The organism is Paenibacillus sp. J5 (assembly GCF_054955055.1).
Window position 1 is genome coordinate 57,672 of sequence record NZ_JBUEDD010000014.1, and the last position, 57,671, is coordinate 115,342.

The window sequence follows — 57,671 nt, forward strand, 5'->3', positions numbered from 1 at the left end:
CGCTCGAAGCAGCCAATAAGCCGAGCTGCCTGTACCCAAATAACCCTGCCAGTCCTCTACCTGCCTGAGCCTGTGGCGAATCGCCTTCGCCTGAGCACGCCGTTCCTTGGCAGTGCCCCCATACAAGGCTGTCATCGCCAGTGCCTCCAGCAGCCTCGTTCTACGGTTACGAATCCAGTCAATCTCCAGCTCCAGCTCTATCGCTTTCCGCGCAAAATACAGCGCGTCCTCGTATCTCCCATATAGATAGGCCTGCTCGGAGCGCAGCATATAATCGACATGGTCAGGCTGAATGCGGTCTGATTCCCAGCCTGACAGGGAGGAATACTGCTGCCACGCCCCGTCCTCTTCACAGGAACGAAGATACAGCTTCATCAGCCCCATAACGCGCAGCGCAGTCTCATCCAGCATTGGCACTGCCTCCTGCTCCAGATAGGTTAACGTCTCCCGCAGTTGCCTGGCTGTTCCCCAGGCTGTGACCATATACGTTATCGTCGTCAAGTTGAATAGCGTCACCTGATTCTGTTCCTTGGCCTGGCGCAGCACTCGCTCTATGCTGGACACCATTTCCGCAGGCTGTTCGATCTGCTTGAGCATGCCATTCATGAACAGCAGCTTGGACTGCTGCACCGCTCTTGCCCGTAACCCACTGCTCCAGACTGTACGCAGATGCTTGGGCCAGATGCGGTATAACTCGGGGAGGCCACGCTGCAACAGCATCTCGAAGACATCCAGAACGTTGAGGAAGTATTCGTTGCGTCCCTGACTCAGTCCCTTGCGGACAAGCCGCGCACATGTATATAGAAGCATCGCCGGATCAGATGCGCTCAGCGTAAAGATTTGCCCAAGCAATAATTGACATTGCGCAACATACGCCAACTGTTGGTTCTCTACAATCTGGTCATCCTGCTTGTCTGCCTTGCGTGCGGCAAGTACGGCCTTCACCGCCTCCACTACCGCGCGAGGCGGTGACACCCGCTCAGGAAGCGTCCAGCCGAAATAGGTGAGTGTATCGCGGCTAATAGCCAGAGCCAGCGAGGCGTCACGGGTTGCGAATATATCCTGTTGGCAGAGGCAGGCATGGAGCCGATCCTGTGGAGCCAGCTTGTCGATATGCTCCCTTACCCAGGCTAACCCAGGCAACGCTCTCTCCACATCGCCTCTGTAATGCAGCAGCGTATACAGCTCCGAGCCGATCTTGCAAGCCAATTCATCCGGCGCGTGCTTGCCATCCCAAGCCAGCTTAAGGGCCTGCTCCATATCATGGATCGCTTGCGCCAGCCTCCCGTTGCGGCTTGCCTGCCTGCCTGCCTCATAATTACGTCCCGCCAATTCACGTTGGCGTACCCGCGGCAGGTGCTCCGCTCCAAGATTCAGATGACGGCGCGCCTGCTCGCTGTCCTCCCTCGCGCCGCTCTCCACTGCGCGCTTGTCATATAGCTCGCCGACTCGGATATGCCAGTTGCTTCGCTGTTCCTGCCGCGTCCGCAGGTACAGCTTGGCCTGCACGAAAGCAGACAGAAACAGCCAGTTGTCCCCCTCCTCCGGACAGAGAAGGCCGACCCTTGCCGCTCCGCTGAGCATCTCTTGCAGCGCAGCGCCGCTCGAGGCTTCTCCTGTAGGGTTACGCCCAGACACGACAGGTAAGCGGTTGCGCGCTTGGTCTGGCAGTTGCTGATCTTCCTCTTGATCACATGGTGCTTGCTCTTGCGTCATGCACTGCTGCGGCCAGTCGTCCATGACCAGCAACTCGGCAAGTACAGACAAGGAAAATCGCATGCCGATCAGCGCAGCCCTCTCCAGCGGCTCGTGCCAGCGCGGCGGAAGCTGCTGAAGCAGACGCTCCATCGACTGTACATAACCAGTTGATAGCGGTGCTCCTGTGACCAGCTCCTCTGCCCATTCCCAGCGATGCCGCTCATAGCTGTAGTGTAGGCTCCCTTCGGCGTGCCACCGCTCCAGGCAAGCGCATATCTCCCCTGGCAACCCTCCGCTCCACTGGTGGATAGCCCCGGCCCATACACTTGCGCGCGATGTCATGTCCTGCATCACATCCGCTGTCCAGTCCAGCACCGCTCCGTAGTCCAGCGGCTGCAATTCCATGAACGACACCTTCACACCCGCGCCCTGCAGACGCCGGTGCAACCTATCTCGCTGTGCTTCATCAGCACAGACTGCCACCAGCAAGCGACTTGCTCCAGATTCCTCTCGTTCAAGCCAGTCGCATGCTTCATCGACTGCAGTGCTGTGTGCCGCGCCCATCGCATCGACGATCAGAATGAGCGGCTGCTGTGGACGTGTCTCCGTCCAAGAAGATGGGGGTAAGGAGCATGGCTCCCTACATAGCCATTGCTGTTCCCATTGCACCTCCGCCTGGGCGAGCACCTGTCTCTGCTCAGGGGCGTGATCCATACGGTTGGCTGACCCGGACCAGGCTGTGACAGGTACCCGTGCGGCCAGCTTGCCTGCCCTCAGCAGCAGTTGCCTCCACTCATGTAACAGACGGCTCTTGCCTACTCCCGCAGGACCGTATACAAGCAGCGCTTGCCGTTCTCCTGAACGGACAGCAGCAGCATGCTGCTGCAAAGTCTCCAGTTCGGCTCCACGCCCTATCAGTATCTCCGGCCGCCGCAGCCGACATTGTCTATCGTAGCGGAACAGCTCCGAAACCTTTCGCTTCGGATTGGCCTGCAGCAGCTTCATATCCATCAACATGCCATAAGCGGTCTGGTAACGTGCCTGCGGCGATGCGGCAAGCGCCTTCGCGATGAGTGCGCTGAGACCCTCCTCTGCAGCCGATGGCGGAAGATACAGCGCCCCGAATAAAGGAATTCCCTCCCAGGTTTGGCCCTCCTCCGGCTCGAGCGGCGGTTGACCTGTCAGCATCTCATACAGCATGACGCCTAGTGCATACAGATCGCTGCGCTCATCTGGCCACCTTCCTGCCAGCCCGAATTGCTCAGGGGCGCGGTAGAAGTGATTCCTGAAGGCACCAACTGACCAACGCAGCTTGCCGTCAGGGTGCACATAGAAGTCCGCCAGTTGCAGTTCGGCAATCATGCCGCTATCCAGATGCCTCTCATGAATAAGCTCTGCCATTTGTATGCCATAGTTCAGTACCGTATCTGGCGGTAAGACGCCTTCTTGTACAAGACTGCTTACCGTTCTCCATTTCATTAGTGACATGTATAATTAGCTCCGTTAAGATGTAATTTTACTATTCTGAATCTTGATGTTGTTCCTATTATAGCATTCCTAGTAGAGAGCATGAAAAAAGAGGGGCTGCTTGCCCCTCTAACTGTAGCTTCTATTCTTGCGCAGCCATCGCGTCCGCCTTGGTCGGCTGCATCGTACCGAACGGATGCTGGGGCGGTGCGTAGATGACATAGACCTTCAACAGCTTATCTCCCGTATTGGTCACATCATGCCACTTGCCCGCAGGAACCATGATGGCGTAGCCCTCCTCGGCTGTAGCCTGGAAGTCCAGCTTATCCTTGGAATCACCCATCTGCACCAGCCCTTGCCCCTCTTCGATCCGTATGAATTGGTCAGTATGAGGGTGAACCTCCAGCCCGATATCATCGCCCACCGGAATGCTCATGACCGTCACTTGAAGATGGTCTCCTGTCCAGATAGCCGTTCGGTAGGTGTTATTTTGCTCGGTGACCTGCTCAATATCGATGACGAGCGGCTGCTTGCCGTAGTCCTTGATCTCCACCATGTGCTCCGCCCGCTGCCATGATGCGAACGGCGCAGGAGCATAGCCGCCATAGTAGGGATATGCATATGGATCAACCGGAACCCATCCCGCAGCATAAGGGGGATATGTGGCATAACGATAGGGCAGATAAGGGTGCCAGGGAGAACTGTAAGCATACACAGAACCCGCGGCTGCTTGTGGAACAATATACATCGAATTTCATTCCTTCCCTGAAGATGATTTACATCATCCTATGCCCAAATTCGGTAAGGGTGCCTATCCCTCTATGCACAAGGCCGGCCGCCGGGGCTGGAGGACACGCCCTAGTCCAAGCGGATACTGCGTACAATTTGTTCTAATATAGCGACATCCTCCTCATAACCATCCTTATAGTGAAGAAGAAGAAATAAGGATTTGTCTGGCAGCTCAAAGTTGTAATAAACTCCCTTGCCCTGCTGCTCGGTACCCGAGAGAATCTCAAACTCCACTCTTTGCACCTGTTGATCTCGTATAGTTTCCGTCGTTTCACTAGTGATCTGACCATCTCGTTTATAGTTCTGTAAAGCAGCCTTCACATTTTCCTCAATCGCAGGTTTATATCCACCGACCAGGATCATGGACTCTTTTATCCCTTCCTTGAAGCTCAGCACATCTCTCGACAGGGTAAACATAATAGAGGGGCTCAACGGAGACATATCCCCCAATTCCCACTCTGGAGGGTACCTCAGCTCGATGCCATATGCATCGTTCTGATACACTTGCCTGTTGTCTTCCATGCAGCCTGGTAAGATGAGGAAGGATAGAAGCATGAGGAGGAGCAGGGTCATTCGGTGTTTTGTCATTAATAATCGGTCTCCCTTACACCATTGTTCTGCAGTCTTGTTCGTAATTAGACCATTCTCCATTAACTCCCTTTCCTTGGAAAGGGAGCCCTTGATTTATTCATTTAAATCTATGTAAACATTGATGAAATACTATTTTTATTAACCATTCTTACAACAAGGCGCGTAGACAGGTTCAACTAACGCCGTCCTGGAAGACGGCGTTAGTCGGTTCTTGCAGATGTATTCAAGCCTGTCAGCCAATAGTGACATGAGCAAGGCCCTCCCGCGCTTATAAGCTGACCGTTGGCCGCTCCTCCTCCATCCGACCATATTGCAGATAAATGAAGCAGCCGATGAGGATGACGACGACCCCCGCCCCTACAAACCATACCTGCACGCCGAAGCGTTCCACAATCGGCCCCGCCAGCGCCAGTCCAATCGGCGAGCACAGCAGTCCGATGCTTGTGACGAAGGAGAGCACACGCCCCAGCTTCTCCGGCTCGTATAGCTTCTGAAGCATGGCCATATAAGGACCATTGAACAGCGGTGCCGCGGCGCCCATGAAGAAGCACAGGATAGCGAATAAGACGAAGGCATCCCGGCCGATGACTCCGCTCAGCAGACAAGTCACTCCGATCAAGACCAGGCTCAGACTCATATACGTCGAATCCTTCCACCTGGATGCCAGCAACGCCAGCACGACGCCACCTGCCATCATACCGATGCCAAAGACAGCCTCTATGACACTCGCGCTGTATCCTCCGCGACCGAAGTGCGAGAGTGTCATGTAAGGGAACAGCATCGCGAGCGGCATAAATACGACGCTAAATACCGCCATGGCAACGGTAATGGTTAATACCGACCTTACAGAGATAAAGGTCCTCCAGCCCAGAACAAATTCCTTGCGAAAGGAGGGCGCATGCACACTCTCCGGCTTCGGCTGATGAATGGTGACCATAAGCAGCATCAGATTGGCGATCAGAGCACCGGCGACATCAAGCAGCAGCAGCGTTCCGAGCGAGGTTGCGGAGTAGACCGCAATGCCCAGCGCAGGCCCCAGCACACTGGAGGACGAGAAGACAAGCTGGTGCCAGCCTGACACCCTCGTTAATTGATCCTGTGGCGCAATGAGAGGAATCGCTGCCTGAAACGAAGGGGCATGAAAGGACGAAGCAGCAGAGCGAATGAATAGAATCGCATAGACAACACCCAAGCCTGGTTCGCTCCATAAGTAATACACTCCCAGCAGTAGGCTGGATAGCGCAATGACACTGTCAGATACAATCATAGTGATCTTGCGGTTCCACCGGTCGAGCCAGACGCCAATGAATGGCCCCAGCAGCGCCTGCGGCAAAAACCCGGCCAGTCCGGCTATCATCAGAACGGAGGCCGAGCCTGTCGTCTCTGTCAAATGCCATATGATCGCAAACTGCACCATCGAGGACGTTAGGATCGAGAAAATCTGCCCGCTGAAGATCAGGGCAAATGTCTTTTGCCACGAATTGGACATGAAGCTGCTTCTCCTTTGTTTCGTATCAACTATCAACTCTCTGCGATTCAGATGGACACCACGAACTCATCCACATAGACCGCGGTACCTGTCACCTCGATCCTTTGGCCATCTGTGACGCTTACGCTGACTCTCCCATCCCGTCCGACCTCCTGTCCTTGCTCAATCGTCAGATTGAAGGAAGCCTCGGGTTCTTGTCGTACAAATCTTGCAAAATAAGCCCCCATCACCCCTGAGGCTGTGCCTGTAACGGGATCTTCCACGGTTCCTGAGAATGGAGAGGAGAAATGACGGGCATGCATGTCCGCTTGGGAATCGTGAGCCGCCAGACAGAATGGATGCAGCGACGCCCGCGGCATTTCCTTCAGTATCTCTGGAAACAGATGATTGTTGGGCTTCATTCTATGAAAGGCATCCAGATGCTTAATCGGAATTAATAAGGTCCATGTGCCTGTGCTGCCATATACGGTCGGCCATGTCGTCTCTATATCTCCTTCTTCAAGGCCCATCGAATGTGCCAGCTCCCGCAGAGAGCCGCTGAATGGTTGAAACTGTGGCGCAGCTTGTCTCATCGTAATGTGAATTCGCTCCTCCTCAGAGCGAATGCTGATCGGCAGAATACCTGCCTTGGTCTCGATGGTGAGATCGTTCTTCCCCCCAAGCAGCCCCTTGGTATGCAGTGCGTAGAGGGTCGCCATCGTCGCATGACCGCACAGATTGATCTCATGTCCTGGCGTAAAGTAACGAATTCGGAGGTCGGCGTGTTCAGAGGGAAGAGGGAACGCTGTCTCGTTAAATCCAACCTTGGCCGCTGCCTCCAGCATCTGCTCCTCGCTCAGATGTCCGCCATCCAGCACGACACCCGCCGGGTTCCCCTTATTCGGAATAGAACTGAATGCATCATAATGATAGACGGTTACGTTAGGCATATGAACACTCCTTTGGTAGATTTCCGCTTCTGTTCCATGCCGCCGTAGGTTGCGCGGTGATGCCAGAACGGTGTCTTCTTCATACGAAAGCAGACCTGTCAGGCTCTGGTTGTTGTCTATATTATCCCTTATCGTTCTCCAGCAGCTCCACCAGCACCTTCAATTGCGGGAACGTGTCCATGTATGCATAACGCCCGCCTGTATACTCGCCTTTTTGCTGCAGCGGAAAGCCCTTGCTCTCTAGCAGCGTGACCTTCTCCTGCATGCCTTCGATCACAAAGGCGATATGATGCACGCCTTCCCCATGGCGATCCAGATACTCGCGCCAGGTGCTGGGATGCTCGTCTGGCTGAATAAGCTCCAGATGCAGCGAGCCCATATCGAAGAAAGCAAGCCGCGCGCGTGCCTGACACGGCTCGCCATGGTATACGGCTTGCGTCTTGTCCAACGTATCCGTCCAGAAGGACTCCGGCTTGGCTACACCGAAAAAATCAGCATAGGCCTGGCTCACCTTGTCCAGATTATGTACAAGAATTCCAATCTGTGTAATAACATTGTTGCCTAGCAGTCCTGACATCGGGTCGCCATCCTCTCTTTACTTTCCATATCTTGCTTTCCCCCATCTTACCCAAGCGGTTAAAGCGCTGTCAATAAATCGTCTATGGAATGTCCCGTATAGAAATGGAACCTGACAGGCTAATCGTCCAGCCTCAGACTCTTTATCATATTCTCCATTAATGTCAAGTCTTCTTCAAAACCTTGTGGTATGCACTCGTAGCGCACAACTAGAGATTTTCCCTCAAGCTTGAATCGGTATATGACGACTGTACGCTCCTCTTGGAGTTCCTCCTTATCTATAAGAAGCTCCATTTTCTGAGCCTCGGTGTCAGCCACCCGCTCTGTTGTCTCACGAATGAGGCGACTCCCCTCCAGCTCTCTTTGAATGAAGCTATCCAGGTACTCCTCATCGGCAGGTTTAAATCCTATGATCATCAAGTTCGAGGCTACCGCTTCTTTGTTGAAATTGAAGGGCTCTCTCGAAATATAAACTTCGTTCATAGTTGCTCCTGCAGTACTTGACGGAAAGCCTGAAATCAGTCTGTCAGTGGTCGCCACTCCCCTTCCTAATATCAGAATACTATTTTTTTATTTTAATGGAAATATCCATCTTCTCACCCTGAGATTGAAATCCTGTCAATAACAGCTTACGCCATTGAATTTTATCCAAATATAGACATTCAAATGTTGGATATGGTATATTATCATTGCTGTACCGTAATTTCTTCGATGTGGAAAGGAGCTGTTCAGAATGGCAAAAGCAAAAACACTAGAGGTATTCCCTACTTAAAACCGAATACGGGCGCATGATCAAACGTTCATGATTCATTTCTCATGATTGATTTTTAACAGGGGTTGTATCCCCTTATTTGGTCATGCCAACAAGTAACCTTTCGTGAATCGTGAGGCTTGGGTCACAAGCAACGGTAGCACACTTCAGGTGTGTTATTTTTATGCTCTTTTTCTCTACATTTTGACCGCAGCAGACAGCCATGAACGGCTGCTTGCTGCGGTTTTTTGGCGTTGCGACCTGAGCATGCACAGAACAAGCAAGCCATTAACGCTTAACAGGGAGGCATTCATGAACACCTTTACACTACAAGACTACGGCTTCACGCAGCAGCTTGATCCCTTACACACAGAGGGTACGTATGCAAGAGTTACCGCTGTGCATAAGCAGCATTATAGCCTCATGACGGACCAGGGGGAATGCCTGGCTCGTCTCAAGGCAGGAATATATTTCAACAATGGCACGGAGGAATTCCCGACCACCGGGGATTATGTGCAGATTCAGTACAATCCGGGTGGGGATAGCCTGATTGTCCGAACGCTGCCGCGCAGATCCAAGTTTTCCAGAAATGATTTTTCCGGTCATGCAGCAGGCTATGCCAAGACCGTCAAAGAGCAGACGGTGGCTGCAAATTTCGATTATGTCTTTATTATGCAATCGCTGAACCATGACTTCAATCCACGTCGAATCGAACGCTACCTTGCGCTGTCGTGGCAGTCCGGCGCGATTCCTGTTATCCTGCTCACCAAGGCCGATCTGATCGACGATCCTTCAGAATATCTCGCCAAGGTTCAACATCTTGCCAACGGCGCCAAGGTTCATGCGATTAGCGCCAAAACAGGAGAGGGCCTCGACAGGCTGTCCACCTACCTGAAGAGAGGCCATACCATTGTATTTCTCGGCTCTTCCGGCGTAGGGAAATCAAGCCTTGTCAATGCATTAGCGGGCGAGGACATAATGGCGGTCAGCACGATTCGCGAGGAGGACAGCAAGGGCAAGCATACGACAACCCACCGCCAACTTATTCTCCTCAGCAGCGGCGTGATGGTGATTGATACACCGGGGATGCGGGAGCTAGGCATGTGGGAGAGCTCCGCAGGGATTCGCGAGGGCTTCTCGGATGTCGAGCGTTATCTCGGCAGTTGCAAATTCTCTGACTGCGCGCATACCCGTGAGCCGGGATGTGTGGTCAGAGCTGCCCTGGAGAGCGGGGAATTGCCTCAGGAGCGTTGGGACAGCTACGTGGCTCTGCGTAGGGAAACGGCATTCGTAGAGAACAAAGCCGCCTATCTGCGCAACAAAACGGCTCAACACGTCGCTCTGAAAGTCGGGGAAAGGCAGAAACAGAGGGGAGGAAAGCATAGATGAGTACGACCTACGATGCGGCAGCCAGTGCTGCCCCAAGCCTGTTATTGCCTGCTATTGCCGAACTATATGATCTGGAGGGCTATTCCTTCACCCAGATTCAGCCCCATGGCGGCAGAAATCTGGTGTACACCTGCCATAAAGAAGGAGCTCCCGAGCGGATCATCCGAATCGCTTTTCTGGACGATCGCAGCAGGGAGGATTTTGAGAGCGAGCTTGAATATGTCCGGTATTTGTATGAGCACGGAGGAAGAGTCTCCAATGTCATCGACTCGCGACATGGTCGGCTGCTGGAGGAGCTCCGGCAGGGCGAGCATACCTATTTCATCAGCCTGTTCGAACGGGCTCCAGGGAAGCTGCTAGCGGATAACCACTATCGCTATCGGGACGGCGCCCCCCTTGCAGAATACTTCTACAACTGCGGTCAGACACTAGGCAAGCTGCACCAATTGTCCAAAAACTATACACCCACAACCCGCAGATATGATTTCTTCGACAACTACCATCGCACCACGATCGAGCGCATCGTTCCCGAATCCATGCCGGTTGTGAAGGAGAAGCTGTTGCAGCTTGTAGAGACGTTGCAGGGCTTGAGCCAACATGAGGATCACTATGGTATGGTTCATTTTGATTACAGTGACGGAAATTATCACATCGATTTTGAAGACGGCGCCATCACTGTATTTGACTTTGATAATTGCTGCTATTGCTGGTACATGTATGACTTGGCGACGCTATGGGTGCATGGTGTAGGCTGGGTACAATTCGAACCGGATGGGAACAAGCGCAGGGCGTTCATGGACGACTATTTCGCAGCCGTTCTGGACGGCTACCGCTCCGAAACTGAACTGGAGGACACCATGCTGGAGCTGCTGCCTTTATTCACTCGCGTGACACTCATGGAGTTTATATTGGAGCGATTGAAGGAAGCTTCGTTGGAGATGCAGCATAACGAGGCCGCGGCGGAGGACGACGAAGAACTCATGTACCTCGTTAGGTGCGTGGAGGACGATCTGCCGTATCATGGATTTTTCCATGAACTCTACTCGTGCGAGGCTCCCTTTCAATACCAGGCTCGTCAGGATTAACGGCATTCAACCTGTAATCCTGTAATCCTGTAATGAAATAGGTAAAACCCACCGCCCTCTCCATAGTTACGGTACAGCTTAATGGAGGGGGCGGTGGGTGATAGCATAGACTCGCGGCACTTCCTATTACCTTCGATCATACATTATGAATTCCCTGAGTTTGCTCGTATCTGTCATATCGTGATTGCATTGCTCGCTATCCAGACACATGTAATTGCCCGTCACAAGATCATTCCTCCGCTTGGTTGTCACCATCCCGATATGTCCACCTGTACGGCATTGATTACACAGGATACAATAGCACGTTTTTCTTCCTTCGAGCGGCGTGTATCGGCATTCGAGTGTATACAATGCCCCGTCTGCATGATAGATAAGATAGAGGGAATTGGTCGAGATATCCTTCCAGCCTACATAATCCTGCTTCATGTCCTCCAGGTTGTCGAAATCGGGAATACAGAATGATTTGGCCTTAGGAAACAGCTTGCGCACCTGCCGATTGGTTAGACTCGGAAACCTCTCAACGTAAGGCGACAATGATCTTAACAGATCAATGACGTCATCCTGTCCACGAAATCCCCTAAGATTCTTAAATAGCTGCTTGATCTCCGGGTCCAAGTGTCTGATGACTTCCCCAATCTTGTATTCAACTTCCTCTTCAATAGCCCTTAATGTCCGGTAGTCTCCTACGAAATAAACCGTCTGAATCAAATAATTAAGTTGTTTATGTATGAAATTAAGTTCATACGGTTTAATTAACAGCACCAAAGATACCCCCAATACCCTATTAGTATTTGTGTGCAGAGCCTATAACGGAATGTAAGGAATATCCTCTACAAAAACAACGTCTTCCCTCAGACCACAGTACTCCCCTCTATAGACAGTTCCTCTTGCCATGCCTTGTCCTCCAGAACCTTTATCGCATTAAAGTCACGGCCAGCAAGAAAATCCGGGCGTGTCAAAGGCTTCCGAGGCAGGTTATCTACCGAGTTATAGGTCATAATTAACAGCCTGCGATCAAATGGAGAGATATTGGGCGCCGAGGCATGGGCGACCAGCGGATCAAAGATTAACACGGAACCGGCCGGTCCTTTAGGCGCCTCGATCCCGTATGCGTTCACCAGCTTGCGAAGCAGCGGAGTATCCAGCGTATACTTTAGATCCACGCTCAAATGATTGCGCCATGACGCCCCTGACTCTGAATGGTCATCATTGATCACCGTGTCTATGTTCTCATATTTATGAGAGCCCGGAATGATGGCCAATGGCCCGTTAAATTCGGTCACTTCGTCCATATATATGCTGGCGTTAATTAATTGAGGGGTAGCGATGCCATCTTCCTGCTCCCAATATACATAATCCTGATGCCAGTTCCACATCTCTCCCGCCAATCCCGCTTTGACATTGATTTTGTATTGATGCAGATATACCCCGCTCCCCAGAAGCTGCATCACAGGCTCAAGCAAGCGAGCGTAGGACTTGAGCTGATCGAAGGTTTTGTTTGTCAGATGAGGAGCGTATATGGAGCGGACGGTTCGTTTATCATTTTCGAGCACTCTTCTTGGAGAGTCTTCGGCAGAGACGATGGAAAACTCCTCATTCAGCTTGGATACGATGTTATCTGGAATGGCAGATTCGAGAAACACATACCCTTTTTCGTTATAGCTCTTCACTTGTTCAGTTGTTAACTCCATATTATACCATCTCCCCAAAATATATCATATTTTAATAACTTCCTCCAGTCATTCGCGAAATACTTGTCTCAACATCTGTCCTCAGGAATGCAGAACCTCCTGCTTCCGCAGATACGGGATGAACGTTTCTTTGCCCTCATAGCTTTTAAGAGTCAATCCTTTCTCGGAGTAATCGACGATCGTATCGCTTGAAACTGGAATTTTCCCGTTGATTGTTGTCAGCACATAGGTCGGAATAGCAAATCCGGTCGTATGCCCGACAAGTCCTTGCATTAATTCAATTCCAGTCTCCAGTGAAGTCATAAAATGAGAGACGCCTGTTACATTATCGCAATGGTAGAGATAATAAGGGCGCACCCGGATTTTCAACAGACCATGAAGCAACGCCTTCATCGTCTCCAAATCGTCATTGATGCCTTTGAGAAGCACCGATTGATTCTGTACGGGGATACCATGCTTCAATAGCAGGTCGCACGCCCGTGCAGATTCCTCTGTAATTTCTTTGGGATGGTTAAAATGTGTATTGAGCCAGATCGGATGATACTTCTCCAGCATCTCGCAAAATTCTTTCGTAATGCGCTGCGGGAGCAATACCGGGTATCTTGTGCCGATCCGGATAATCTCAACGTGCGGAATGCTTCTAAGCTTGGAGATAACATCCTCAAGCCGATTATCCGAATAGGTTAGCGGATCGCCACCGGTTAATAGAACGTCACGGATCTCGGGATGCGCCGCTATATAGCGGATATCCTCCTCGAAGGATTCCCCTTCCCGCCTTTCAAAGTAGGTTCCGTTCACATCCGTCGTATGATATTTGCGTGTGCAATGCCTGCAATAGACGGAGCACTGCTCTGTTACCAGCATCACAACCCGATCCGGGTATTTGTGAATGATGCGATTGGTAACCCGATATTTCATATCCCCTACCGGATCGACATCGGAATACAGATTAGGTACGAATTCGTCGGCTGTAGGCAAAGATTGCAAGCGTATTGGACAATTCGGGTCTGTCGGATCCATTAGCGATGCATAATAAGGAGTAATGGCCCAACGGTAAAGCCCCTCACTTTTTTTTATCACCTGTTCCTCCTCTGGACTTAAGTGAATGTACTCCTTTAAAGCCTCGACGGTCTGAATTCGATTGCGGAATTGCGCCTTCCAATCCTGTCGGTCCCAATCTTCACGCATATCCTTTCCTCCTCAGCACATGAATTAATGTTGCTTTCTCTTCTTCTGCTAGGTAATATCCAGCTCTGAGAGCTTGGAGATGTTATGCACCGAAGAAAAGATAATGAAGATGGAGGAGCACATTAAGCCGATCGCTCCTATAATCAATGTCGGCGTGGTGCCTATAAAGCCGCCAAGCCATCCGCCCAGCACTGCGCCAATCGGGATGACGCCCCAGCCGAACGTCCGCATGCAAGCATTCATTCTTCCCTGCAATGTGGGTGGGGTAATGCTTTGCCTCAGACTGCGCTGGTTGATGTTATAGACAATAACCATCGCGGCATCAATCATGTACATAGCCATGATGAGGATGACCGCCGGTACGGTAGGCAATAAGGTCGCGACAGGGATGATCAGAGAAACGAGGCCGGCGAGAACCAACGAGCATACCAGCGTCTTGCCTACTCCCAATTTGTCTGCGATAGGCTCGGCAATAAGAGCCCCTAACAGCGCGCCCACACCGGACATCGAAAATATTAGTCCGATATAGACAGGGGTTAACTCCAAGGTGCGGGTAATATACAAAATAAAAATAGGCTCGATCACATAGGTAAACAGGTTGAAGATGACCGTTCCGAACAGAATGGCTCGCAGGACATTATTCTGAAAAACAAATGTCGCCCCCTCCCGAATCTCGGCCCACATATCTTGCTTCGTGCCTTCAGGTACCTCGATCGGCTCCTCCTGCTTCTTAATGAAGGCAAGATACATCGCCGACAACAAGTAGGTGCCGATATTAAACAGAATCGACAAGGGGGCGGAAAACACCTGAATCAGCACTCCCCCGATGCTCTGGCCAACCACGGTGGCGCTCGAGCTGCTGAATTCCAGTTTGCTATTGCCTTCGACCAGTTCATCGTTCTTGACAACGGTGGGCAAATAAGAGGTGTGTGCAATCTCGAAAATTACGGTATTGATGCCCACAATGGCTGCGATGACATAGAGTGTAGCCATCGTCAAAGCGTCTATAAATATGCCAATGGGAATACCGAGTAATACGACCGCTCGGATAATATCGGATACAATCATCATCGGACGCTTCGGCTTGCGGTCTACCCAGACACCAACAAACATACTAATCAGCAGAAAAGGTAAAAATTCGACCGCAGATAAAATCCCCATCTCAAGCGGCGTTGCGTCCAGCATCAATGCCGCAATAAGCGGAATGGCCACGGTCGTTATTTGAACACCAAATGACGACACCGTGTGCCCCAACCAAAAATTTCTGAAATCATGCTGTTTCAATAAACCAAGTGAAAGCTTCCTCATGATATCCCCTGCCTGTCCTGCTGCATTGTAATAAATTGAATAAGCTCTGTTGCATCGTCAAGCGTCCGAGCCGTCTCCTCCAGGCTCTCTCCGTGAGCAATGACATATCCCAAGCGTTGATAGGCGTTTTGCGGAGGCGCTACATATTCCCCCGGCGCAATATTCACCTTCACATCCTTCACCTTGCTCATCCTGGCAGCTTGTTCTACCCCTGTGACTTGCGCGAGTTGTCCTTCCAGCTTGGACATCAGGAATCGGATTCCCGCTGTCCCCTGGTAGGTCACCTGTCGAATGTCGGGACCGCGATAGGCGCATAGTAGATGCTGCTCCAACATATCCCATCCTGTAGTCAAGCGAATCAACTCGGGAATCATCCCCCCCGCCAGACGACCATTGATCTCAATGATCGAGCATCCGTCCTCCGTCCATTTGACCTCCGTATGCGCTGCTCCATGACTAAAACCGACGACCTCAAGTGCCTGAAGCACGGTTTGATTCATAGCATCGGCCTGCTGGGGAGGTAGCTGTGCAGGAAACAGATGGCCCGCTTCAATGAAATAAGGAAACCCGGCAAGTGATTTCTGAGTGATACCGACGACCCTGGTCTGCCCCTGCCAACTGATCGTCTCGACGCTATACTCCGGTGCTTCGACATACTCCTCAATCAGCACCTCCTCCGGCGCCGCTTGACCGCGCACATTGAACTTGACGCTAAGAATGCTCGACATATGCTCTTGAGCGATCTCCAGGCTTGAGCAGAGACGAACTCCATTCGAGCCGCTGTCCTGCGTCGGCTTGACGATGCACGGCAGGCCAACGCTGCGAATGGCGGCATCCAGCTCCGATTCATGCCGCACCACCTTGAAGCGCGGCTGAAGAAGGCCTGCCTGTGCGAGAGTGCTGCGTGTTTCCGCTTTGTTACGAACCTTGCGGATGACCTCGATAGAATTGCCGGGGAGGCGATACGCTGCTGTTAACGCTGCTACCTGCTCAAGGTAGAACTCACTTGTTGTCGTCACCCCCCGAATTTCCCCTGCGCTCACCGTATCTGCAAGCTGTCGCCGCAATTGCTCCAGATCATTCGTATCGCAAACGTGTACCGCACATCCCGTTTCTGCCAGGCCCGAATACCTTGCCGGATGGTTCGTATACAATACAGGCTCCAAGCCCCACGCTGAAGCACGGGTCAAGGCAAGCATACCTGTACCGGTCGTATTGGCTTCAATGAACACCAGCTTAGACACGTTGAGCCACTCCCTCCAGCCTTGCGTAGGACCACGAATGGACGACAGTCCGATAAGGAACCAACTGCGGCTCCTCTGGCAGGACCAAGCCATCGATCTGCTTGCCCACTCTATACTGGTGGCTATAGATGGTATCTACATACCGGTCGCCGCGATCTGGAAAGATGGCCAATATATTCGTATGTTGGGGAACACAGGATTGGAGCCATCTGGCTACAACGTAGACTGAGCCGGATGAGTTGCCGGCAAAAATCTGCTGTTCTCGCGCCAGGGCGAGCGTCGCGGCAAATGCTTCTTCGTCATTCAGCCAGTGTACCTCGTCAACAAGCGAATGATCTACGTTCGGAGCGATAATCGAATTGCCCAGCCCGCCCTGCAATCGGCCGGAACGGTCAGGCTGTCCGAAGATTACGCTCCCTGTGCAATCGACCGCAATCACTTTGAGGTTCGGATTATATCGCTTGAGAGCCCGAGCCGTTCCTGTCATAGACCCTCCGCTTCCAACTGCGGCGATGAGGAAGTCTACGTGTCCAAGACCGCTCATGACCTCCTCGGCAAGTGCGCTATACGCGACGGGGTTGTTAGGATTTTCATATTGTCTGGGCCAATACGCCCCCGGGAGCCTATCCATCATCTCGTGAAGCCGTTGCAGACGTGCGCTCTGCCATCCGTTCGTCCCCATTCGCTCTACGATCTCAATGTTGCAGCCTAGCGAAGTCAATTTTGCGAGCGTAATCGAGTCGATCCGCGGATCGGTAACGATATGCACCTGATGCCCCAGACATGCTCCTACCATCGCAACGCCGCAAGCCATCGTGCCAGACGAGCTCTCGATAATGGGGGCGCCTTCTCTCAATTCTCCAGTACGCTTCGCTTCCAGAATAATCTGCTTGGCTACACGATCCTTCATCCCGAACGGGTTCATTAATTCCATCTTGGCAAACACGTTCCCCTTGCCCTGAATCGGGTTTAATTGCACCAAAGGCGTATTTCCTATCGACTCGATTATATTTGTACAAATCAAGCGGCCACCCTCTTTTAAGTTTCAATATTCGCTCCATGGATCGGACAGTTGGTCAGCGATTCATCCACATCTCTACTTCTTCCTCGCTCATCTGCTCGATCTGTTCATAGAGAAGCATCTCGAGCCTGGACGCGAGCTGCTCTATGGTCGGATTGAGCAGCACTTCACGCAACGGAATCTCAAGCATCAACTGGCGGCGAATCCGCGATACGACCTGTGTCGCCAGCAAGGAGTGCCCGCCCAGATCGAAGAAATGATCCTGAACACCGATAGTGTTCATATGGAGCAGCTCGCTCCATATGCCAGCGAGGTATTCCTCCATCTCTGTTCGAGGCTCGATGAAGACTGCCGCAGCATAATGCTGCATTCGCTCCGGCTGGACAAGCTGGCTGCGATCCACCTTGCCATTCGCATTCAGCGGCATCCGATCAAGCTGTATAATAAATGAAGGCACCATATAATCCGGCAGCATATCCTTCGTCAGTTGTCGGAGCTCCTCGCATATGTCGATGGTGCTGTTCAAGGACACGACGTAGGCCACAAGTCGTTTGATACCTGGCGTCCCCTCCTCAACGATCACAACAGCTTCTTTGGCGTTTGCATGCTGCAGCAACACGGCTTCGATCTCGCCCAGCTCCACCCGCATGCCACGTATTTTCACTTGATTATCGGCCCTTCCTACAAACTGGAGTGAACCGTCAGGCCGATAGAAGCCGAGATCGCCTGTATGATACATCCGCTCTCCCTGGAAGAACGGGTCCGGCTGGAAGGACTGAGCTGTCCGCTCCGGCATATTCAGATAACCATGAGCCAGACCTGCGCCGGCAAGATACAGATGACCCGTAACTCCTGGAGGGACCGGCTGCAGATATTCATCAAGCACATAGCATCTGTTATTATCGAACGGTTTGCCGATACATACGGCTCCCTCCGCTTGCGCATCCTCCATTGTCGCTACGTGCAGCGTAGAATCTATGGAGACCTCAGTAGCTCCCCACGTATTGTTAAGTGTGCCAGGCAGCTTGACGAAGAAACGTTTGACCGTGTTCGCAGCCAGCGCTTCACCGGATGAAATCGTACTGCGTAGCTTATATAATCGCTCCCGATCTTCAGGCGTAACCTCATCCAGCACCAGATTCAGCATGCTTGGAACAAACTGGACGTGAACGATCTCATGTTGAATGCACGCATCAATGATTGAACGGGGATCACGGTGCAAGCCGGGCTCCAGCAGCACGACACGCCCGCCGCACATTAGCGGCCAGAATAACTCCACGGCAGCGTCATCGAATGTGAGCGTGGTTTTCTGAAGCACGCTCTCCCCGTGCCGCAGTTGAAACTGCTTCTGCATCCAGCACATTCGATTGACCCAGCCTCGGTGAACATTAATGACCCCCTTCGGCTTGCCGGTAGATCCTGACGTATAGTAAATCGACACAGGAGAATCTGCCGTTGCCCTTCGTTCGGGCCGGGTCGTTGGCTGCCGCTCGATACGCTCCCACTCCGAATCGGGACATATGATGGTGATGCCGTCCACATTCAGCTTTTGTCTCACATGCTCCTGGGCCAGGCATACGAGCACATCCGCATCTTGTAGTAAGAGCCGAATCCTGCTCGTGGGCAGCTCGATGTCAATCGGGACGAAAGCAGCGCCAGCCTTCAAGATCGCCATCAGGCTGATGACGAGCTCCAATGAACGTTCCACGACAACACCCACAACCTTCTTTTCACCCAGATCGTGCAGCAGAATCTCATGAGCAAGCTGATTGGATTGCTTCTCCAGCTCCTCATAGGTCAGCTCCTGATCCTGATAGATGGCCGCTATAAGCTTCGGTGTCTCTCGCGCCTGACGTTCAATAAGCTCATGCAGACATAGCTCGGAAGGAAACGCAGCAAAGGTATCGTTCCACGCATACAGCATACGCTGGCGCTCGTCTCTTGATAACAGAGGAAGCTGCGAGATATTCTGTTCAGGATCGCTTAAGATGGCTTCCAGCAGGGAGGTGAAGCTTGCGACCAGCCGATCGATCGTTGCCCTCCTGAACAAATGCGTATTGTATTCGAACGTACCCGCTAACTGACCGCCAGCCGTCTCCTTCAGATACAGAGTCAAGTCATAGCGTGCCGTCTTGCTATTAACCTCAATGGAGGTGACACCTAAACTGCCAAGCTCCAGCATTTCCTCCAGTTTGTTTTGATAAGCGAACATGACCTGAACGATGGGGGAGTACGCTGGATTTCGTTCGGGCTGCAGCTCCCTTACCAACAGTTCGAACGGGACATCCTGATGCTCGTAGATGTTAAGGCATCGTTCCTTGACTTGCTGCAAATAAACACGAAAACCGTCTTCACCCTTGAAGTGGCTGCGAATGGCTACCGTATTTACGAAAAACCCCAGCATTTGCTCGAATTCTCGCTGGTTCCTATTAGCCAGGGGGGAGCCGATGATCATATCCTTTTGACCGGAATAACGATGGAGCATGATGCTGAAGACCGCCTGTAAGATCATATATGCAGAGGCTTCCGTCTGCCTGCTCAGCGCCTGAATACGCGACATCCACTGCTTGGACAATGAAAAGTAGACTTTATCCCCTTCAAAGGTTTGTACAGGCAGCCTCGGTTCATCTGTCGGCAATTGCAGAACCGGCAGCTCCCCCGAAAGCTCGTTCTTCCAGAAATCAAGCTGCGTCCGAAGGACATGATTCTGAACCCATTCCTTATGCCATGCAGCATAATCGCTATATTGGAACGGCAGATCCCGCAGAGGACTAGGCTTGTTATCGAGGTAAGCTGTGTATAGAATATTGAGTTCATTCAGGAACATCACATTCGACCATGCGTCTGTAATGATATGATGCATGTTGATAAAGAGAACGCTGCTCTCCTCGCCAAGCTTCAATAAAGCCATTCGAATAAGTGGCCCCTTCTCCAGATCGAAGGGCTTCCGCGCTTCCTCCGTTAATTTGTGCTGTAGCAGCGATTCCAAATGCCCCTCGATACTCGCGTCCACTTGGATGATCTCCAGTTGAAGCTCGCCCTCCCCTGCAATGATCGGTAAAGGCTGGTCATTTGCAATCGCGAACGTCGTCCTGAGCACCTCGTGCCGCTGAACCAATTCGTTCAGCGCGGCTTGCAGCGCGCTAGTATCGAGCTTGCCTTCGATTCGAAAGGCTAATGGCTCATTGTACACCGGGTCTAGGGGATCGACCTGCTGTAGAAACCACATGCGCTCCTGGGCAAAAGACATCGCCCGCGCGTCCGACCTGCCGGATGGAAATATAGCCTGCTCAATCAGGGCCTCGCCCCGGTATCCCCTTTCCTCCAGATGCTGCGCCAAATCCTTGACGTTTCGATGCTCGAAGATCAGTGCAAGCGGCAAAGTCAGCTCTGTATATGAACGAAGAGTGCTGATGACCCTGGAGGCAGAGATAGAGTCCCCCCCTATCTCAAAAAAATCGTCTGTTCGTCCCACTTCCTCAAGTCGCAATATATCCGAGAACGTTCTCGCCAGAAATGCCTCCATCAGCGTTTGAGGTTCGGTAATCATAGGAGAACCGGCGCTGTCGGGAGAGGGGATCGGTAAAGCATGACGATCTATCTTGCCATTAGGGTTGAGCGGAAGCTCCTCCATCACCATCATAAAGTGCGGAATCATGAAGGCTGGCAGTCTGATCTTTAGTGACTCCCTGATCTGCACTGCCGACCTGGATCGGCCGGGGTATAGGACAACGTAGGCCGTCAGGCGCTGATGATCGGGAATATCCTCGCGAAGCATCACAACAGCTTCTCTAACATCGGCATCAGCCAATAACGCGGCCTCGATCTCGCCAAGCTCAACGCGGATGCCCCGAATTTTGACCTGGTGATCAGATCGCCCTACAAAGTACAGGCTCCCATCCTCTTGAGCATAGGCTTGATCCCCCGTTCGATACATTCGTTCCCCCTTCACAAATGGATCATCGAGGAACACGGCGCTTGTGCGCTCAGGGTCATGGAGGTAGCCTCTTGACAGACCGTTGCCCGCGACGTACACATCTCCGGCAACACCCACAGCTACCTTGCGAAGATTGTGATCCAAAATATACACTCGGCTGTTAGGCAAGGGAGTTCCAATGGATATCTGCCCTTCTCCCACAAAGTCCTTCGGCGTACAGAGATGCAAGGTCGTTCCGATCGATAATTCCGTCGCCCCCCATAGATTGTATAAATTCCCTGGCATGCCAAGCTGCATGTACCGCCTCCCCATCTGGACAGGCAGTGCCTCTCCACCTCCGAAGCAGCCTCTTAAATGCGTCATCTGCTGGATCTGCTGCGGCTTCACAACATCCATCACCCTGCCCAGAACACTGGAGACGAGCACAAGGAAGGAGACGTCATACCGGATGACCGCCTCAACGATCGCTTCTGGGTCCTGGTGCAGCCCCGATTCGAGAAGCGCAACAGTGCCACCGGTAAGAAGCGGCCAAAAAATCTCCATAGCCGCATCGTCGAAGGTAAGTGTCGTTTTATGTAGGACGGTCTCACCGGGTTGCAGGCGCAGAGCACTCTGCAGGGACAATAGAGCCGTCACCCAGCCTTGATGCCTGTTCATAACCCCCTTGGGCTTGCCAGTAGAGCCTGATGTATAATAGATAGAAACGAGATGCTCGGGCTGTACCTCGGTGCGCGGCGAACAGGCAGACAGCTTCTCAAGCTCACCGTACAAGGCCGGATATACAAGCATCTCCTCGGCAATACAGGAAGAGTCCGCCATCCCCTCTGGATCAGCAATACAATAGCGTGCTCCTGCTTCGGTCAGCATGTGGTGGTTCCTGGCATATGGCGCTTCGGGGTCAAGGGGAACGTAAGCGCCGCCTGCCTTTAATATCCCAAGCAGTGCCACAATCATGGCGGGTGAACGCTTCATGCAAACCCCTACCGGTGTATCAGGCACTACGCCCTTATGGATGAGGTAATGTCCAAGCTGGCTCGACTGCTTGTGCAGCTCCTCATATGTGAGGCGTGAATCGTTCATGATAACCGCAACCTGCTGCGGAGTCCGTTCAACCTGCTGCTCGAAGAGCTCATGAAGGCACAGATTCGGAAAATTCAAGCCATCCACTCCTTTCCGTTCATACCAGCGTGTCCTGAATGATATGCAGAGCCTGCTCGATCTGTCGGGAGCTAACTCCAGCGTGGGTCACTGCACGAATGCGGCCATGTCCAAGCTCATCGACATATACGTGCTGTTGACCTAGCTTCTGTACGAAGCTCTCCCATGTGAACCGGGGATCAGTAACTCGAAAAAACACAATATTGGTCTCGACCGTCCCAGGATCGCATGAAATCCCTGGTATGGCTGACAGTCCCTCTGCCAGCCGCTTGGCATTCGAATGATCCTCCCCCAATCGCTCTATCATGTGGTCTAGAGCAACGAGTCCCGCGGCTGCGATGACTCCCGCCTGTCGCATCCCCCCTCCGAGCATTTTTCGAATTCGGTAGACCTTGTGAATGAACGCCTCGCTGCCTACCACCATGGAGCCTATAGGGGCAGACAAGCCCTTGGAGAGACAGAACTGGAGCGAGTCGGCATAATCGGCGATAACGGCTGCCGGTACGCCCATGGCGACGGAAGCATTCCATAGACGGGCGCCATCCATATGCACAGGAATCCTGTGCTCGTTGGCTATCCCCCGAATCTCCTCCAAGTAAGACAGCGGGAGTATCCGACCGCCCATGCGATTATGGGGGTTCTCCAGACAGAGCAGCCCCGGCAGGGCAAATTGCGGATCTGCCGGATTACGCGGAATAGCGCTGTGCAAGTGCTCCAGATCAAGCCTGCCGTCTGCATGGGTTCTGATCGGCTCGTACATAATTCCTCCGCATACACTCGCTCCCGCCGCTTCATAGATGTAGATATCCGTCTCGTCGCCGACGAGCACCTTGGACCCGCGCGGACAGTGGGCCAGGATGGCGGCCAGATTAGCCATCGTTCCGCTAGGCATAAAAATGGCGGCTTCCTTCCCGAGCATGTCCGCTGCCTTGGCCTCCAGCCTGTTCACGGTTGGATCTTCCCCATACACATCATCTCCAAGCTCGGCCTGCATCATGGCTTCCAGCATTGCGGCAGTAGGCAACGTAAACGTATCGCTGCGAAGTTCAATTTTGGCGTCAGCCTGCATACGATCTCCTCCGTTCAACTGTTAGATATGGGGCCGCATCGCTTCCGCAATCGTGCCGAGCAGTTCCATCGGAGCCTGCAAAAATTGATGATGATCCCCATCCAGCACCTTGAAGGAGGCTTGTCCATATTCGCTCCATCCGGCTAATAAGGACGGGTCTACCTCTTGGTCTCCATTCCAACCGATGGCCGTGAGCGGGAAATCGAGGGCTTGTGGCCCGCTCCGTATATAACGGCGATTCGCTTCAAGATCGGAGCGCATAATTCCTGTGTTCAGTTCAATAATGTCTGGCAAGGGCTTCCCGCCCATCTTGTTAATCAACAGCTCAATCTCTGCAGCCAGCCCCTGATCGTCCAGCTCCAGGAACCTGCCATAGGGTCCTTCGTGCGGAGCAACCTGAGAGGAGATAAATAAGTGTGAAGGCAAAGGCCCGCCATTTTGCATCAACTGGACGGAGGCCTCGTAGCTCGGCAGCGCCGAGCCGCAATGACCAAAGAATGCAAAGGGCCGATCCATATACGGCAGCAGGGCTTCATTAAGATTCTCGGCAAGCTGCTCATACGAGGTATAGGTCGGTTCATGGAACCTGTTCTCGCGACCGGGCGGCTGGATCGGGCACACCTCGATCTTGCCGATATATTCGGGCCAGTGGCGGTACATGCTCGCACCGCACCCGGAGTAGGGAATGCAAAACAAACGCGCCTTGGCAAATGGAGAGGGTTCTCTGAGAAGCCAGGCATTGTCACTTACTTCCGTTCCTTCAATTACGTATTCCACTTTACTCCACCCCTTGCAATTTTCGTGCATACCCGCGGACAGGCATATGTTTGATGCCGCTAATAAAGTTGGAGCCCAGATATTCGACGGGACCAATGATTTCGAATCCCTCGTAATTCGCGAACAGCTCCTCATACAGCATTGTCATCGTCTGCTTCGCCGTTGTGTGACCGATGCAATGATGACAACCGCTGCCAAACGCAATATGGGGATTGGGGGTTCGCCGAATGTCGAACGTATACGGGTCGGCGAAGACCTCCTCATCGCGATTGGCTGACCCGAGCCACACCACCACTGCGTCGCCTTGCTTGATTGGTGTCCCGTTGATCTCCGTATCGCGGGTTGCATGTCTCATGAAATGACTCGCCGGAGACGACCAGCGGAACACCTCTGCGATCCCGCTGTCCATGCATTCCGGGTGTGCTGCAAATTCACGGTACAAGTCCTTCCTGACCAGCTCCAGGAACGACAAGCTGGCAGCATGCGGCGTCGTAACCGTCGCTCCAAGCAAAATGCTGTAGCAATTGGAAATCACAGTCCCCATATCCATCCGGGCTCCATCCACTTCTACATTCATCAGAATGCTGATCAAATCTTGCCCTGGAGAACGGCGCCGCTGCTCCACCATGTCCATGAAGTAGCCGAACAGCTCGCGATGCGCCCGCTGCAGGGTCGCTTCACTCCCCTCAGGCAGCATGTACTCTGCATCATCAGGAGCAATCGCCATCATCGTAAGCCGGGTCAGCAGCGGCCAATCATCCTCAGGCAATTGCATAATGCACCCGCTCACCGCTATGGACATCTCAAACATCGCCTGAGCAAAATCAACACCGCCGGGCTCCAGACAAGGAGCTACCAAGGTGCGAATCGCTTCACGCAATTGCTCCTCATGCTTGTCGATCGAATTGTTATGGAAGCCGCGCTGAAGCGGGCGGCGAATCTGGGTATGCCGCGGCGGGTCTGTGACCGCCATCTGTTTCCCGCCCGCCGGGTCCTTCATACCGAGCAGATTAAGCAGGCTTCCCTGCTCGGAGGTGAATGTGTTATAGTCCTTCAACACCTTGACGGCATCCTTATATCTGGTGACCGACCAGAACCCCAGCTCCTCGCTAACCTTCTGCCAATGAACAGGCGCATCTCTGCGCATGACATCCCATACGGCGTAAGGCTCGCCATGGCTGTATAACTGAGGGTCCAGCAAATCCACTTCCGCTAAATTGATATGAGATGATTTCATGGCATTCGTTGGCATTTGTCTCCTCCTTAAGTTAACCTTGTACAATTTGTCTGCTTTCCTCGATCATTGCCGCAATTTCCGCCACCGTAGGCTTCAGATAAATGGAGCGGGCCGATATAACCGTTTCAGTCACATCCTCCATGGTTACGATCAACTCAGACAAAATAAGGGAGTCGCCGCCAAGCGAGAAGAAGTTGTCATGGATGCCGATGGGCTCGATCGCCAATTTCTCCCCCCACAATGCGCAAATTTTCGATTCCATCGCATTACGCGGTGCAGTAAAAGGAGTTCCCAATCTGCGAGGCGCACGGGTCGCCGCAGGCAATTGCTTCCGATCCACCTTCCCATTGGGCGTCAATGGCATCTCCTGCAAGGGCATGATGGCCCATGGAACCATGTAAGGGGGCAAGTGTCGCAGCAGCTCGGCATGCAAGCGCGCAACCGTCTCCTGCTCCTCATCCGCGGAGCCTGTGGTTATGACATAGGCAAGCAGACGTTTATTGCCGAAGCTGTCCTCCTGGGTCGTAACAACGGCAGTCTGAATGTCCGCATGCTTGACAATCACGGCTTCAATCTCATCCGGCTCTACCCGATAGCCTTGAATTTTAATCTGCCTGTCGGAACGACCGATAAACTCCATCCTTCCGTCTTCCAGCCAGCGAACAAGGTCTCCCGTCCTAAACATCCGCGCGCCGGGCGTGTCGCTCCATGGGTTCGGCACGAATCGGCTTGCGGTTTCGATCGGGTTGTTGAGGTAACCTCTGGCTAACCCCGCTCCCGCAACGTACAGTTCTCCCTCCTGCCCCGGGAGCACCGGATTGTGATCGCCATCGCAGATCATCGCCCACGTTCCGTTGATGGGCGAACCGATCGGAACAGTAGGATGAGTGGTCATCGTCGTGGTCGTCCAGCAGGTCGAAAACGTCGTATTTTCGGTCGGGCCGTATCCGTTAGTGAATATCAGATGGGGATGAACGGTAAGCAGGCGCTCAAGATGTGCAGGGGATATAATATCGCCACCTGCCAACACATGCTTAACCCCCTTAAATGCATCCAGATAGGAGTTCACCATCAATTGAAATAGCCCTGCCGTGAGCCATACCGTCGTTATCCCTTCCGACTGGATGGTCTCAGACAGCGTATCTGGACGAAGCGTCCCGCAATTATAGATGACTAACCGACCGCCATTCGTAAGAGGCGCCCAGATCTCGAGCGTCGAGGCGTCAAAGGCAACCGGTGAAATGAGCAAAAATACATCCTCCGGCGTAAACGAGAAGTCCTTGGTATTATCAACCAGACGAGCAACCGCCCGATGCGGTACACATACGCCCTTCGGCGTACCTGTCGAGCCTGAGGTGTAGCTGATATATATCAAGTTCTCCGGCATCGCCTCTACCCGCCTCCGCTGAGGAGCCGCCGCAAAAGTCTGCACGTCCCCATCGAGCAGCAGCACAGGGAGCGAATGATTCTCGAAGCGCTCGCTGAAGCAGCGTTGTGTGATGACGAGACACGGTGAAGCATCCTCCAGAATGAAATCCAGCCGTGCCTGCGGAACCGTCGTCTCCAATGACAGGTAGCATCCTCCAGCCTTCAGAATCGCCAGCAGCGATATGACAAGCTCCAAAGAACGCTCGACCAGAACCGTAACCACGCTGTCAGGAGCCACCTGAAACTGTGCGAGCTTGTTCGCAAGCGCCTCGGCTGCTTCATCCAACTCACGGTATGTCATATGCTGCGAATCATAGGTAAGGGCAACGCGATCGGGATGCAGCCTTGCATGGCGTTCGAACAGGTGGTGGATGCAGGCGGGAGGATGCACAGGAACGACGCTCCCATTCCAGGATCGGTCATGCGCCCACGGTTCCAGGCTAGCCGGGATGTTAGCCGTAGGCGCTGGCTCCGCAGCAGAGACGGAACTGCGCTTCCCCATCTCCCTCACGTCCTTCCAGACGGCCGCAATCTCCTTCAGGCATTCCTCAAGCGTTCCCTCAATACCCGCACTCTCCCATCCGAAGGCGTTGGGTTTTTCCGCGGGCCAGACAGAATAGTGTCCTTCGCTATTTTTAACCGTCTTATATCGTAATGGGTCTAGCATTAGACCGACTCCTTCACTTCATGATTAATAGATTTCAGATAGGCTGCCACCCGTCCGACATTCAGAGCGTTCATCATGGAGTAGTGGTCACCGTCCAGCATGATGCTATCGACCTGCCTGGCATAGTCGTTCCAGCTTCTCTCCCCATTTAGCCCTCCTTCCTCCTCTTGGGCCCTAAACCACGTTACCGTCCCGCCAAACCACTGGGGAACATGCTCGCGCATCGCTCGCCAATTGGATTTGAACAGAGTATACAAGTGCTGTAGAAGCTCATCCTCCCGACTCGAGCCGGTTCCCGATGCTCCCGTGTCCCCTCCTAGCTCGCGCACGCTTGTAAAGTCCTGTAGAAAGTGCTCCTTCCATTCCTCCTCTCGAATCTCCTGCTCCCCGCCGTCCTGCATTCTCAGTCTGGCGTCCAGCAATGCCAGTATCCCGATCGTCTCTCCTGCCTGCTCTAGCTGGCACGCCATCTCATGCGCCACAATACCGCCAAACGACCAGCCTAATAAGAAATACGGTCCCTTCGGCTGTACATGTCTGATCTCCGCGATGTACTGGCGAGCCAGCTCGGTGATCGATGAGAAGGGGGGCTCCCGCCTGTCGTTCAGCCGCTCATCCTGAATGGCATAGACAGGCCAGTCCTCTCCAAGCGCCTGCGGCAAGGCGGTGTAGCATACGACACTTCCGCCTACAGGATGAATACAGAACAGCGGTTCCCTGCCGCCCGAAGCGTTCAAGACGACAAGCGAAGATGATAGGGATTCCTCATCTGGCTCATCACTCAGCAGCCTTGCCAATCGTTCGATCGTATCGTGCTCCAAAATACGCGATAGCGGCATCTTCCGGGCAAACTCCTGCTCCACTCTGGCCATCAGTTGAATAGCGAGCAATGAATTGCCACCCAGATGAAAGAACGAATCCTTGACACTAGGGGCAGTGACGTGAAGAACCTGCTCCCAGATGCTCGCCAACAGGCGCTCGCGCGGATTGCATGGCGGCTGGTATGCGTCAGCTCGCCCTTCCATGTGGTTCATATCGAGCTGCTGGAGAGCCTTCCGATCGATCTTCCCGCTCGTCGTTAACGGCATTTCATCTATGAACATCCAGCGAGCAGGGATCATATATTCAGGCATGCGCGTTTTGGAGAAATTGTACAGTTCCTGCAAGGTCAGCGGATCGTCCGGTTTTACTTTGACGATACACGCCACAAGCTGCAGATGCGCATTGCTGTCCTTGGCTGCATACACCGCACATTCCCCAATTACAGGATGCTCTGACAGCCTGGCTTCGACCTCGCCAATCTCGATGCGATGACCACGTATTTTCACCTGCTGATCCAGGCGCCCTATGTATTCGATAGCGCCGCTCGGAAGATACCTGGCCTCATCGCCTGTTTTGTACAAGCGTGCATTCGGGTCGTGACTAAACGAATCAGGTATAAACCTCTCCGCATCCAGCTCCGGGCGGTTATGATAGCCGCGGGCAAGGCATAGGCCTCCAATGTACAGCTCGCCAGCTACACCAACTGGCAGCGGCCTCCTCTGTTCATCGAGTATCCGCATGTAGACATTAGCGATCGGATAACCGATCGGTACGCTAATCCCCTCCTTTAGGCATGGCCAACTGGTTACATCAATTGCAGCCTCCGTTGGTCCGTACAGATTGTGCAATTCACAAGAGAGCTTGTCGAAAAATAATCGCGTTAGCACAGGCGGCAACGCTTCTCCGCTGCAAATGACCCTGGTCAGTGTCGTGCATTGTCCGACTCCCGGCTGAGATAAAAATGCATGAAGCATCGAAGGCACAAAATGAATCGTTGTAATCCGTTCTTCCTGAATTACCTTGATGAGATATTCCGGGTCTTTGTGTCCTTCGGGCTCTGCGATGACCAGTCCGGCTCCAGTCATCAACGGCCAGAAAAATTCCCACACCGAAACATCGAATGTAAACGGCGTTTTTTGGAGCACCCGATCCATTGCGGTCAAGCGATATTCGCGCTGCATCCAGAGCAGGCGGTTGGCAATCGCCCTATGCTCGATGAGGACACCCTTGGGTTTCCCAGTGGAGCCCGAAGTATAGATCATATAGGCAAGGTGTTCCGGCTGGCATGGGACATCCGGGTTCGTGACAGGCTCGAGCGCCAATTCGTCTCGAATCCGCTCCATGTATAGAACGGTTCCCTCGTATCCTGCGAAGAGCGAAGCCCAGTTCTCACTTGTCACGATCAGCCCCGGCTCGGCATCCTGCACGAGCTCATGCACAAGCTGTGCTGGAAGATGGGGTGAAATCGGGACGTAAGCTGCGCCCGCCTTCAAGATGCCCATCAGGCCGGTCACCAACTCGATGGATCTCTCCAGACATACGCCTACCTTCACGTCCGGCCCAAGTCCATACTTAAGCATATAATGGGCCAACTGATTCGATTGCTCATTGCAATCTCGGTAGCTTAACCGCCGATCCCGATACGCCAGAGCCAGTTGGTCAGGCGTACTCTCCACCTGCTCCTCGAACAGTCTGTGCAGGAGATGCACCCGCGGAAAATCGCAGGACGTTTGATTCCAGCGTTCCAGCTCCTGAAGCTCCTCGGTGGATAACAGGCAGTCATCATCGGCGACTTCATCTGTACGGTGGACGATCGCATGCAACGCCCTTTGATAATATCCCGCAACCCGTCTCATCTGCTCGCTGCTGAACTGCGATTGATCCCACCGAAGCGCCAGCCTTAATTCACCGGTCTTTCCATCCAGCGAAAACTCGGCTCCAAACGGAAAGCTGTTGTCCGCGTGCCCTGGCTCCTCAACAATCTGCAGCTTTGCATACGAATCCAGCTTCTGTTCGGATACATAGAAATGCGTGAAGTTAAAGAACGTCTCGAATAGCTTGTCGCCTCCGGCATCCTGCTGAATTTGGGCCATTGGATACCTATGATACTGGAGCATTTGCTTTTCCGTTTCCCACGCTTGCTCCGCTAGCGCATTCCAGCTCCATCTGCCGAGCTGCATGCGGAAGGGAAGGGTGTTGAGAAATAAACCTAGCGCACGGTCGCCGTCCATCTGTTCGAGCCGACCATGGAACAGTACCCCCGTCGTGATGTCCCGCTGATTGGTCAGCAATTTTAAGAGGTGCATATGAACGGCCAGCAGCCAGCTCTTGATTGGAATTAGCGTCCTCTTCGACAGCGCCTGCACCCCGCGCGATAGAGCCAGGGATATCTCTACCTCCTCAAGGTGCATATTCGGAGCAGGTGCAGAGGTCTGCTCCCACTGAGGAAGCCTGGTTCGGGAGAATCCGTGCAGTTGCTGCTGCCAGTATGCCTTGTGCTCCGGGGACTGCAGTGCACTCAGCTCTTCTCTGATATATTGCTTGAACGTCGATTGCAAGGGCGCAGCTTGCTTCAATGTCTGATCTTGAAGCAAGCGATCGACGGTTTCGAATAGCTCTGCCATGAATAGCTGCACGCTCCAGCCGTCCAGCAGCGAATGATGAAACGACAGTATCAGTTGAATCCAGTTATCCGCACGTTGCAGAATATGGATGCGCAGCAGCGATTGACTCCAGTCAAAAGGCGTATTCATAACACGATCTACCCATTCCTGAAGGGAGTGTGGCTGCACCTCGGGCTGTATAGCGGTTAAGTCGACATAGTGGATCGACACCTGCCCAGCGGTGTGCACGATTTGCAGCGGAAGGCTGTAATTCGACAAATCAAACGATGTACGCAGCATCGGATGACGGTCGAGTAATACGTTAAAGGCTGCATCCCATGCTTCCTTACGGAAGGGCCCCCGTATCGAATACTGCAGAAGGTCATGATACAGTCTGGATTCCGGGTGCAGCTCGCTCTGAAACAGCATGCCCCTCTGGAGCTGGGCAAGCGGATAAGCGTCCTCTATACCTCCCGGCAGACGGGCACGATCCGCTTCAGGCACCAGATCAAATTTCTCGTCCCTCACCTTGACAGCCTCCTGGCTCGTCCGAACATGCGGGGCAAGCTGGCGGATCGTTTGATGGGATACCAGGTCCATAATACCGAAAAACAGATGGGACTCCTTGGCCAAAGCTATGATCGACAGCATACGAATGGAATCTCCACCGCATACAAAGTAATTATCCTCGACACCAATTCTAGGAGCTTCGAGTACAGCTTCCCAAATTCTAGCGAGCTCCTCCTCTATCCGGTTAGCCGGTGCTACATACGCGGACTGCCTGGCCGCATGATCCTTATGACGCTGAAGACGTCCATAATCCATGTCGCCGCTAGCCAGACGAGGGAGCTGATCCACCCAAAGCATCGTCTCTGGAATCATGTATTCAGGCAACTGATCCCGCATAGCATGCTGAACCTGCTGTACAGGAACCGTCTGCCCCGCCACAGCTACCAGGTAAGCCGTCATATAGGCAATGCCATGCTCGTCTCTCCATATCTGTATCGCCGCTTCCTGGATAGCCGGATGTTGAAGACAGGCTGCTCGTACCTCCTCCAACTGGACGATATACTCGCCCCGTTCCACCTGATTCCCCAGGCAGCGCAGTCGTTCCAATGCTCCATTGGGCAAGTAACGGCAGATGTCGTCCGTGCGGTATAGCCATACGCCGGCTCCGCCATCAAGCGAGCGATACGTCCAGCGCTCATCGCCCTGCCTGTCATGATACGCTCTTGCATTGTCCGAATCTTGTTCGCTTACATGCATGATCCCTGCCACACCCGTAGGCATGATCTGACCGCTGGCATCAAGGATATACAGGGTCTGTCCCGCCAGTGGAGCCCCGATGCTTCTGTCGGCTCTTCCGTATGCATTGCCGCTGCTCGGAATAACACGATAGCTGAATGCTCCTCCCACATCGCTCAGACTGTTTAGTTGAATGAGCTGCGGGTGCTGCCTGGTGTGACGGGCCAACCATTCGTCCATCGGGGGGACGGACACCGTTCTTCCTTTAATAAAAATAGTACGAAGTCCCAGCTTGCCTTGTGCTTCTGCTCCATCCAGCCTGATCCAGGCAGAGAAGGCTGCCTGGGTCAATGTAAGCCGCGTGACCTTCTCCTTGAGGAGAAGCTCATGCATATATTTGGGCTGATCCGTGATCCAGTCAGGTACGATGACGACGGTTCCTCCATAGAACAGGGCTCCGCCTATTTCCCATAGAGCCAGCTCGCTGTCCACGGCATGCTGCCATGCCCACGCGTCATTGTGATCGAAGCCAAACATTTGGCCTGCTGATTCGCATAGCTGCAAAAGTCTGTAATGGGGCACAGCAACCATCTGAAAACGACAGGCTTCGTCCGATGCTCGGAGTAAACATGCCCCGTGATGGGCACGTATCGTCACCTCGGGATTGACAGCAGGAGCTGTGCCTACATCTAGCCGCTCGATGCAGAGCACCTCGATGTCCCCCTGAGGAACATGGCGCAGGTTATCTTCGTTCGTCACGATGCACGACACTTTCGCTTTTTGTATCAGCGAGGCGTTCCATGGTGCAGGGTGATTGCGATTCAATGCAACGCAGCAGCCCCCTGCCTTCCATATGGCTAACATGACCGTGATGAAGTCGACGGAGGGAACGAGCCACAGCCCTATGGACGTATCGGGGCCCATCCCCTTCTCACGCAAACGCCATGCAATCCGATTAGCCCGTCGATTGAGTTCAGCGTATGTCAACTCTTCATCGCTGCAGCGAACGGCAATTGCATCCGGGCTGGTCGAAGCGAAATGTTCAAAAGGATGATGGGAGCACGCCCATTGCTGCTTCAGAGCCTCGATTGGCTCTGGATGGTGCGGCGGCTCTATGTTCCATTGCATTTCTTGCCCGCTGATAAAAGGAATGTGCCACACTCGCTGCTCTATATCCTTCAGAACACTCTCCATAAGGCTCACGAAGTGCGCAGACAGCCTTTCGATCAGCTCGCGACTGTATAGATGCTTTTGATATTCAAATATGCCATACAGGCCATCCTGCGTCTGGGCAATATCCAGGTACAGCTCAAACTTGGCCGTACCCAGCTCAAGCTCGACAGGCTGAATGTCGATGTAAGGCAGCTCCAGCTCCAGCTTCGGATGATTCTGAAACGAAAACATGGCCTGAAAGATAGGGGTTTGCCCCAAATTCCGCTCCGGGGCGAGCCGTTCAACGAGCATATCGAAGGGAACATCCTGATGCTCGTAGGCCTGGAGTGCGCTGGCTCGGAGCTGCTGCAGCATCTCTCGAAACGTTGGATTGTGCTGAAGACGTGTGCGCAATGCCATCGTATTGACGAACATTCCGATCACATGCTCCAGTTCGCTATAATGTCGATTAGCAACCGGCGTACCGATGATAATATCGTCTTGACCCGAATATCGAGCCAGCAGCAACTGATAGATCGCTAGCAACCCAATATATAATGTCGTCGAGCTCTGGCCGCACAGGCGGGCAAATCGTTCCGAGAGCTCCAAAGGAATGTGAAATGCGAAGGACTCGCCTATATTGTCGATCACTGGCGGCCTCAACGGATCAACAGGCAAATCCAGGACAGGCAGCTCCCCCTCCAGATGTCTCTCCCAAAAGAGCATCTGCCTCTCCAGCTCCTCGCCTTGCAGGCTGTCTCTTTGCCATTGGGAGAAATCTGCCACCTGAATGGGCAATTCCGGCAAGGCAGCCTCCTTGCCTTGAAGCCCGGCAGAATAGATCAAGCTTAATTCCCGCAGGAACACGGAACTGGACCAACCGTCTGTAATGATATGGTGCATATTGATCAGGAAGTAATGTTCGTGCTCATTCAACGAGTACAGTGCGATTCGGAACAGCGGAGCCTGATCCAATGAGAATGAAGTTCGAATATCCTGCATGATGCGTTCCTGGATGCGAACGGCAGCTTCTTCCGACACACGGACATGGCTAATGGGACTGTCCAGTTCGGGTACAATGACCTGGACAATATCATGGCCTTCTACCGCAAAATACGTGCGCAGGGATTCGTGCCGCTCCACCAGCTTGTCGATGGCGTGCTGCAGCATTGCAAGCTGAACAGATCCGTAAAGCTTGAACAGCAGCGGCACATGATACACGGAGGGATCAGACAGGGTCTCCTGTACAAACCATATCCGTCTTTGGGCAAAAGATGCCGGAAACGAGTAGTGGCTGCTGTTAATAGTTGTACTCAAATGATTCGTCCCCTTTCTTTACTGAGGGCTTCAGGTTTTCGTCCCCCTGGGGAGCCTGGTTATCTTCGGAAGGGACACGCTGGTTTCCACTTCAATGCTATCAATATACCTTGCCAGCTCGATGATCGTCGGGGCTTCAAATACCGCTTGAATCGGTATATATTTGGAAAACGCCTTGCGAGCTAGCGAAACCATCTGGGTGGCAAGTAAGGAATGACCACCGATCTGGAAGAAATCATCTGTCCTTCCCACCTCCCCCCGGAGAAGGAGCTGGCACCAGATCCGGGATAAGATGTGCTCGGTTTCATTCGCAGGTGTTCCCGGAGTTGTACTCACTGTATGGAGCATATCGGGTTTGGGAAGAAGCTCGCGATTAATCTTTCCTCCCGCCGTAAGTGGAAAAAGATCCATCACGACGTAGAAGGAAGGCTGCATGTAGGAGGGAAGCTGTGTCACATGCTGACGGATCGTATCTAGCGAAGCTTCTCCATGTTTACACTTCACGTAAACGATGAGCTGCTGTCCAGAAGCATCCAGGTCAGCTCTGACCATCGCCAAAGCCTGCTCAACCTCCGTAAGCTGCTCCAGGGTGGCTTCAATTTCTCCAAGCTCTACACGGTAACCTCTGATTTTGACTTGCGAATCCTTCCTGCCCATATATTCAATCTGACCATCCTCGCGATAACGAACGTAATCTCCAGTCCGATACAAACGCTCGCCCTGACGGAAGGGATGGGGAATAAACACCTTGTCCGTTAACTCCGGCTGGTGAAGATACCCTTGGGCTAACCTGACTCCACCTATATACAACTCCCCCACAACCCCTATGGGAACGGGCTGCAGGAAGGAATCCAAAATATACAGTTGTGTATTCGGTAACGCCCTGCCGATCGGAATGTCCCTATCGTCCTCATGCAGCTCATCCAGATCATCATAGAACGCCGTTGCGGCTACCGTTGCCTCTGTCGGACCGTAGGCATTGCTCCAGCGAATCCGTCCTTGCGTAATACGCTTCCATTTCCTGTAGATTGCTCTGGATGCCTTCTCCCCCCCCACAGATACCAGCTTCAAGGCTGCAGGCACGCGATCCGTTTCGTCCCACTCGCTAACGAGTAGATGCCAGTAGGCTGTAGGCAAATATAGCACGCTAATCGCCCTCGAGTGTAACCAGTTCACGAACTCGTGCGTATCCAGCACTGACTTGGGACGCAGTACAAGTGTTGCCCCACTCAGAAGCGCAGGGAATATCTCATGAATCGAGAAGTCGAAGCTGATCGCTGAAAATTGCACGATTCGGTCACTTTTATGCAGCCGGTTCGCCTCTATGACCGTCTGGATATGATCCGCGAGCGAACGCTGCGAGATGATGACTCCCTTGGGTTTGCCTGTAGACCCCGAGGTATAGATGACATAAGCCGGATGTTCCATCCATATCGGCACCGATTGCGAAGCCACCGCCTCCTCGTTATCCTCGCTCTCAAGAAGCTGATCCACAGGAATCACATGACCTGGTGTAACCGGCAATCGATCCCTAAGCTGGGAGCTGGTCAGCATAACCGTCATCCGGCTGTTCTCCACCATCCAGCGAATTCGTTCCATCGAATATTCAGGGTCCATCGGCACAAAACAAGCTCCTGCCTTTAATGTCCCGAGCATAGAGGCAATCATCTCCATCGAACGCTCCAAATAAATGCCGATGACCGTACCTGGCCCTGCTTGCGTGGCCCGCAGCATAGACGCAATACGCTGTGCCTGTTCCTGAAGCTCTTGATAAGATATGGCCCGCTCGCCGTCCTCAATAGCGGTGGCTTGTGGATGAACACGGGCCACCTCCTCGAAGCGCCGATACAGGTCCTGATCGTGAAGCTCGTGATCGGAGCAGCATCTCTCCGTAAGGTTCCAGTTCACAAGCAATTGCTCTCTCTCTGCTTCAGTCAACAGGGGAGCACTGGAGATCGTCGCCTCTGGCTGCTGAAGCATCATCTCCACAATATGCACATAATGCCGGGCGAACCGCTCGATCATCCCTCGTTCGAACACATCGGTCGCATATTCGATCGTTACTTGAAGCTCTTCCTCCTCCTCGATAAACATGCTGATCTCAAACTGCGAATGCACATTGTCCAGCGCATACGGGCTGATATGCAAGAAACTCTCGTGATGAGTGTGCGTGTGCGGTGTATTTTGCAGCGAGAACATTACCTGGAACACGGGGGACGCGCCCTGAGTTCGTTCCGGCTGTATCTCCTGTACCAGTGCTTCAAAAGGAATATCCTGATGAGAGAAGGCCTCCAGCACGACCCTTTTCACATCGGCCAGCATCCCCTTCCACGTCGTCTCCGCCGTAACGCCCGTTCGAATAACCAATGTATTTACGAAAAATCCGATAATGTGCTCCCATTCCTGCCGAGAGCGATTCGTCACGGGCGATCCCACCAGCAGGTCTTGCTCCCCCGTGTACCGGTAGATGAGTGCCTTGAATGCCGTGAGCAGGGTCATATACAATGAGACGTTTTCTTGATTACTGAATTGTCTTGCCTTCGTAGCAAGCTGCTGATCCATGGTAAAGCTAACGCTCGCCCCCCTATACGATTGCTGACTAGGACGCACTCGATCAGTAGGTAATTGCAGGATAGGAAGCGTGCCTTGAAGCTGCCTGGTCCAATAGGATAGCTGTTCTTCCCAGCGCTTGCCTTGAAGCATGTTGCGTTGCCATATCGCATAGTCCGCATATTGAAGGTGCAGGGCCTCTCTTCGATAAGCAGGATCATCCTTGCAGCGGGCGTAATTTCCCCACCATTCTTCTTCAAGCAGCGACATGGACCAGGCGTCGAATATAATATGATGCACAACCAGAAGCAGAACCCACTCTTCATGGTCCACACGGTATAAGACGGCCCGGATTAGCGGGTCATTCGCCAGATCGAACGGCGTCCGCTCTTCTGCGGCGATCAGAGCTTGCAGTTTTGCAGTCCTGTGTTCTCCCTGCTCATCGCGTAAATCTAACTGTCGAATCGTGCAAGACCGAGCAGGATGAATCACTTGCATCGGCAATCCGTCCTGATCGATATAATTGGTTCGCAAGTTCTCATGACGCGCAATCAGTTGCTGGTAGCTCTGCTCCAGAGCAGCAACACAGAGCTCTCCCCTGATGCGCGAGGCTTTGGAAATGTTATACATCGATGTCCCTTGATGCCACTGCTCAAAAAACCAAATTCTCCCTTGAGCATAAGAGAGCGGCATATAAGGCTCCCGAGGAACAGGAACAATCCTGTCGCTCTCGGATGAGAGAGGCGTATGCTGTGCCACGTACTGCTCCAGGTGTGCTGCAAAGTCTCTCAACTGCGGGAATTCAAACATCGTATAGAGCGGAAGATCCGTGTGGAACAAGTCGCGCACACGGGAAATAACCTTGATTGCCAACAAGGAATGGCCGCCCAGCTCGAAAAATGAGTCTTCCTGCCCGATGCCCTCCCGTCCGAGAATATCCCCCCAGATCGCAGCAATCGCTGCCTCCGTCGCGGTAGCAGGAGCAATCTTGTCCAGGCTGCCCATGTTGCGTCTGGGCTTGGGAAGAGCAGCACGACTGACCTTGCCGCTTGGCGTCAATGGCATCTGTTCAATCTCCATGAGAATGGTAGGAATCATATAATTCGGGAGCTTCTTGCTCAAGTGGTCTCTTAAGCCAAGCTCAGCGATAGGAATGCCCTGCTCCGCGACGATGTAAGCCACCAGCTCCTGCGATGCTTGCTGCTCTCTATAGCCTACAACCACCGTCTCCCGAACGCCGGGATACGTGCTGATGACCGATTCTACCTCTCCTGGCTCCACACGGAAGCCGCGAATTTTGACTTGCTCGTCTATTCTGCCTAGATATTCGACATCGCCATTGGACAGAAAACGAGCCAGATCACCTGATTTATACATACGCTGACCCGGTTCCTTCGCGAAGGGATTAGGAACAAATCGATCAGCGGTCAGCTCCTCCCGATTTAAATATCCCCTTGCCAGACAGACTCCACCTATATAAAGCTCGCCATAAATGCCAACAGGCACAGGCTGAAGATTGCTGTCCAGTATGTATATCTCACAGTTATCTATCGGTCTTCCGATCGGCGGCAGCGGATCAACGGCAGCCATGTCATCTATCATGAATGCAGTAACGACATGGGTTTCCGTCGGTCCGTAGTGATTCTGAATCTTGCAATCGCCCAGCATGCTGCACCAGTTTCTAATCTGCGGAGTTACACGCATCTGTTCTCCCGAAACTGTAATATCCGTTATCTCGTATTGGTTATCCTGATGAAGCTCAGCGACCTCGGCCAATTGCTGAAAGCTGATATAAGGCAAATGCAAGCGTTGAATCTTATGCTCAACAATGACCTCAAGCAAGCGTTCTGGATTTTTGCGGGTTAACTCATCCACTAGAACTATCGTTCCTCCGCTTCCGAAGGCGGAAAACATCTCCTGGCATGACATATCGAAATTCAGGGTCGAAAACTGAAGCACAGTCGCCTTATGCGGGGTCTTGAGATGCTTCAACTGCCAGGCCATGAGGTTCACGATAGGCCGATGGTTCATCACGATGCCTTTGGGCTTACCCGTCGATCCTGAGGTGTACAATAGATATAAGATATGATCTGGACATACACCAGACTCCGGGGTCTCATCCACCGGCTCCAGCTCGTTGATATGATCCAGTACGAGCAGATTCGTATCAGACTTCTCAATCAACGACAGGAGAGAGGACTGCGTAATGACGACCGGAACCGATGTATCCTCCAAAATGTAAGTCAGACGTTCCTGCGGATAGTGCGGATCGAGCGGCACGTAAGCCCCGCCTGCTTTTAAGATACCTAGTACGGCGACCATCATTTCCAATGAGCGATCCATACAAATTCCGACGCACACATCCGGGCCTACCCCATACTTCTGCAGCCTGACAGCTAGCCCGTTGGACAAGCGATCCAGCTCCTGATAGCTCAGACGCGTATCCTTGAAGATGACCGCGCTTCGATCGGGCGTTTGCTTGGCCTGCCGTTCAACGTAATGGTGCATGCAGAGGTCGTCAGGATAGGGAACAGCGGTCTGATTCCACTGCTCAAGGAGAAGCTGCTCCTGCTCCAACAGACAGGGAAGCTGAGAAATCGGCCGCTCCGGGTAGAGGGTAACCGCCTCCAGCAGTAGAAGATAGTGCTGAATCAGGCGGATAATCGTATCCTGCTTGAACCGATCTGTACTGTATTCGACCCCCCCGGACATGCCTTCTGCTTGCTCGATCAAGATCAGTTCCATATCAAACTTCGACGTCTTGTTGTTGATTTCCAGAGACGATACTTGCAGCTCATCCAGATTGAGCCTGACATCATCGACTAGATTGAATAGCACCTGGAATAACGGAGTTCCGCTCAAATTTCGTTCAGGCTGCACAGCTTCAACAATCCTATCGAACGGCACATCCTGGTTCGCGTAAGCATCCAGTGTTTCTTGCTGAACCTGCTGCAGCAGTTCCACAAAAGATATATCCCCGGATAAGGATGTACGAATCACTAATGTATTGACGAAAAAACCCATCAAGGATTCCAGTTCTTCTATATTGCGTCCTGAGATCGGAACGCCTACCATCAGATCCGTCTGTCTCGTATACCGATACAGAAGAATGTTGTAGACAGCGAGAAATGCCATAAATGGCGTGGCGCCCTGTGCTCGACTGATCTGCTTCAAAGCCGTCGCTACTTCGGTCGGAATGCGAAAGGAACAATATTCACCTCTAAATGTCTGATGGGAAGGGCTCGGGAAGTCATACGGAAGCTGCATTACCGTCGTGCTCCCGCCTAGCTTCTTCTCCCAATATGCCAACTGCCCCTGAACATCGCTTCCCTTCAGATGCTCATTCTGCCAGTGTGCATAATCCGCATACTGGATCTCCAGCGGAGCCAGGGACGCATCCTCGCCATTTCGGTTGGCACGGTACAGGAGCTCCAGCTCACGACACAGAACGCCAGTAGACCAGCCATCGAATACGATATGATGAATATTGATGATGAAGAAATATTCATCGGGTTGAGCACGTACAAGTCCTGCACGCATGAGCGGCCCCTTCGACAAGTCAAAGGGCATCTGTGCTTCCTCCTGGAACAGCACCATAGCTGCCGGCTCCCGCTCTTCCTCGGGCAAATTCGTTACATCCCTGACGCTCCAGCCGAATTGCGGCTGATCGTTAATGATCTGAACGGGCTCGCCATCCTGCATGGCAAATGTGGTTCGAAGCGACTCGTGCCTGACCACGATCTGTTCCAGACTTTTGCTTAGTGCATTCGTATCCAGCTTTCCTTGAATACGAAACAGAAACGGGATATTGTAAAATGGATGCTGCGGATAAAGCTGATCGAGAAACCAGAGCCGTTTTTGAGCAGAGGAAACGGGAGAACATCCGGCCCGCGGTACAGGGCGTACAATGGTTTGAACCGCCCCGTCTCCCCCTTTTTGCTGCAGCAGCTTTTGGAGCAGCTTTTTTCTGGATTCTGAGATTGCAGATTTGCGAGTACTCGCTTCCATTCAAGATTCTCCTTCCTTTGAAGCAAGATGTGCGCCGTCACAGGCGAGTATGAAATATCGTTACCTCACCCTGCAGCTCCGTCATTAGATGGTAGGCCTTATGTAGCTGATGACCGTATTCCGTATCGTTCTGATCTAGCAAAATCCCGATGCACGTACCACTATGCGTAATAACGATGCCCAGTGCATTCACTTGGTTGCAAATATCAAGTACATACTCCATTTGTCTTTTTTTCAGCAGCCGCTGATTCAATAACGCGCTTCGGGTGGCAATCGCCCCCATAGTCTTCAGGTCGTTTTGTTTGATAGCGGTCGAAATTCCCGCGAGTAATTCATCGTACTCCATCTTCTCTTCTGTACTGTAGAACCGGGATACTTTGTTGAACTCTTCCGTATCCACTTCACCGCCTTCATCAATACTTACGATAGACAGGCTTGGAACAGGGCCCAGGCACTCGCGCAGCCTGACAACTCGGTGGTAATAAGAGACGATCCCTTCATACATGACTCCATCAGTCGGTTCGATTTCCTGAATGAGCTCTTCCATCTCCCTTGCTGACAGATTCAAGTCGAAGCATTGGTCAATAGCCCGAGCAGTCGCAACAATATCAGCCGAGGAGCTGGCCAATCCCTTGCCGACTGGAATATTGCTGTTGATCTCGATCATACCGCCCATAGGAAGGCCGTGTCGTTCCAGAATGAGTCGCGCAATCTGCCGCGACTTCATTCTATGGCTGGGTGATACAATAAGGTCAGGAAAGTCTGGTCTAGACTGAAACGTTACTTGTGAATATCTGGTGATCGGCAGCGTAATCAGGTAGTTAAGTTCATCGGTTCCGACGCCTTGAAGCAGCTCGCCAAATGTCCCGAATGATTTGCCAATCCCTATCGTTTTCCCTTTACGCTTCTCCTTGATATGCGAGCTCATCAGGCAACCCCCTGGATCAGTAAAGTAGATAAGTGCTGCTCCGCTCTCTTGCCTCGCGCACTTTTTTCCAATTCAAGACTCGTTCCCGTTCCAGTATGGATAGCAGCTCACCCACTTGGTCCGGGTGAGTTGAACCGGGTGACCGCTTCTCATACAAGCCCGATTCAGCGGAAAAACATCGAAGCATCATTGATTCCTCAATTTCCACTGAGTAGCCGTTCTCCTCGCATAACGATTGGAGCAATGACGCATCCACGTCGAGAGGCATTCTCCCTTGGTCAATCATGGCCGTGATGTATTGTCCAGCCACGATTTGCGCTTTGCGATACGGAATACCACACTGCAAGGTCAACTGATTCGCAAGAGAAAATCCTCCGAAGAACTGCTCATTGCATATCCGCTCCATTTGTTCCTGGTCAAACCTCATATGCGAGATGACATGAGTCAACAAATGAAGGGCTCCCTTCACCGTTGTAAGCATCGTCAAAAAGCTGCTTGCTCCCTCTTTCGCTGTCTCGATCAAATTGGTATAAGGGGTCCGCTGCTGACCTATGGCAAGATCCATATAATAAGCAGGAATATGTGTTAATTTCCCTCTAATTCGCTCTAAAATGGTTAGATTTTTCTTTTGTGGCATGGCTGAAGAAATACCGCACAGAGAATCAGGCAACTGCAAGAACCTGTATTCGCTGCTCCCCCAGTTCATGAAATCTGTCAAAAATCGAGTCAGCGTTACACTAACATTGGACAACTCTGCTCCGATCCATAGCATGAACTCCTTGGAAGCAACGCCCATTAACGCATGACGGCAGTACCTGTCAAAGCCAAGCATTCGCGCCATCTGCAAGCGATCCCATGGCAGCTCCAGTCCAGACATCGCTCCTGAGCCGAGTGGACACTCGTCCATGCTGCTCCATAAGGCCTGCAAGCGCTCCACTGTTTGTCCAATCTGCTCCAGCATTGCCCCTAGATAAAAGCCTACGCTAATAATTTGAGCGGATTGGTAATGCGTATAGCCCGGCATTTTGCTATGAATATGCTTCAGGGCCAGAGGATGAATCGTATCGGCAAGCAGGAGGAAGCTTTCCATCATCTCGAGCAGTTTATCTCTAGCGAGCATGAGCTGCGCAGTCGCCTGTACATCATTACGGCTTCGATCCATATGCCAAGCCGCTATAGAGTGGCTAGTATGCTGTTCTACATATCGTTCGATGGCGAATAATATATCCGTCATGTTTTCCTTGGGATTCCCTACTAATGTGTCGCTATTAATTCGTGCCAATTGCTGCAAAATCTGCTGCAAGGCCTCGTCATCCAGCAAGCCCATACGGGCATATTCCATTGAAATGACTTTTTCGATTTGTATATAGTACGGCAGCAGATGCTGCACCTCATAGTTGAACTGAGGATACAGAATCTCATCATGAATGTAGTCACTCGGTTGTTCGAGCAAACGTCCAGTCAGTATATGATCACCAACCTTATTGGAAATTCCCATCATTATTCACCCTATCTTCTTGGACCCTTTTATGGCAATAGCGTAGTGGCTTGACCAATTTTAATTGGAACAAATTGATTTAATTTATATATTTTAGATAATTAACTTATTTAACCATATTTACTTATACCATATCCGAGTCGTCGAAGTGTGTCATAATTTGGCTTCAGATTCAAAAATAATTGCTATTGTGCTTTTATTGATCATTCAGAGAGAGGGATACGTAGATGGAAATACGTATAACGAGGCCGCGGCGGAGAACATATAATTCTGTATTGGAATAGGAAAAACCCACCATGCTCTCCCTAGTTGCGGTACAGCTTTGTTGGAGGGAGCGGCGAGTAGGTAGGTGGATAGGTGGGTGATACAGCGGCATGTGTGTCGAGGATTTACAGAGCTATAGCTATACGGAAAATATGAAGGTTGGGGTAGTCAGGCAAACCAAGTCCTTGCAGTTCAAGCTGGTCATCGAGCGTGATGGTCTGCTCAAATATACAGACTGCGTTATGATCATTACTTTGGCCTTGCCAAACAATCTGTTCATCAAATTGAGGCTTCCCGCCCCATTCGGAAACATTGAAGGCTACAACTCTCTTGCAATCTTCGTAATTGAGGGTAAGTTCTGCAAAAGCATCTCCCCATTCGCTCGCCGCCACAATCTTCATAGCGCGATAGTTGCCGGGTGTAATGCGAATATATTGCCCTGCGCATACTATATTATCGAATCCCTCTCCTGAAGATAGATTACCTTGGCCAAATGGATTGTTCCCAACATAATACTGGTTCAACCCTGTGAAATCTGCCCTTGCTCCGCTGCCTGAAAACCCGATATTATTATAGTGTTCCACGATACAAACTGTATTAAATGGTATGGCCTCTTCTGATGCGCTACTGCTCAACTCGCTGCTGCTCAAAGCGATGTTGTCCTCATTTACAAACTCATCACTCATAAGTCTTCTTAACTGCTCCATGAATAGACATTCATGCTCGATAATCACTTCGATCCGCTTACTAACCCTTAGCCTTAGGCCATCGTCGAAATTTCCAATTAAATACGCCTTGGTTAGCAGTGACTTGAGAACATGCCAATTCTGAAATACGGATTCTACCATGCGGATTAACACTTCATACTGCGGGTGATATTTCGATAGAAATCGAAGTGCCTCCTGAAGGCCATGCCGACCAAATGTAATGTCATTAAGCTTCATAAGTATGGGGGTCTTCCAGACGTCTTCGACACCAGAACTTTCCGCCTCAAAATCAAAGTTAGCACCAAAATCTTGATAAAAATCTTGTAGAGCTTGAATGCTATTTCCTTCAATGACTTTCTCGAAGATTCTTCTTGGAATATCTGGCGATACAGGTATAGCTGGCGAATTAACGATACGAAAGGTGAAATACTGCCCATTGTTCCCATTAATGAAATGGTCGATCGGGAGTCTCTCTACCTTAGTGGAGAATACAGGATCGATACAGACCAGCTCCTCGCTGTTCTCATCATAACCTATAGCCAGACAGTAATGGAGAGCATTCTCCTGTTGGTAGCCATTGCCCCATGGTGTCCAATAATTATTCAGATAGATGGCAAGGGGGCTTCCTTGCTGAATTTCTTTTTTAATGATCTCTAAGCATTCTCTTGAGTGATTCACCTGTTCACGGGCTATCTTTATTCCATGCACAGCTTCTAATAAATCGAAGGAATTATGTCTACGAACGATCACCTTATCCGAATACTTATTCCCTTCAATGTCCTTGTTGTAATTAAGGTGATAAGACTCCGAAAAGAAAAGCTGAAAATCACGCTCCCACCACTTAAATACACAAACGCTAAAATCCTGAAAACAATCTCTGCCTGCAACGACATCACGATATGGTACTATATCGAGGATCAATCTTCCCACCCCTAACCTAATTGATTTCAATACAATATACCACATTACACATTATAGGGAAATTATGGGAGGTAGGATTTATTTGTCGTCTTGGGTCACAAAAAAACACCTTCGGAGCTGTTCACCTATCTTAAGATAATTCAAACCATTTTTTATAACTATTTGGATTGTTAGACGTTTTAATATATGAAAGCTGGCCAGCTTATCATAGCTTGAGAGGATGAAAGAAATATGAAGAAAAAGTTGATGTTTCTATCTCTAATTGCCATGCTATTGTTGTCGCTGTCGATTGTACCTGCATCCGCAGCGCTTCCAGACTACTACGAACCTAACAACACCTACGACACAGCTTACACGATCTATCCTAACCAAGCTATTGCTACGATTCTCTCAAGTGATCAAGACCGAGACTATTACAAATTTACAACAGGTTATGTGGGCAATGGAAAATTCATTGATGTCAGTCTGCTATCTCCGAGTAGGTATAATTATGGCTCCCCAATTATCACAACATATAGCGGAGGATATGTACAAAAATACCAGCTCGATGATGGATCAAGTAACTTCTCCAGCTACCGGGTTCCCCTTCAATCCTACACCACTTATTACATCTTGGTCAGTAATATTGGAGGAAGTATCACTACGGATGCCAATTACTTCCTGATGCTAGGCAACATTTATGAATGATTAAAGGCGGTTGAGATAAGGACTGTCAGCAGCAATGAACCAAAGTCCTGGTCACGTAACTCTGAAGCGTCAGCGGGAAAGGACAGACAGATGCTTATAAAAACAGGATTCTCCCGAACGCGTGAGAATCCTGTTTTTGCATCCAGAGAGATTTCAGTGCCTTAGCCCCCAACTAAAAGTGGTTAAGGATTAGCTGGACAAGTGCACAGTTAGATTCGGGACAGGCAAGACTCTGCGGTTTATCCTTCCTGATACTGCTTCATCTGCTGCTGGATCATTTGCTCTACACCTAGCAGAATCACCTGCAAGCCGAACTCGAACGCCGCGTCTGTCCCCATCATCTCGAATAATTTGTTCTTGTACATGCTACGGAACAGTCCCGCTTCTTCCTCGTCCATCGAATCGAGGAGACGCGAAACGCGGCCGCCAGGCAGCGCCGTCTCCCCTTCCTCCTGCATGATCGCGGCGACATTGCGCTGGTGCTCGTAATCGTCGAGTATAAAGTTAAACACATAGTTCATCAGCGTCAGCACGACTTGCAGCTTTTGCACCTGCTGTAACGGCGTGGACTCGACACAGAGCAGCATCCGGTTGTTGAACCGGATAATATCAGGCTCATGCGGCAACGTCGACATCATGAGCTGAGTGGAGCAGGGGTACTGACTGAGGACGTTTCGTATCGCAACGGCCATCCCCTGTAATTGCTCTTTCCAATCCCCATGCGGGCGGTGCGATTCCAGAATTATCCTCGATACTTGATTGGCCAGGCGCAAGTAAATCGCCTGCTTGCTTTTGAAGTGCCAGTACAACGAAGGCGCCTGTATCCCCAATCGGTCAGCCAATCGCCTCATACTAAACTTCTCTATCCCCGCCTCCCCCAGAAGCGCCCACGACATGGCCAATATTTTATCCTCTGAGATTTGCGGCTGTTGTTTTTTCAACTTATCCACCTCTTTACCTAACAGTGTAAGTTTGTGCTTTACAGGTCCATAAACACATGATATCATCTAACACTGTAAGGTTCAAACTAACACTGTTAGATTGGGCCAGTCATCACTTTATGAAAGAGGCGGTATTCATGAATGCAGAACATCTTCATTATTTTGAGAAAGCTCCTATCAGCAAAGCGGTAGCCCACTTCGCCATTCCGATGATGCTGGGTACGTCCATGAGCGTGATCTATTCTATCTTGAACGCTTATTTCCTGGGCACGCTCCACAATACGGCAATGCTGACCGCGCTTGCGCTCACCCTGCCGCTGTTCTCTATCCTGATGGCTCTGGGCAATCTGCTAGGCATCGGCGGCGGCACGTTCATCTCCCGTCTGCTGGGGGAGCAGCAGTATCCTTTGGTCAAGCATGTATCCTCGTTCGCATTCTACAGCAGCCTGGGTCTGGGGCTGCTTGTTATGGCCGTCGGCCTGCCATTGGTTGATCCTATTGTTTATGGCCTGGGAGCCACGCCTGATGCGTTTGAATTTACAAAGGACTATGTGACGATAATGCTGATCGGCTCTCCCTTCGTCATCCTTTTTTTCACGCTGGAAAATATCGTGCGCGCCGAAGGAGCGGCGATTACATCGATGATCGGAATGCTGCTTAGTGTGGTGATCAATATTATTCTTGACGTAATCGCCATCTTCGCGCTTGACCTGGACGTGATTGGCGTAGCAGCGGCTACGGTTCTTGCCAATCTCATTGCCAGCGCATATTACGGTTATCATATTGGCTGGAAGAGCACGTTTTTGACCATCTCGATGCATTGGTTTCGGGCTACCCGGCAAATAGTCAGCCAAGTGTCCAAAATCGGCGTACCTGTCTTTATTATGAGCATTTTCCTTGGAGCCATGTCCCTCATCGTCAATCATTATCTGGTCGCATATGGAGATTCGTCAGTTGCGGCTTACGGCATTTCATCACGCCTCTTGCAGTTTCCTGAATTCATTCTGATGGGGTTATGCGAGGGTGTCGTGCCGCTGATTGCTTTTTCCTTCACAGCCAACAAGCTCCGTATGAAGCATACCATCGGGTTTACGATCAAGACGATTGTTGTATTGGCGGTTATCTTCGGCATTATCGTCTACTTCGTATCGGATCACTTAATCGGATTATTCACGCAGGACGCCCAGTTAATCGAGATGGGCACATACATTCTGCAAGTAACGTTCTTGTCCTTGTTCATCTCCGGCATCACTGTGCTGTTCACCGGCATCTTCCAAGCGACCGCGCAAGGTACTGCGGCGTTTGTCATGTCAATCGTGCAAGGAGTCACCCTCATCCCTGCTCTCTTTGTCGCCAGTCGTCTAAGCGGCTTTCACGGCGTCATCTGGGCATTGGTCATTGCCGACGTCGTCGCTTTCCTCGTGGGAGCCCTTATGCTCTTCGCTCTACGGAACAAATTGCAGCCCGATATGAAGACGCTAGCTCATTAGGCAATGCAGCTTTAGAACGGCTATTTCACCCCCTTCTCTGGGAAAATCGGAAACTGGAAATAGCCCAGCTCTAAATGAAATCATTGCAGCTCCCGGTGTCTGAAGTAAACACGCCGATGAAAACAACAAGCGACTCATTGCCGGCAGCGGTCTTTCCGCTATTGCGCTGTCCGACATCTATATGAAATTGTTTTTTCGAACCGCCAAGAGCCTGGCTTCGAGGAAGTGCTACTCCACATCAGAGGCAATCAGCACGCACATATGGAGCTATTATTTGCGACGGAAATGTTGTTGTCCTACGCATTATGGGCAAGTAAACAAAAAAAAACGAGTGATCAGAGCCCCACCCACGGCGAAATGGTTCAGGGTCTCTTTCACACTCGTTACCAGGTTGGATCAACGACATCTTTTACTGATTCATGACTTTTTTATACTGGGACATATTGATAATACAGACACTTTATTCTACTCCACCGTCACACTCTTCGCCAAATTCCGCGGCTTGTCGACGTCGTGACCGAGCGCCAGGGACGCGTAGTAGGACAGCAATTGCAGCGGCACGACCGACAGTGCCGGTGTAAGCAGCGCCAGCGTGTTCGGAATCGCGAACACCTCGTCGACTGATTTCGTCACCTCGGCAGCATTGCTGTCGTTCGTGACACCCAGTACGCGAGCGCCGCGTGCCTTCACTTCCTTAATGTTGCTCAGCGTCTTCTCGGCCAGCTCTTCCTGTGTCACCAGCGCAATAACCGGAGTCCCTTCCTCAATCAGCGCCAGTGTGCCATGCTTCAGCTCGCCCGCTGCATATGCCTCGGAGTGAATATAGGAGATCTCCTTCAGCTTCAGCGAGCCTTCCTGCGCCACCGCATAGTCCAGACCGCGGCCAATGAAGAACAGGCTGCTGTGCTTCGTCACAGACTCAGCGATCCGCTTCAGCTCCTCCGCCTGCTCCAGCAAGGTCTCGACCTTCTCCGGCAACGCCAGCAGCTCGCCAGCTACATTACTGATGAACGCCTGGTCACGCGTCTCCAGCGATTGGGCCAGATACAGACCCACCAGATAAAATGCAATCAGTTGGGACGAATAAGCCTTCGTCGACGCTACCGCAATCTCCGGCCCTGCCCAGGTGGTCACCACATCATCCGCTTCACGAGCCACCGAGCTGCCCACTACATTCGTAATCGCCCAGACACGTGCGCCACAGCGCTTCGCTTCACGTAGTGCCGCCAGCGTATCTGCCGTTTCACCCGATTGGCTAACTACAATGACCAGCGTATCCTCCGTAATGATCGGACTGCGGTATCGGTACTCCGATGCCACATCCGTTTCTACCGGAATACGAGCCAACTGCTCGATCACTGTCTTGCCAACCAATCCAGCATGATAAGCTGTGCCGCAAGCGACAATATGAATCTTGCGGATCGCCTTCAATTGATCGACAGTCATGCCGATCTCCTTGAGCGAGATCGTCTGACCATCCTCCGAGATCCGTCCCAGCATCGTCTCACGGTACGCTTTAGGCTGCTCGTAGATTTCCTTCAGCATGAAATGATCGAATCCGGCCTTTTCTGCCGTGATCAAATCCCAATCGACATGAAATATTTCCTTGGAAATATTCTCACCGGCAATCGACAGCAATTCGACGCCATCGCGTGTCAGGATCGCCATTTCGCCGTCGTCCAGAATATAGACATCACGCGTATGCTCTAATATAGCCGGGATGTCCGAGCCAATGAAGTTCTCCCCTTCGCCAATCCCGATAACCAGCGGACTAGCGTAGCGCACGGCGATGAGTCGATCTGGCTCATATTCGGTCAGCACGCCCAAGGCGAAGGCGCCGCGCATTCTTTTTACCGCACGCTGTACTGCGGTCACAATATTCCCATCATATTCGGAAGCGATGAGATGCGAGATAACCTCCGTATCGGTCTCCGATACGAAATGTCTTCCCTGCAGGCTTAACTCCTCGCGCAGCTCCAGATAGTTCTCAATAATTCCATTATGAACGACAGAAAATTTCGTCGAGTTATCTGTATGCGGATGCGAGTTAACATCCGAAGGCTTGCCGTGAGTTGCCCAGCGTGTATGCCCGATGCCAATCGTGCCGTGCAGCGGCTGCCCCTGCAGCTTCTCCTCCAGCACAGCCAGACGGCCCTTGGATTTACTGATCTCCAGTCCCCTCTCGGTAAACACAGCAATACCAGCCGAATCATAGCCACGGTATTCCAGCTTCTTCAGACCTTCCACCAAAATCCCCTGCGAATCTCTCGTCCCAATATATCCAACAATTCCACACATCGTGTAACAGACCTCCGTATCATCTATTAGTGGCGACACGGATGCCTGATGCTCATGCGGCAAGAGAATGCATCTTCCAAATATGCAATTGTCACGTTCTCCTGAAGCCGATGAGATCGGCACCGTGAACGCATAAGCTACCGCATCGCTGCTGTCAACGCAGCAGACGTCCTGCGGTCTATCGTCCTGTATGCAGCCTATTCATGTAGGTGATATCCTGCTACCCTTCTGCTACCCTACAGACTGTAAGACGTATTCCTTCCGAATCAAAGCCAGAGTCGAAGCTCATTCCATTCGATTCAACACGCACACGTACAAATTCGAATTAGACATATAAGACCGGTTCCCCAGCAACAATCAATCCTTGGGATCTGTAGGATGACCCTACGCCCCTACTCCTAGCCAAGCTTGCGGAACACAACTATCACTGCCCACTGCGCATCTCATATCTTGGCATTGTCCATCACGAACCAGAACCATTAAGGAATGGTTATCTCAGTGTTACTTAAATAAGCATCCTGCCGAACCTTTGTCCGATCAGTTACCCGATCGTTTTGCGTTTCGGCTTGCGGTCTGGATGAATAACCGAAGGGTCCCCGCCGAATGAATCCGAACACCCTTACCTCGTCAGCTCGCTGCAATCCCTGTTTCTCTCCCGTGGCGATTGTCTGATGCAAGCTCTGGCGCTTGTATTGCTATCTAACCTCTACCCTGCCTTTCCTGCTTGAGTCATACTACATATCATATTCAATTTCTTCTCCAGTTGCAACCTTTGCTGTGAGAGCCTTGCTGTAAGTATTTCTTAACTGCATGGGCTCCATCTTAATTCACACTAAACGACCCATACCTTGGGTTCTTGCGCCGCCGCAGGAATGAGGGGCCTCCGTCCAACCGGATAACCCGCTCTTCCCGCCTAACATCAAGTGACATTAGCCTAGCTCGGCACGCACCACATCGACGATCTGATCGACATAACGCTGCACCAGCTCCTTGTCAGGGCCTTCAGCCATGACGCGGATCAGGGATTCTGTACCGGATGGCCGCACAAGCACGCGACCATTATCGCCTAGCTCCTGCTCAACCGCCGTCGCTGCCGCTTGGATGGCCACATTGCCTTCATATAGGCTCTTGTCAGCTACACGCACATTCACCAGCACCTGCGGGTACTTGCGCATCAGTTGCTTCGCCTCACTCAGCTTGCGTCCGGCAGCAACCAGAGTATCAACCAACTGCAGCGCCGTCAAGATACCGTCGCCTGTCGTATTATAATCAAGGAAAATGACATGCCCCGATTGCTCCCCGCCCAGATTAAACCCGCCGCGCCGCATTTCCTCCATTACATAACGGTCTCCAACAGCCGTCTGTGCTGTATTTAAACCAAGTGCTTCTGCTCCCTTGAAGAAGCCGATATTCGCCATGACCGTCGTGACGATGGTATCATCCTTTAATGTGCCTGCACGCTTCATCGCATCGCCACAGATGGTCAGGATATAATCGCCGTCCACCTCTTCACCCGTCTCGTCGATGGCGATCAGCCTGTCGGCATCACCATCAAACGACAAGCCAAGATCGGCCTGATGCGCCAGCACCTGCTCCCGCAAATATTCTGGATGCGTCGAACCGACGCCATCATTGATATTCAGACCATTCGGCTCCGCGCCTACCGTTATCACTTCCGCGCCCAATTGACGGAACACTGCTGGTGCAAGCTCATAGGCCGAGCCGTGCGCGCAATCCAGCACGATCTTGACGCCGCCGAATGAATGCTTCACAGTCGTCTTGAGAAACTGGACATACTGCTCCTTGGCATCCTCCAGCACCGTCACCGTACCGATGGCTCCCCCTTCTGGACGAGGTAGCTCATCTTGCACCGCATCCATTAACTGCTCAATCGCAAGCTCTGTGTCGTCAGACAGCTTGAAGCCATCGCCCCCGAAGAACTTAATGCCATTATCCTCTACCGGGTTATGGGAAGCCGAGATCATTACCCCGGCATCCGCACCCAGCTTGCGGGTCAAGTACGCAACCGCCGGCGTAGACACGACACCAAGCCGAATAACGCTCGCCCCGATCGACAGCAATCCCGCGATCAGCGCCGCCTCCAGCATTGGGCCTGAGATACGTGTATCGAGGCCAATGACCACCTTAGGCTTCTCCGCTTGCCCGGCAAGCACATACCCGCCGCAGCGTCCGATTTTGTAAGCCAGTTCAGGTGTAAGCTCCCGATTCGCCACGCCTCTTACACCGTCAGTTCCGAAATATTTCCCCATGTCGTACTATCCCCTTTGAACGTTATATCACAACTAAGTTGCATCTTTCCCATTCCATGCCACAGCAATCAGGCGAACTTCCTCTTCCTTATCCCGCCCAATATCCACCTGCTTTCACTCATCGTTCAGTGATCGCAGCTAGCCGCCGATCCTCCTGGTCACATTGCTTGCTGTGCCATTGCCAGCATTGTTAGCCCCGGTAGACTCCCCGGTCGCATCGCTGCCTCCAGCCTCCTCGTCGCTATCCGTAGCGCCATGACTGTTCGAGCCGCTGTGGCTGGAGCCGCTATTATTACTACTTCCGCTATTAGTGGCTCCGCTGTTTGATGAACCATTACTGCTATTCCCGGACTTGCCTCCGCTGCTTGTTCCGGTTCCTCCCGAATTGGAAGCATTGTTATCAGGACCAGCCTCCTGCGTTGGCGAGTCTTCAGCGCGTTCATCAGGCGGCGCGACCGTCTCACGGCTCTCGATGATGTCTACGACCGCCGTCAGCCTCGGCTCCTCCAGCTCGACATATGCAGGCAGCGTCACCTCCAGCTCGACCGTATGCCGACCAGGGGCGAGGCCGCTCAGTTCAGCAGACAGCCGAATATCCCCCGCACCGATCTCCGCCAGATTGCTCGGCGCACCGCGCACCTGAATGTCCATGCTCCCGCTCTCTGGCGTCACGAATCGGCTATCCAGCCCTTCAGACAGCCCGGTAACTGTAATCGGAACCTGCGGCAGCGTCCGCGTCTCATGCGGTGTCACCTCAATGCTTAGCGTCGCCTTGTCAGGGCTGACCGCTGCCAGCCCATTCATGGGCTTCAACTCGACCGTCAGCGCCCCGCTCTCCTTAATGGAGGACAGATTGACAACCACATTGTCGAAGTAACTGTATTTGTCCAGCTCTGTCTGCGGGCCGTATACGGTGACCTGCTGGATATCCGGCTTTACGGAGACCAGACTCAGCCCGCTCGGCAGCGTGCCCGTATAGCTCACTCTCAGCGGCAATATCTTGGACGGCTTCGTGATCGGCACTTCAACCTCGACAGTCTCCGGTTTAACGACCGCGTCCGGTATTTCAGCTCCCGACTTGTCATAGACGGCCAGCTTCACCTTCTTGGCAGTCACTGTATTCTCCTGCTTGTCGATCGATATGGCCGCGACGACAGAGCCCACCTGCGACATATAATCCGTCGGCAAGGTGACCTGCACTGTCCCGCTTGGCCTGACGACAGGGGTGCCCGCCTTATAATCATTGGCCGGTGTACCTGTTGTCTTCACCTGGACATTATACGCCTTCGTCTCCATCGGCTCCAGCAGCACCGTCACGCGTGCCGGCGACAGCTCGATAATATCCACGCGCTTAGGCGTCTTTACCTTAATCGGTAAGATATGCTGCCCATCGCCTATACCTGTCACATCTACATATACCTTGTAGTCATCCTCGGAAGCCGATAATAGATCAGCGAACGTCCCTTTAGCCATCATACGCACAACGCTTGGCTCAAGTAAGCGAAGGTCATGTTTATTTTCATCCAGACCCTCCACCTGAATCTTCACCGCACCGTATTCCTTTGTATCCAACGTAGTCTTCGAAGCACCTGGCGTCTGTGGATCAAAATGAACCGTTGCCCACAGCAGCAGCGCGAGCAGCACCGAGACCACCTTCAAAATATTGGGGTTGTTCAGCCACTTATCCATCTTGCCCCCCCTTCCTCTTCCAGAAGGCAACCTTGGACGCTCCCTTGGCAGGCATCGATTTCGGAGACAGCTCCTCGAACAGCTTAGAAATGAGCGACTCCTGCTTAATGTCGCGCACAACCATTCCTCCCAGCGCCAGCGATACCTGACCGGTCTCCTCGGAGACGACGACGGAGATCGCATCGCACACCTCACTGATTCCAATCGCCGCGCGGTGACGTGTGCCTAGCTCCTTGCTGATGAATGGGTTCTCAGATAACGGAAGATAGCAGCCCGCCGCCATAATCTGATTGCCTCGAATAATAACCGCTCCATCATGCAGCGGTGTATTGGGTATGAACAGATTAATCATCAGCTCCGAGCTGATGAGAGATTCCATACGGATGCCCGACTCAATATATTCATTAAGCCCGGTCTCCCGCTCGAAGACGATGAGCGCACCGATCTTTCGGGCCGACAGATAATTGACGGACTTAATAATATGATTAATACGATCGTTAATATCCCGGTCGCCCCCGCTCGAGCGAACGAATAATTTCCCCCGGCCAAGCTGCTCCAGCGCACGCCGCACCTCTGGCTGGAACAGGATCAAGATGACCGTAATAATACCGAAGGTAAATAGCTGGCTCATCAACCACTTGAGCGTATACAGATTGAACCATGTGCTTAGCGCCCAGGCCGCGGCGAGCACGAAGATCCCCTTTAACAATTGTACCGCACGTGTTCCGCGCACCAGCAAGAACAATTTATATATTATAAAACTGACGACGCTCACATCAATCAGATTTTTGATCCAGTCTATCCAGGTCAGTTCCGCTAAATAGCCCATCAACAGCCAACCTCCATCGACCCGCCGAAGCTGTTCAATTTATAATGTTCACAATTATCTCTGTAATGTTCCAGCTTATCCGAATAATTATATTCTAACCTAGGGCGTGTCTGAAAACTCTGAACGGATCAGATCTGGCCGAATTTTCGTTCCAGGCAAGGCGCTTTTTCGCAGGCGTACCGGGGTACGTCAAGAAAAGGCAACGCAGCATGGGGCGAAAAGGCGGGGCGAGATGCCCTTGAACGGGTGTTCAGACACGACCTAATTATCTTCTATATTACGCCCGGAAATCCTCTATTTCAAGCGTTAACGGCTTGGCGTACTTGGCATGCCAAGCTTCGTTCCGCGTAGATATAGAAGATCAGGATCAGCAATACCGCTTATTTCCCTTATATATCAAGCGTTAACAGCTGAGCGCACTTGGCACGCCAAGCTTATCAAAAAAAAGCCTCTCTGTCACCAGAGAGGCGGTTATTGCTCAGTAGGTCAGACCGCTGACTGTCTTTGACACCTTGTACCAGAGCCAATCGAGCGCCTGATTAATCTCACGGTTCTCACCGACGATCTTGGCCGTGGAGGCCAGCTTGAGAGAGCCGTCGATGACGGTCAGATTTCCCTTCACTTCACCTTGAATATCCGCGGTGCCGTTCTCTATCGTCAGATCGCCGCTAATCTGAACGCCAGGCGGCACAATCACTGTATCGCCCTCAATAATGATGCGTTGCAGATCCTCTCCGGCGCCCCGCACGATCAACTCGGTGCCTTGATCCCACATTGCAAAAAAGCTTGTCATCATGACGAGCAAAAAAACAGCCGCCGCCGTAATCGCGGGATGCCGATGTACCCACTGCACCCAGCTATAGGTACGCTTCCGCTCCGGCAACTGCTGCATGATGCGGCTCGTCAGCGCAGCAACGGCCTGCTCTGAACGCCCCTTGCCATCCAAGCGGCTCTCCGAAAGGCCGCAGATCATGGCAGTGTGCGTGAATGCTTCCGTGCGCTGCAACTGTTCAAACCGCTTGGCGCAGCTTGGGCAGATGTTCATATGCTCTTTCAGCTTAATCTTATCTTCCCTTGGCAGTTCGTCGTCTAAATAATCATGCATCATGACGATGGCGACGTTGCATTCCATGGCAGCCAATCCTTTCTGTAAAATGCTGGCATGCCACACATTAGCCGAATCTCGTCCCGGCAACGCATGGCACATGAACATACAAGAGTGGTTACGTGGCATTGCCGCCTTGCACTCTTATAATTCGTAAGATGATACTCGTATACGATACGTGGCAGTCAAATAGAAGGTTTCATTTTTTTTGCGAATCTAAAGATTTCCTAAAATTTTTGCCCAAATCTCGATCTATAAACATCAAAGAACACGTTCTAATTTTTTCCTCAGAAATTCCCTGCCCCGATGCACTCGCGTCTTGACTGTCGTAACAGGCATGCCAAGCACATCACCAATCTCCTGCAGTGACATCTCCTGCAAATAGCGCAGTACCATAACTGTCTTGTACTTCACCGGCAACGTCGCGATCGCTTCATGGATAATACGCTGTGTCTCCGAGAGCAGCACCTCGCTCTCTGGAGTCCGGTTGTCACTGGGGATCATCGAATAGCCATCCAGTCCCTCGTGATCGGTAGGCTGGGCGTCGAGTGAATAGCTTGGTTTGCGCTTGCGGAGTCGGTCAATGCATAAGTTCGTCGCAATGCGGTAAATCCATGTCGAAAATTTCAACTTCTCATCGTAGCGTTCCATATGATGATGCACACGCAAGAAAGCGTCCTGCACGACATCCTCGGCCTCCTGACGGTTGCCAAGCATTCGGTACGCCATATGGTACAGCTTTTCTTGGTACAGTCTGACAATTTCGGCGAACGCCTGCTGGTCGCCCTTGAGAGATAATCGCACTAAATGCGCTTCTATAGATATCACGAATATTCCTCCAAACGAGCCAGTTTGGCC

34 protein-coding genes (1 of these 34 only partly in view) are annotated in these 57,671 nt (G+C 52.0%); 4 read left to right on the top strand and 30 right to left on the bottom strand.

Going from position 1 to position 57,671, the window contains the following annotated elements; all coding sequences use genetic code 11:
* The 7 genes from ACY1JZ_RS22630 to ACY1JZ_RS22660 all read right to left on the bottom strand — a co-directional run.
* Positions 1-3,186, bottom strand: partial view of a LuxR C-terminal-related transcriptional regulator gene (locus ACY1JZ_RS22630; RefSeq protein WP_462631044.1) — the 5' portion only. 1,050 nt of this gene lie to the left of the window's left edge; the window shows 3,186 of its 4,236 coding nt (coding positions 1-3,186); it begins with the start codon at positions 3,184-3,186; its stop codon lies beyond the left edge, outside the window.
* 121 nt (positions 3,187-3,307) lie between these two features.
* A complete protein-coding gene (locus ACY1JZ_RS22635; RefSeq protein WP_462631045.1) occupies positions 3,308-3,913 on the bottom strand; it encodes a cupin domain-containing protein in 606 nt (201 codons plus the stop codon).
* 110 nt (positions 3,914-4,023) lie between these two features.
* The gene (locus ACY1JZ_RS22640; protein WP_462631046.1) at positions 4,024-4,542 is read right to left on the bottom strand and encodes a hypothetical protein; all 519 of its coding nucleotides are present in this window, start codon (positions 4,540-4,542) and stop codon (positions 4,024-4,026) included.
* Between the two features lie 271 nt (positions 4,543-4,813).
* Positions 4,814-6,034 (bottom strand): MFS transporter, encoded by a 1,221-nt coding sequence (locus tag ACY1JZ_RS22645; RefSeq protein ID WP_462631047.1) that lies wholly within the window; start codon positions 6,032-6,034, stop codon positions 4,814-4,816.
* 47 nt (positions 6,035-6,081) lie between these two features.
* Complete coding sequence (locus ACY1JZ_RS22650; RefSeq protein ID WP_462631048.1) at positions 6,082-6,963, bottom strand: PhzF family phenazine biosynthesis protein; 882 nt, start codon at positions 6,961-6,963, stop codon at positions 6,082-6,084.
* 121 nt (positions 6,964-7,084) lie between these two features.
* Complete coding sequence (locus ACY1JZ_RS22655; protein ID WP_270168146.1) at positions 7,085-7,540, bottom strand: VOC family protein; 456 nt, start codon at positions 7,538-7,540, stop codon at positions 7,085-7,087.
* A 119-nt stretch (positions 7,541-7,659) separates the two neighbouring features.
* Positions 7,660-8,022 carry a hypothetical protein gene (locus ACY1JZ_RS22660; RefSeq protein ID WP_462631049.1) on the bottom strand — a complete coding sequence of 121 codons (363 nt, stop codon included), beginning with the start codon at positions 8,020-8,022 and terminating at the stop codon, positions 7,660-7,662.
* Between the two features lie 580 nt (positions 8,023-8,602).
* Here ACY1JZ_RS22660 and rsgA point away from each other — a divergent pair.
* Together rsgA and ACY1JZ_RS22670 are read left to right on the top strand one after the other, a co-directional pair.
* The gene (gene rsgA, locus ACY1JZ_RS22665) at positions 8,603-9,679 is read left to right on the top strand and encodes a ribosome small subunit-dependent GTPase A (protein WP_462631050.1); all 1,077 of its coding nucleotides are present in this window, start codon (positions 8,603-8,605) and stop codon (positions 9,677-9,679) included.
* On the top strand, positions 9,676-10,764 hold the full coding sequence (locus ACY1JZ_RS22670) for a phosphotransferase enzyme family protein (protein WP_462631051.1): 1,089 nt from the start codon (positions 9,676-9,678) through the stop codon (positions 10,762-10,764). Before rsgA ends, ACY1JZ_RS22670 begins: the two co-directional genes overlap by 4 nt.
* 126 nt (positions 10,765-10,890) lie before the next feature.
* On the opposite strand, the gene ACY1JZ_RS22675 is transcribed toward ACY1JZ_RS22670, so the two are convergent.
* The 16 genes from ACY1JZ_RS22675 to ACY1JZ_RS22750 all read right to left on the bottom strand — a co-directional run bounded on the left by ACY1JZ_RS22675 (position 10,891) and on the right by ACY1JZ_RS22750 (position 45,504).
* Positions 10,891-11,526 carry a FusB/FusC family EF-G-binding protein gene (locus tag ACY1JZ_RS22675; protein ID WP_270168140.1) on the bottom strand — a complete coding sequence of 212 codons (636 nt, stop codon included), beginning with the start codon at positions 11,524-11,526 and terminating at the stop codon, positions 10,891-10,893.
* An 89-nt stretch (positions 11,527-11,615) separates the two neighbouring features.
* Entirely contained in the window at positions 11,616-12,455 is an 840-nt protein-coding gene (locus ACY1JZ_RS22680; RefSeq protein WP_462631052.1) for a phytanoyl-CoA dioxygenase family protein, read from the bottom strand.
* A gap of 81 nt (positions 12,456-12,536) precedes the next feature.
* Complete coding sequence (gene blsG / locus ACY1JZ_RS22685; protein WP_462631053.1) at positions 12,537-13,643, bottom strand: arginine 2,3-aminomutase; 1,107 nt, start codon at positions 13,641-13,643, stop codon at positions 12,537-12,539.
* 48 nt (positions 13,644-13,691) lie between these two features.
* Entirely contained in the window at positions 13,692-14,951 is a 1,260-nt protein-coding gene (locus tag ACY1JZ_RS22690; protein WP_462631054.1) for an MFS transporter, read from the bottom strand.
* The gene (locus tag ACY1JZ_RS22695) at positions 14,948-16,195 is read right to left on the bottom strand and encodes an ATP-grasp domain-containing protein (RefSeq protein WP_462631055.1); all 1,248 of its coding nucleotides are present in this window, start codon (positions 16,193-16,195) and stop codon (positions 14,948-14,950) included. Before ACY1JZ_RS22695 ends, ACY1JZ_RS22690 begins: the two co-directional genes overlap by 4 nt.
* Positions 16,188-17,219: a PLP-dependent cysteine synthase family protein gene (locus ACY1JZ_RS22700; RefSeq protein ID WP_462631056.1), complete on the bottom strand. Its 1,032-nt coding sequence runs from the start codon at positions 17,217-17,219 to the stop codon at positions 16,188-16,190. Before ACY1JZ_RS22700 ends, ACY1JZ_RS22695 begins: the two co-directional genes overlap by 8 nt.
* A 52-nt stretch (positions 17,220-17,271) precedes the next feature.
* Entirely contained in the window at positions 17,272-22,320 is a 5,049-nt protein-coding gene (locus ACY1JZ_RS22705; RefSeq protein ID WP_462631057.1) for a non-ribosomal peptide synthetase, read from the bottom strand.
* 10 nt (positions 22,321-22,330) lie between these two features.
* A complete protein-coding gene (ltaE, locus tag ACY1JZ_RS22710; RefSeq protein ID WP_270168126.1) occupies positions 22,331-23,380 on the bottom strand; it encodes a low-specificity L-threonine aldolase in 1,050 nt (349 codons plus the stop codon).
* Positions 23,381-23,401: 21 nt separating this feature from the next.
* Positions 23,402-24,157: a thioesterase II family protein gene (locus tag ACY1JZ_RS22715; protein WP_462631058.1), complete on the bottom strand. Its 756-nt coding sequence runs from the start codon at positions 24,155-24,157 to the stop codon at positions 23,402-23,404.
* 1 nt (position 24,158) lies between these two features.
* Positions 24,159-25,409 (bottom strand): cytochrome P450, encoded by a 1,251-nt coding sequence (locus ACY1JZ_RS22720; protein ID WP_270168122.1) that lies wholly within the window; start codon positions 25,407-25,409, stop codon positions 24,159-24,161.
* 16 nt (positions 25,410-25,425) lie between these two features.
* On the bottom strand, positions 25,426-27,489 hold the full coding sequence (locus ACY1JZ_RS22725) for an amino acid adenylation domain-containing protein (protein ID WP_462631059.1): 2,064 nt from the start codon (positions 27,487-27,489) through the stop codon (positions 25,426-25,428).
* Positions 27,489-34,628 (bottom strand): non-ribosomal peptide synthetase, encoded by a 7,140-nt coding sequence (locus ACY1JZ_RS22730; RefSeq protein ID WP_462631060.1) that lies wholly within the window; start codon positions 34,626-34,628, stop codon positions 27,489-27,491. Before ACY1JZ_RS22730 ends, ACY1JZ_RS22725 begins: the two co-directional genes overlap by 1 nt.
* 30 nt (positions 34,629-34,658) lie before the next feature.
* Entirely contained in the window at positions 34,659-41,186 is a 6,528-nt protein-coding gene (locus ACY1JZ_RS22735) for a non-ribosomal peptide synthetase (protein WP_462631061.1), read from the bottom strand.
* Between the two features lie 37 nt (positions 41,187-41,223).
* Positions 41,224-42,114, bottom strand: coding sequence for a GHMP family kinase ATP-binding protein (locus tag ACY1JZ_RS22740; RefSeq protein ID WP_462631062.1), 891 nt, complete (start codon positions 42,112-42,114; stop codon positions 41,224-41,226).
* 16 nt (positions 42,115-42,130) lie between these two features.
* Positions 42,131-43,612 (bottom strand): argininosuccinate lyase, encoded by a 1,482-nt coding sequence (locus tag ACY1JZ_RS22745; RefSeq protein ID WP_462631063.1) that lies wholly within the window; start codon positions 43,610-43,612, stop codon positions 42,131-42,133.
* A gap of 389 nt (positions 43,613-44,001) precedes the next feature.
* Positions 44,002-45,504, bottom strand: coding sequence for a cysteine peptidase family C39 domain-containing protein (locus ACY1JZ_RS22750; RefSeq protein ID WP_462631064.1), 1,503 nt, complete (start codon positions 45,502-45,504; stop codon positions 44,002-44,004).
* Positions 45,505-45,735: 231 nt separating this feature from the next.
* Between ACY1JZ_RS22750 and ACY1JZ_RS22755 the strand changes: the two genes are divergently transcribed.
* Positions 45,736-46,191 carry a hypothetical protein gene (locus tag ACY1JZ_RS22755; RefSeq protein ID WP_462631065.1) on the top strand — a complete coding sequence of 152 codons (456 nt, stop codon included), beginning with the start codon at positions 45,736-45,738 and terminating at the stop codon, positions 46,189-46,191.
* A 239-nt stretch (positions 46,192-46,430) separates the two neighbouring features.
* On the opposite strand, the gene ACY1JZ_RS22760 is transcribed toward ACY1JZ_RS22755, so the two are convergent.
* Positions 46,431-47,132 carry a TetR/AcrR family transcriptional regulator gene (locus tag ACY1JZ_RS22760; RefSeq protein WP_270168106.1) on the bottom strand — a complete coding sequence of 234 codons (702 nt, stop codon included), beginning with the start codon at positions 47,130-47,132 and terminating at the stop codon, positions 46,431-46,433.
* 137 nt (positions 47,133-47,269) lie between these two features.
* On the opposite strand from ACY1JZ_RS22760, the gene ACY1JZ_RS22765 reads away from it, so the two are divergent.
* Entirely contained in the window at positions 47,270-48,622 is a 1,353-nt protein-coding gene (locus tag ACY1JZ_RS22765; RefSeq protein ID WP_462631066.1) for an MATE family efflux transporter, read from the top strand.
* A gap of 465 nt (positions 48,623-49,087) precedes the next feature.
* Here ACY1JZ_RS22765 and glmS read toward each other — a convergent pair whose 3' ends face one another.
* The 6 genes from glmS to sigW form a co-directional block, all read right to left on the bottom strand.
* Positions 49,088-50,920 carry a glutamine--fructose-6-phosphate transaminase (isomerizing) gene (gene glmS, locus ACY1JZ_RS22770; protein WP_270168100.1) on the bottom strand — a complete coding sequence of 611 codons (1,833 nt, stop codon included), beginning with the start codon at positions 50,918-50,920 and terminating at the stop codon, positions 49,088-49,090.
* Between the two features lie 929 nt (positions 50,921-51,849).
* On the bottom strand, positions 51,850-53,190 hold the full coding sequence (gene glmM / locus ACY1JZ_RS22775) for a phosphoglucosamine mutase (protein WP_270168098.1): 1,341 nt from the start codon (positions 53,188-53,190) through the stop codon (positions 51,850-51,852).
* Between the two features lie 138 nt (positions 53,191-53,328).
* Complete coding sequence (locus tag ACY1JZ_RS22780; protein ID WP_462631067.1) at positions 53,329-54,879, bottom strand: CdaR family protein; 1,551 nt, start codon at positions 54,877-54,879, stop codon at positions 53,329-53,331.
* The gene (gene cdaA / locus ACY1JZ_RS22785; RefSeq protein ID WP_270168094.1) at positions 54,872-55,708 is read right to left on the bottom strand and encodes a diadenylate cyclase CdaA; all 837 of its coding nucleotides are present in this window, start codon (positions 55,706-55,708) and stop codon (positions 54,872-54,874) included. The genes ACY1JZ_RS22780 and cdaA overlap by 8 nt, the downstream gene beginning before the upstream one ends.
* 478 nt (positions 55,709-56,186) lie before the next feature.
* A complete protein-coding gene (locus ACY1JZ_RS22790; protein WP_270168092.1) occupies positions 56,187-56,840 on the bottom strand; it encodes a zf-HC2 domain-containing protein in 654 nt (217 codons plus the stop codon).
* A gap of 234 nt (positions 56,841-57,074) precedes the next feature.
* The gene (gene sigW / locus ACY1JZ_RS22795) at positions 57,075-57,641 is read right to left on the bottom strand and encodes an RNA polymerase sigma factor SigW (RefSeq protein ID WP_270168090.1); all 567 of its coding nucleotides are present in this window, start codon (positions 57,639-57,641) and stop codon (positions 57,075-57,077) included.
* Positions 57,642-57,671: the final 30 nt, after the last annotated feature.

Bases quoted from the DNA above. Each gene is read 5' to 3' on its own strand.
- ACY1JZ_RS22635 (WP_462631045.1), bottom strand. From the start codon at position 3,913: ATGTATATTGTTCCACAAGCAGCCGCGGGTTCTGTGTATGCTTACAGT.
- ACY1JZ_RS22645 (WP_462631047.1), bottom strand. From the start codon at position 6,034: ATGTCCAATTCGTGGCAAAAGACATTTGCCCTGATCTTCAGCGGGCAG.
- blsG (WP_462631053.1), bottom strand. From the start codon at position 13,643: ATGCGTGAAGATTGGGACCGACAGGATTGGAAGGCGCAATTCCGCAAT.
- ACY1JZ_RS22765 (WP_462631066.1), top strand. From the start codon at position 47,270: ATGAATGCAGAACATCTTCATTATTTTGAGAAAGCTCCTATCAGCAAA.
- ACY1JZ_RS22640 (WP_462631046.1), bottom strand. From the start codon at position 4,542: ATGACAAAACACCGAATGACCCTGCTCCTCCTCATGCTTCTATCCTTC.
- ACY1JZ_RS22650 (WP_462631048.1), bottom strand. From the start codon at position 6,963: ATGCCTAACGTAACCGTCTATCATTATGATGCATTCAGTTCTATTCCG.
- ACY1JZ_RS22670 (WP_462631051.1), top strand. From the start codon at position 9,676: ATGAGTACGACCTACGATGCGGCAGCCAGTGCTGCCCCAAGCCTGTTA.
- glmS (WP_270168100.1), bottom strand. From the start codon at position 50,920: ATGTGTGGAATTGTTGGATATATTGGGACGAGAGATTCGCAGGGGATT.
- ACY1JZ_RS22680 (WP_462631052.1), bottom strand. From the start codon at position 12,455: ATGGAGTTAACAACTGAACAAGTGAAGAGCTATAACGAAAAAGGGTAT.
- glmM (WP_270168098.1), bottom strand. From the start codon at position 53,190: ATGGGGAAATATTTCGGAACTGACGGTGTAAGAGGCGTGGCGAATCGG.
- cdaA (WP_270168094.1), bottom strand. From the start codon at position 55,708: ATGGGCTATTTAGCGGAACTGACCTGGATAGACTGGATCAAAAATCTG.
- ltaE (WP_270168126.1), bottom strand. From the start codon at position 23,380: ATGCAGGCTGACGCCAAAATTGAACTTCGCAGCGATACGTTTACGTTG.
- ACY1JZ_RS22755 (WP_462631065.1), top strand. From the start codon at position 45,736: ATGAAGAAAAAGTTGATGTTTCTATCTCTAATTGCCATGCTATTGTTG.
- ACY1JZ_RS22655 (WP_270168146.1), bottom strand. From the start codon at position 7,540: ATGTCAGGACTGCTAGGCAACAATGTTATTACACAGATTGGAATTCTT.
- ACY1JZ_RS22735 (WP_462631061.1), bottom strand. From the start codon at position 41,186: ATGGAAGCGAGTACTCGCAAATCTGCAATCTCAGAATCCAGAAAAAAG.
- ACY1JZ_RS22690 (WP_462631054.1), bottom strand. From the start codon at position 14,951: ATGAGGAAGCTTTCACTTGGTTTATTGAAACAGCATGATTTCAGAAAT.
- ACY1JZ_RS22660 (WP_462631049.1), bottom strand. From the start codon at position 8,022: ATGAACGAAGTTTATATTTCGAGAGAGCCCTTCAATTTCAACAAAGAA.
- ACY1JZ_RS22780 (WP_462631067.1), bottom strand. From the start codon at position 54,879: ATGGATAAGTGGCTGAACAACCCCAATATTTTGAAGGTGGTCTCGGTG.
- ACY1JZ_RS22720 (WP_270168122.1), bottom strand. From the start codon at position 25,409: ATGCCAACGAATGCCATGAAATCATCTCATATCAATTTAGCGGAAGTG.
- ACY1JZ_RS22740 (WP_462631062.1), bottom strand. From the start codon at position 42,114: ATGAGCTCGCATATCAAGGAGAAGCGTAAAGGGAAAACGATAGGGATT.
- ACY1JZ_RS22725 (WP_462631059.1), bottom strand. From the start codon at position 27,489: ATGCTAGACCCATTACGATATAAGACGGTTAAAAATAGCGAAGGACAC.
- ACY1JZ_RS22745 (WP_462631063.1), bottom strand. From the start codon at position 43,612: ATGGGAATTTCCAATAAGGTTGGTGATCATATACTGACTGGACGTTTG.
- ACY1JZ_RS22790 (WP_270168092.1), bottom strand. From the start codon at position 56,840: ATGGAATGCAACGTCGCCATCGTCATGATGCATGATTATTTAGACGAC.
- rsgA (WP_462631050.1), top strand. From the start codon at position 8,603: ATGAACACCTTTACACTACAAGACTACGGCTTCACGCAGCAGCTTGAT.